The 45,717-nt window shown below is 73.0% G+C and carries 40 protein-coding genes, 1 rRNA gene and 1 pseudogene; 32 read left to right on the top strand and 10 right to left on the bottom strand.

The features are described from left to right. The 3 genes and pseudogenes from rrf to ABTZ54_RS33785 form a co-directional block, all read left to right on the top strand. A 5S ribosomal RNA gene (gene rrf / locus ABTZ54_RS33795) occupies nt 1–92 on the top strand; the annotation flags it as partial. Nucleotides 93–231: 139 nt separating this feature from the next. Continuing rightward, a pseudogene (locus ABTZ54_RS35775) lies at nt 232–1,467 on the top strand (hypothetical protein); the annotation flags it as partial. A 24-nt stretch (nt 1,468–1,491) separates the two neighbouring features. Then, on the top strand, nt 1,492–2,265 hold the full coding sequence (locus tag ABTZ54_RS33785) for a tetratricopeptide repeat protein (RefSeq protein WP_351671046.1): 774 nt from the start codon (nt 1,492–1,494) through the stop codon (nt 2,263–2,265). A gap of 64 nt (nt 2,266–2,329) precedes the next feature. Here the strand turns inward: ABTZ54_RS33785 and ABTZ54_RS33780 are convergent, their stop codons facing one another. After that, complete coding sequence (locus tag ABTZ54_RS33780; RefSeq protein ID WP_351671030.1) at nt 2,330–3,616, bottom strand: DUF1015 domain-containing protein; 1,287 nt, start codon at nt 3,614–3,616, stop codon at nt 2,330–2,332. Nucleotides 3,617–3,701: 85 nt separating this feature from the next. Between ABTZ54_RS33780 and ABTZ54_RS33775 the strand changes: the two genes are divergently transcribed. From ABTZ54_RS33775 to ABTZ54_RS33760, 4 genes are all read left to right on the top strand, one after another. Further along, entirely contained in the window at nt 3,702–4,760 is a 1,059-nt protein-coding gene (locus tag ABTZ54_RS33775; RefSeq protein ID WP_351671027.1) for an HAD-IIA family hydrolase, read from the top strand. Nucleotides 4,761–4,996: 236 nt separating this feature from the next. Continuing rightward, nucleotides 4,997–5,956, top strand: a complete 960-nt coding sequence (locus ABTZ54_RS33770; RefSeq protein WP_351671023.1) for a FecCD family ABC transporter permease — start codon at nt 4,997–4,999, stop codon at nt 5,954–5,956. Then, complete coding sequence (locus tag ABTZ54_RS33765) at nt 5,953–6,987, top strand: FecCD family ABC transporter permease (RefSeq protein WP_351671021.1); 1,035 nt, start codon at nt 5,953–5,955, stop codon at nt 6,985–6,987. Before ABTZ54_RS33770 ends, ABTZ54_RS33765 begins: the two co-directional genes overlap by 4 nt. Next, nucleotides 6,984–7,859 (top strand): ABC transporter ATP-binding protein, encoded by an 876-nt coding sequence (locus ABTZ54_RS33760; RefSeq protein ID WP_351671018.1) that lies wholly within the window; start codon nt 6,984–6,986, stop codon nt 7,857–7,859. The genes ABTZ54_RS33765 and ABTZ54_RS33760 overlap by 4 nt, the downstream gene beginning before the upstream one ends. On the opposite strand, the gene ABTZ54_RS33755 is transcribed toward ABTZ54_RS33760, so the two are convergent. Next, a complete protein-coding gene (locus ABTZ54_RS33755) occupies nt 7,848–8,195 on the bottom strand; it encodes an SCP2 sterol-binding domain-containing protein (RefSeq protein ID WP_351671015.1) in 348 nt (115 codons plus the stop codon). The two genes, ABTZ54_RS33760 and ABTZ54_RS33755, sit on opposite strands and share 12 nt — an antisense overlap. A 42-nt stretch (nt 8,196–8,237) precedes the next feature. On the opposite strand from ABTZ54_RS33755, the gene ABTZ54_RS33750 reads away from it, so the two are divergent. The 4 genes from ABTZ54_RS33750 to recN all read left to right on the top strand — a co-directional run bounded on the left by ABTZ54_RS33750 (nt 8,238) and on the right by recN (nt 12,352). Further along, a complete protein-coding gene (locus tag ABTZ54_RS33750) occupies nt 8,238–8,621 on the top strand; it encodes a hypothetical protein (RefSeq protein WP_351671012.1) in 384 nt (127 codons plus the stop codon). 7 nt (nt 8,622–8,628) lie between these two features. Beyond that, the gene (locus ABTZ54_RS33745; protein WP_351671009.1) at nt 8,629–9,444 is read left to right on the top strand and encodes a TlyA family RNA methyltransferase; all 816 of its coding nucleotides are present in this window, start codon (nt 8,629–8,631) and stop codon (nt 9,442–9,444) included. After that, nucleotides 9,441–10,364, top strand: coding sequence for an NAD kinase (locus tag ABTZ54_RS33740; protein ID WP_351671006.1), 924 nt, complete (start codon nt 9,441–9,443; stop codon nt 10,362–10,364). Before ABTZ54_RS33745 ends, ABTZ54_RS33740 begins: the two co-directional genes overlap by 4 nt. A gap of 245 nt (nt 10,365–10,609) precedes the next feature. Continuing rightward, nucleotides 10,610–12,352, top strand: coding sequence for a DNA repair protein RecN (recN, locus tag ABTZ54_RS33735; protein ID WP_351671003.1), 1,743 nt, complete (start codon nt 10,610–10,612; stop codon nt 12,350–12,352). Between the two features lie 7 nt (nt 12,353–12,359). On the opposite strand, the gene ABTZ54_RS33730 is transcribed toward recN, so the two are convergent. Then, nucleotides 12,360–13,406, bottom strand: coding sequence for an HNH endonuclease signature motif containing protein (locus ABTZ54_RS33730; RefSeq protein WP_351671000.1), 1,047 nt, complete (start codon nt 13,404–13,406; stop codon nt 12,360–12,362). Nucleotides 13,407–13,479: 73 nt separating this feature from the next. Here ABTZ54_RS33730 and ABTZ54_RS33725 point away from each other — a divergent pair, with 73 nt between their 5' ends. Together ABTZ54_RS33725 and ABTZ54_RS33720 are read left to right on the top strand one after the other, a co-directional pair. Beyond that, nucleotides 13,480–14,184, top strand: coding sequence for a hypothetical protein (locus ABTZ54_RS33725; protein ID WP_351670997.1), 705 nt, complete (start codon nt 13,480–13,482; stop codon nt 14,182–14,184). Between the two features lie 86 nt (nt 14,185–14,270). Further along, a complete protein-coding gene (locus tag ABTZ54_RS33720; RefSeq protein WP_351670994.1) occupies nt 14,271–15,353 on the top strand; it encodes a glycosyltransferase family 4 protein in 1,083 nt (360 codons plus the stop codon). 573 nt (nt 15,354–15,926) lie between these two features. Here the strand turns inward: ABTZ54_RS33720 and ABTZ54_RS33715 are convergent. Beyond that, the gene (locus ABTZ54_RS33715; RefSeq protein ID WP_351670992.1) at nt 15,927–17,576 is read right to left on the bottom strand and encodes a PucR family transcriptional regulator; all 1,650 of its coding nucleotides are present in this window, start codon (nt 17,574–17,576) and stop codon (nt 15,927–15,929) included. A 161-nt stretch (nt 17,577–17,737) separates the two neighbouring features. On the opposite strand from ABTZ54_RS33715, the gene ABTZ54_RS33710 reads away from it, so the two are divergent. Continuing rightward, nucleotides 17,738–19,255: an APC family permease gene (locus tag ABTZ54_RS33710; RefSeq protein ID WP_351670989.1), complete on the top strand. Its 1,518-nt coding sequence runs from the start codon at nt 17,738–17,740 to the stop codon at nt 19,253–19,255. 40 nt (nt 19,256–19,295) lie between these two features. Further along, nucleotides 19,296–20,939 carry a flavin monoamine oxidase family protein gene (locus tag ABTZ54_RS33705; RefSeq protein ID WP_351670986.1) on the top strand — a complete coding sequence of 548 codons (1,644 nt, stop codon included), beginning with the start codon at nt 19,296–19,298 and terminating at the stop codon, nt 20,937–20,939. A 4-nt stretch (nt 20,940–20,943) separates the two neighbouring features. Here ABTZ54_RS33705 and ABTZ54_RS33700 read toward each other — a convergent pair whose 3' ends face one another. Together ABTZ54_RS33700 and ABTZ54_RS33695 are read right to left on the bottom strand one after the other, a co-directional pair. Then, nucleotides 20,944–22,335, bottom strand: a complete 1,392-nt coding sequence (locus tag ABTZ54_RS33700; protein WP_351670983.1) for an FAD-binding oxidoreductase — start codon at nt 22,333–22,335, stop codon at nt 20,944–20,946. An 80-nt stretch (nt 22,336–22,415) separates the two neighbouring features. Further along, the gene (locus tag ABTZ54_RS33695) at nt 22,416–24,218 is read right to left on the bottom strand and encodes a glycoside hydrolase family 15 protein (protein ID WP_351671043.1); all 1,803 of its coding nucleotides are present in this window, start codon (nt 24,216–24,218) and stop codon (nt 22,416–22,418) included. Between the two features lie 497 nt (nt 24,219–24,715). On the opposite strand from ABTZ54_RS33695, the gene pyrG reads away from it, so the two are divergent. From pyrG to ABTZ54_RS33635, 12 genes are all read left to right on the top strand, one after another. Beyond that, on the top strand, nt 24,716–26,374 hold the full coding sequence (pyrG, locus tag ABTZ54_RS33690) for a CTP synthase (RefSeq protein ID WP_351671040.1): 1,659 nt from the start codon (nt 24,716–24,718) through the stop codon (nt 26,372–26,374). A gap of 98 nt (nt 26,375–26,472) precedes the next feature. Next, the gene (locus ABTZ54_RS33685) at nt 26,473–27,099 is read left to right on the top strand and encodes an NUDIX domain-containing protein (protein ID WP_351670980.1); all 627 of its coding nucleotides are present in this window, start codon (nt 26,473–26,475) and stop codon (nt 27,097–27,099) included. 185 nt (nt 27,100–27,284) lie between these two features. Beyond that, a complete protein-coding gene (locus tag ABTZ54_RS33680) occupies nt 27,285–29,300 on the top strand; it encodes an AAA family ATPase (RefSeq protein ID WP_351670977.1) in 2,016 nt (671 codons plus the stop codon). A 180-nt stretch (nt 29,301–29,480) separates the two neighbouring features. Next, nucleotides 29,481–30,596 (top strand): alanine dehydrogenase, encoded by a 1,116-nt coding sequence (gene ald / locus ABTZ54_RS33675; RefSeq protein WP_351670974.1) that lies wholly within the window; start codon nt 29,481–29,483, stop codon nt 30,594–30,596. 469 nt (nt 30,597–31,065) lie between these two features. Next, the gene (locus tag ABTZ54_RS33670; RefSeq protein WP_351671037.1) at nt 31,066–32,091 is read left to right on the top strand and encodes a ParA family protein; all 1,026 of its coding nucleotides are present in this window, start codon (nt 31,066–31,068) and stop codon (nt 32,089–32,091) included. Further along, complete coding sequence (locus ABTZ54_RS33665) at nt 32,076–32,573, top strand: hypothetical protein (RefSeq protein ID WP_351670972.1); 498 nt, start codon at nt 32,076–32,078, stop codon at nt 32,571–32,573. Before ABTZ54_RS33670 ends, ABTZ54_RS33665 begins: the two co-directional genes overlap by 16 nt. 255 nt (nt 32,574–32,828) lie before the next feature. After that, a complete protein-coding gene (locus tag ABTZ54_RS33660; protein ID WP_351670969.1) occupies nt 32,829–34,070 on the top strand; it encodes a segregation and condensation protein A in 1,242 nt (413 codons plus the stop codon). Continuing rightward, nucleotides 34,067–34,663 (top strand): SMC-Scp complex subunit ScpB, encoded by a 597-nt coding sequence (gene scpB / locus ABTZ54_RS33655; RefSeq protein ID WP_502997361.1) that lies wholly within the window; start codon nt 34,067–34,069, stop codon nt 34,661–34,663. Before ABTZ54_RS33660 ends, scpB begins: the two co-directional genes overlap by 4 nt. A gap of 18 nt (nt 34,664–34,681) precedes the next feature. Beyond that, nucleotides 34,682–35,902: a pseudouridine synthase gene (locus tag ABTZ54_RS33650; protein WP_351670967.1), complete on the top strand. Its 1,221-nt coding sequence runs from the start codon at nt 34,682–34,684 to the stop codon at nt 35,900–35,902. A gap of 160 nt (nt 35,903–36,062) precedes the next feature. Further along, nucleotides 36,063–36,995: an AAA family ATPase gene (locus tag ABTZ54_RS33645; protein WP_351670965.1), complete on the top strand. Its 933-nt coding sequence runs from the start codon at nt 36,063–36,065 to the stop codon at nt 36,993–36,995. Then, nucleotides 36,992–37,732 (top strand): NUDIX hydrolase, encoded by a 741-nt coding sequence (locus ABTZ54_RS33640; RefSeq protein WP_351670962.1) that lies wholly within the window; start codon nt 36,992–36,994, stop codon nt 37,730–37,732. The genes ABTZ54_RS33645 and ABTZ54_RS33640 overlap by 4 nt, the downstream gene beginning before the upstream one ends. Further along, complete coding sequence (locus ABTZ54_RS33635; RefSeq protein ID WP_351670959.1) at nt 37,729–38,754, top strand: ADP-ribosylglycohydrolase family protein; 1,026 nt, start codon at nt 37,729–37,731, stop codon at nt 38,752–38,754. The genes ABTZ54_RS33640 and ABTZ54_RS33635 overlap by 4 nt, the downstream gene beginning before the upstream one ends. Nucleotides 38,755–38,770: 16 nt before the next feature. Here the strand turns inward: ABTZ54_RS33635 and ABTZ54_RS33630 are convergent, their stop codons facing one another. The 4 genes from ABTZ54_RS33630 to ABTZ54_RS33615 form a co-directional block, all read right to left on the bottom strand. Further along, entirely contained in the window at nt 38,771–39,448 is a 678-nt protein-coding gene (locus tag ABTZ54_RS33630) for a nucleotidyltransferase domain-containing protein (RefSeq protein WP_351670956.1), read from the bottom strand. 10 nt (nt 39,449–39,458) lie between these two features. Beyond that, nucleotides 39,459–39,857, bottom strand: a complete 399-nt coding sequence (locus tag ABTZ54_RS33625) for a Rieske (2Fe-2S) protein (protein WP_351670953.1) — start codon at nt 39,855–39,857, stop codon at nt 39,459–39,461. Nucleotides 39,858–39,928: 71 nt separating this feature from the next. Continuing rightward, nucleotides 39,929–40,528, bottom strand: a complete 600-nt coding sequence (locus tag ABTZ54_RS33620; RefSeq protein ID WP_351670950.1) for a carbohydrate-binding module family 14 protein — start codon at nt 40,526–40,528, stop codon at nt 39,929–39,931. Nucleotides 40,529–40,681: 153 nt separating this feature from the next. Then, entirely contained in the window at nt 40,682–41,017 is a 336-nt protein-coding gene (locus ABTZ54_RS33615; RefSeq protein ID WP_351670947.1) for a DUF952 domain-containing protein, read from the bottom strand. 122 nt (nt 41,018–41,139) lie between these two features. Here ABTZ54_RS33615 and aroH point away from each other — a divergent pair, with 122 nt between their 5' ends. The 5 genes from aroH (at nt 41,140) to der (ending at nt 45,574) form a co-directional block, all read left to right on the top strand. Next, entirely contained in the window at nt 41,140–41,502 is a 363-nt protein-coding gene (gene aroH / locus ABTZ54_RS33610) for a chorismate mutase (protein WP_351670944.1), read from the top strand. Next, a complete protein-coding gene (locus ABTZ54_RS33605; RefSeq protein WP_351670941.1) occupies nt 41,499–42,587 on the top strand; it encodes a prephenate dehydrogenase in 1,089 nt (362 codons plus the stop codon). Before aroH ends, ABTZ54_RS33605 begins: the two co-directional genes overlap by 4 nt. A 134-nt stretch (nt 42,588–42,721) precedes the next feature. After that, nucleotides 42,722–43,396 (top strand): (d)CMP kinase, encoded by a 675-nt coding sequence (gene cmk / locus ABTZ54_RS33600; protein WP_351670938.1) that lies wholly within the window; start codon nt 42,722–42,724, stop codon nt 43,394–43,396. 53 nt (nt 43,397–43,449) lie between these two features. Further along, entirely contained in the window at nt 43,450–44,037 is a 588-nt protein-coding gene (locus ABTZ54_RS33595) for a lysophospholipid acyltransferase family protein (RefSeq protein WP_502997362.1), read from the top strand. A 70-nt stretch (nt 44,038–44,107) separates the two neighbouring features. Further along, on the top strand, nt 44,108–45,574 hold the full coding sequence (gene der, locus ABTZ54_RS33590) for a ribosome biogenesis GTPase Der (RefSeq protein ID WP_351670932.1): 1,467 nt from the start codon (nt 44,108–44,110) through the stop codon (nt 45,572–45,574). Nucleotides 45,575–45,717 lie beyond the last annotated feature (143 nt).

The raw sequence follows: 45,717 nt of genomic DNA, 5'->3' as shown, positions 1-45,717 counted from the left end.
CGCCCGGTTACATTCCGAACCCGGAAGCTAAGCCTTTCAGCGCCGATGGTACTGCAGGGGGGACCCTGTGGGAGAGTAGGACGCCGCCGAACAATATTTCAGGACCCCTGGTCCCAGCGTTCACGCTGGGACCAGGGGTCCTTTTGTTTTTCCTTGAATTTTTCTGAAGCGCGCGTCGGGGTGCCGGCTGCGCGAGAATGACTGCAGCACCCGAAGACAGGAGTCACGTCGATGTCCACCAACTCTCCCGACGATCGTCCGGAGCGCGAGCCGCGCCGCCGTGACGGTGGCGACCGGGGCGGCTTCCGTGGGCCGCGTCGTGACGACAGCCGTGGCGGAGACAACCGGGGCGGCGGTGGCGGTGGCTACCGTGGCCGCGACGACCGCCCCTCGTTCCGCCGCGATGACAACCGTGGCGGCGGCGACCGTCCGCCGTTCCGCCGTGACGACAACCGCGGTGGCGGTGACCGTCGGGACGACAACCGTGGCGGTGGCTACCGTGGGCGCGACGACCGTCCGTCGTACCAGCAGCGTGACGACCGTGGCGGCGACCGTCCGTCCTTCCGTCGCGATGACAACCGTGGTGGCGACAACCGTGGCGGTGGCGGTGGCTACCGTGGCCGCGACGACCGCCCCTCGTTCCGTCGCGACGACAACCGTGGTGGCGGCGACCGTCCGTCCTTCCGTCGTGACGACAACCGTCGGGATGACAACCGTGGCGGCGGTTACCGTGGCCGCGACGAGCGTCCGTCGTACCAGCAGCGTGACGACCGTGGCGGCGACCGTCCCTCGTTCCGTCGCGATGACAACCGTGGTGGCGGCGGTGGCGGTGGCTACCGTGGCCGCGATGAGCGTCCCTCGTACCAGCAGCGTGACGACCGTCGTGACGACAACCGTGGCGGCGGCTACCGCGGCCGCGACGACCGTCGTGATGACAATCGCGGTGGCGACAACCGTGGTGGCGGCTTCCGTCGCGACGACCGGCCGTCCTTCCGCCGTGACGACAACCGTGGCGGCGGCGACCGTCCGCCGTTCCGTCGGGACGGCCGTGGCGGCGACAACCGTGGTGGTGGCGGTGGCTACCGTGGCCGCGATGAGCGTCCCTCGTACCAGCAGCGTGATGACCGTCGTGACGACAACCGTGGTGGTGGCTACCGTGGGCGTGACGAGCGTCCGTCGTACCAGCAGCGTGATGACCGCCGCGACGACAACCGTGGTGGCGGCGGCTTCCGTCGGGACGACCGTCCGTCGTTCCGACGTGACGAGCGTCGTGACGAGCGGCCGTCCTCCTTCCGGCGGGACGACCGTCCGTCCTACCAGCGTGACGACCGCCGCGACGACCGGGGCGGCTTCCGTGGCCCGCGTCGTGACGACGACCGGCGCGGTGGCGGCGGTGGCGGCTACCGTGGGCGGGACGACCGCCGGGACGACCGGGGCGGGTACGGGCGTCGTGACGACCGGGACCGTCCGGACCGCGCGCCGATCAAGCGTCTGCCGATCCCCCCGGAGGTCACCGGTGAGGAGATCGACCCGGATGTGCGCCAGGAGCTGATGAGCCTGCCCAAGGGGCTGGCCGAGGACGTCTCCCGCAACCTCGTCATGGTCGCCCAGCTGATCGACGAGGAGCCGGAGAAGGCGTACGAGTACTCGCGCGTCGCCCTGCGGCTCGCCTCCCGTGTCGCCGCCGTCCGCGAGGCGGCCGGCTTCGCGGCGTACGCGACGCAGAAGTACTCCGAGGCGCTGGCCGAGTTCCGGGCCGCGCGGCGGATGACCGGCAGTGTCGAGCTGTGGCCCGTCATGGCGGACTGCGAGCGCGGTCTGGGCCGTCCCGAGCGCGCGCTCGCGATGGCCGGCGAGGCCGAGGTGCAGAAGCTGGACAAGGCCGGGCAGGTCGAGATGCGGCTCGTGGCCGCCGGTGCCCGCCGGGACATGGGCCAGCTCGACGCGGCCATCGTGACCCTCCAGAGCCCCGAGCTCGCGTCCAGCGCCAACCACCCGTGGACCGCGCGACTGCGCTACGCGTACGCGGACGCCCTGCTGGCCGCCGGCCGCGAGGCCGAGGCGCGTGAGTGGTTCGGCAAGGCGCTTGAGGCCGACAAGGACGGCTCCACGGACGCCTCCGACCGGCTCGCCGAGCTGGACGGGGTCGAGTTCGTCGACGCGTTCGAGGACGAGGACGAGGACGACGTCGAGGACGACATCGAGGCCAGGGACGACCTGGACGCGGACGAGGACGACGAGCGCGACGAGCGTGACGACGTCTGACCGCTGAGTGAATGACAGAAGGGCGCTCCCCGCACGCGGGGAGCGCCCTTCGTCATGTCCGGGCTCAGTCGATGGCCAGGCTCCGCAGGACGAGGCCCGTGGCCGGCTTGGGGCCGAAGGAGGTCGATTTGCGGGGCATCGTGACGCCCTGGCGGGCGAGGTCGCGGACGACCTCCTCCTTCACCGGGTGCATCAGGACCGCCGTACCGCCACGGCGCTCGGCCTGGGCGACGGCCGCCTCGGTGTCGTGGATGTAGGCGATGTCCTCGGGGGCGTCGGGGACGTGCCAGACGTGGTCCAGGAGGGTGGAGTGCAGGACCGTCGCGTCCAGGGTGCGCCAGGCCTCGGGGCGGTCCGCGCGGATGGTGCGGGCGAGGAGGGCCGGGTCGGGGCGGTCGAGGAGGTGGAAGGTCCCGTCGCCGGCGAGGAGGAAGGCGTTGCCCTCCGCCGTGGCCGTGGCCAGGGCCTCCTGGGCGGCGGACAGCGGGCCGTCGACGCGCGTCACCCGGAAGGCGTCACCGACGGCGGCCAGCGCGTCGGCGACCGGGAGGCGGTTGAGGAGGCGGTGGATCGCGCGGACCCGCAGGGGATAGCGGGCCGTGTCGATGAGGAGGACCAGGCCGTAGTTCCAGGGTCCGGGCGCGGTGTGCTCGTCGCGCAGGCGCAGGTAGGTGGCCCAGCGGTGGTGGCCGTCGGCGATCAGGGCCTGGTGGCGGCCCAGCTCGGCGGCGACGGCGGCGAGGTCGGCCGGGTTGGTGACCGCCCAGAGGCGGTGCTGGAAGCCGTCCTCGGTGGTGGTGGAGAGCAGCGGCTCGCGCTCGACGGTGCGGTCGATCACCGCGCCGGCACCGTCGCCGTCGCCGCGGTAGGTCAGCAGCAGCGGGTCCAGGTTGGCGGCGGTGGTGCGCATGAGGGCGGCGCGGTCCTCGACGACGTGCGGCATGACGTCCTCGTGCGGGAGGACGACGCCCTCGCCGGGCGCGGAGAGTTCCAGGGCGCCGATGAGGCCGCGCTGGAGGACGCCGTCGCCGCGCTGCTCGTACACGTAGATCGCGGGGTCGGGGTCCGGGGCGAGGATGCCCTCGGCGAGCCAGCGGTCGAGGGTGACGGCGGCCTTGCGGTGGCGGGTGCCGGCGGTGATGGCCTGGGGGAGGATCAGCCGCACGATGTTGTGCGGATCGGAGGACTCCAGGTGGTGGAGTCCGTCAGGTCGTACGACGACGTCGTACGGGGGTGAGGTCACGGCTGCCAGGCTGCCGACCCGTGCGGGCACGTACCGGAGGCCCCGGAAGGGGGCCAGGCGCAGTCCTGGGGCGCGGACGTCATCGGCCGCGTGACCTGAAGTGTTCATCTCGTCATCGTATGTGGCCGGTAGCGATGAGCGATGATCGGGGGAGTGAGGGAATTTCACCCGTTGACGTGAGGAGTACGTGGTCATGACGGGAATCGGCCAGGGCCGGAACAGCAGGATTCGGCCGAGTGGCAGTGCGGTCGCGCTGAGCGAGGCGTACGACACGGCACTGCTCGACCTGGACGGCGTCGTCTACGCGGGCGGGCACGCGATCCGGTACGCCGTCGAGGCGCTGGGCACGGCCCGGGCGGGCGGGATGTACCTCGCGTACGTCACGAACAACGCGCTGCGGACGCCGGAGGCGGTGGCGGCGCACCTCACCGAGCTCGGGGTGCCTGCGGAGGCCGGTGACGTGATCACCTCGGCGCAGGCGGTGGCCCGGCTGATCGCGGACGAGCTGCCGCCCGGCTCGCGGGTGCTGCTGATCGGCGGCGAGGGGCTGCGGGTGGCGCTGCGCGAGCGGGGTCTGGTGCCGGTGGAGTCGGCGGACGACGATCCGGCGGCGGTGGTGCAGGGCTACGGCGGTCCTGAGCTGCCGTGGGGGCGGTTCGCGGAGGCGAGCTACGCGGTGGCGCGGGGGCTGCCCTGGTACGCGTCGAACACGGACCTGACGATTCCGGGCGCGCGGGGGATCGGGCCGGGGAACGGTGCGGCGGTGGAGGTGGTGCGGATCGCGACCGGGGCGGAGCCGAAGGTCGCGGGCAAGCCGTTGCCGCCGATGCACCGGGAGACGGTGCTGCGGACCGGGGCCGAGCGGCCGCTGGTGGTCGGGGACCGGCTGGACACGGACATCGAGGGGGCGTTCAACGGGGGCGTGGACTCGCTGCTCGTGCTGACCGGTGTCACGGATGTGGCGCGGCTCCTCGCGGCGGTGCCGGAGCACCGGCCGACCTATGTGTCGGCCGACCTGCGGGGGCTGCTGGTGGCGCAGCCGGAGGTGTCGGAGGGTCCCGAGGGGGCGTTCCTGTGCGGCGGCTGGACGGCCTCGGTGAGCGGCGGCGCGCTGGTGGTGGACGGGGTGGGGGAGTCCCTCGACCCGCTGGACGGGGTGCGCGCGCTGTGCGCGGCGGCCTGGACGGACGCGGGTGCGGGGGCGTGCGGTCTCGACGCCGGGAAGGCGCTGGGGAGGCTCGGGCTGGGGTGACGGGCAGGTCGGCCGGCACCCCCCGGTGCACCGGCTGGCCCCCCCCGGGTGCACCGGCCGGCACCTCCCCGCGTACCCCGCCGGCATCGCCCGCGTACAGGGGATCGATCACCGATGGGAGGGTAGGCTAACCTAACCTCGTGTTGGTCGAGAGTCCCTCCCGTGCGAGCGCGGAGCCGGTCGGCCCTGTCCAGAAACCGTCGCGCCGCAATTCCCTGCGTGCCGTCGGACTGGCCGTGGCCGTCGGAGTCCTGCTGCTGGTCTGTGTCCTGAGCATCATGATCGGTGCCAAGCCGGTGCCGCTCGGCGATGTCTGGCACGGGCTTTTCCAGAACAGCGGCATCCGCAACGACGTCGTCATCCACGACGTCCGCGTCCCCCGCACCCTCCTCGGGCTGCTCGTCGGCCTCGCCCTCGGGCTGTCCGGCGCCGTCATGCAGGGCCTCACCCGCAACCCGCTCGCCGAGCCCGGACTGCTCGGCGTCAACGCGGGCGCCGCCGCGGCCGTCGTCTCCGCCATCGCGTTCCTCGGCATCACCGACGCCGACACCTACGTATGGTTCGCCTTCGTCGGCGCCGCGGTCGTCTCCGTCGTCGTCTACGTCCTCGGCGGCAGCCGCAGCGCCACCCCCGTGCGCCTCGCGCTCGCCGGGACCGCGGCCACCGCCGCGCTGTACGGGTACGTCAACGCGGTCCAGCTGCTCGACTCCGCCGCCCTGGACCGGCTGCGCTTCTGGACGGTCGGCTCGCTCGCCTCCGCCACCATGGACACCGTCGGGCAGGTCGCGCCCTTCATCCTGGTCGGCGCCGTGCTCGCGCTGCTCATCGCCCGGCCCCTGAACGCCATGGAGATGGGCGACGACACCGCCCGCGCCCTCGGCGCGAACCTCAACCGCACCAGGATCATCGCCATGGTGTCGGTCACCCTGATGTGCGGGGCGGCGACCGCCGCCTGCGGGCCGATCGTCTTCCTCGGCCTGATGGTCCCGTACATCGTGCGGTCGATCACCGGCCCCGACATGCGCTGGATCCTCCCGTACGCGGCCGTCCTGTCGCCCGTGATCCTGCTCGGCTCCGACATCATCGGCCGGGTCGTCGCGCGGCCCGCAGAGCTCCAGGTCGGCATCGTCACCGCGCTCGTCGGCGGACCCGTCTTCATCCGTCTCGTCCGCCGCAAGAGGATGGCCACGCTGTGAGCACCAAGACCCTGCGGACCGGCGGCGGCCTCTCCGTACGCTACGAGCCGCGCGCGCTCGTCTCCGTCCTCGGCCTGCTCGTCCTGTCCGCCGCCGCCGCGGTCGTCCTCATCGGCAGCGGCGACTTCCCCATCGCGCCCGGCGACGTCGTCGCCACCCTGCTCGGCCACGGCACGCCCGTACAGGAGTTCGCCGTGATGGACCTGCGGCTGCCGCGGGTCCTGGTCGGCGTCTTCGTCGGCGCCGCGCTCGGCATCGGCGGCGCGGTCTTCCAGTCGGTCTCCCGCAACCCGCTCGGCAGCCCCGACGTCATCGGCTTCGGCCAGGGCGCCAGCGTCGGCGCGCTCGTCGTCATCGTGCTCTTCCAGGGCAGCGCCATGGCGGCGGCCGGCGGCGCGATCGTCGGCGGACTCGTCACCGGCGTCGTGATCTACCTGCTCGCCTGGAAGCGCGGCGTGAACGGCTACCGGCTCGTGCTCATCGGCATCGGCGCCGCCGCCATGCTCACCGCCGCCATCAACTACCTCATCACCAAGGCGCAGCTCGTCGACGCCACCCGGGCCATCGTGTGGATGACCGGCTCGCTCGACGGCAGCGACTGGGCCCAGTTCTGGCCGCTGCTGGCCGTCAGCTGCGTGCTGCTGCCGGTCGTGCTCGGCCACGGGCGGGCGCTGCGCATGCTGGAGATGGGCGACGACGCCGCGTACGCCCTCGGGGTGAAGGTCGAGCGGACCCGGATCGTGCTCATGGGCTCGGCCGTGCTGCTCGTCGCCGTCGCCACCGCCGCCGCGGGGCCGATCGTCTTCGTCTCGCTCAGCGCGCCCCAGCTGGCCCGCCGGCTCACCCGCTCGCCCGGGCCCAACCTCGCCGCCTCCGCCCTCATGGGCACCGCCCTGCTGCTCGTCGCCGACTGGGCCGCCACCCACGCCTTCGGCGAGCGGCAGCTGCCGGTCGGCGTCGTCACCGGCGTCCTCGGCGGCTGCTACCTGCTCTGGCTGCTCGTCAGCGAGCGCAAGGCGGGCCGGATATGACCACCCAGATCACCAACAGGAGCAAGGGTATGAACGGGCAGCAGCAGGCGCAGCGGCTCATGGCCGATTCGGTCACGCTCGCCTACGACCAGCGGGTCATCGCCCGCGACCTCAGCGTCGAGATCCCCGACAACTCCTTCACGGTCATCGTCGGCCCCAACGCCTGCGGCAAGTCCACCCTGCTGCGCGCCCTCTCCCGGATGCTGAAGCCCAGCCAGGGGCGGGTCCTGCTCGACGGGCAGGCGATCCAGTCGATGCCCGCCAAGAAGGTCGCCAGGACCCTCGGCCTGCTGCCGCAGTCGTCCATCGCCCCCGACGGCATCACCGTCGCCGACCTCGTCGCCCGCGGCCGCTACCCCCACCAGGGGCTGCTGCGGCAGTGGTCGCCCGAGGACGAGCGGATCGTGCAGGAGTCGATGGCCTCGACCGGGGTCGCCGAGCTCGCCGAGCGGTACGTCGACGAGCTCTCCGGCGGTCAGCGGCAGCGGGTCTGGATCGCCATGGCCCTCGCCCAGCAGACCCCGCTGCTGCTCCTCGACGAGCCGACCACCTTCCTCGACATCCAGCACCAGATCGACGTCCTCGACCTGTGCGCCGAACTCCACGAGAACCAGGGCCGCACCCTCGTCGCCGTCCTGCACGACCTCAACCACGCGGCCCGTTACGCGACCCACCTCATCGCCTGCCGGGACGGCGAGGTCGTCGCCGAGGGGCCGCCGTCGGAGGTCGTCACGGCGGAGCTCGTCGAGCGGGTCTTCGGGCTGCGCTGCCAGGTCATCGAGGACCCGGAGACCGGCACGCCGCTGGTCGTGCCGGCGGGGCGCAAGGCGCGGGTCCGTCCGCAGCCCCAGGAGCTCGCGCTACAGCAGTGACCGCAGCCTGATCAGATCGCGGAAGCCCGCCTCCAGGCCGACCCGGCCCGAGGCCCAGGCCTTCGCGAAGTTCAGCTCGCCGTCCACCATGGCCACCAGGTCGTCGCCGGTCATCCGCAGGCGGATCTGCGCCTTGGCGGGCGGCGGGCCGGGGACGGTGTCCTCGACCTCGATCCGGCCGTCCACGAGACGGCCGGTGAAGGTCGTGTCGAGATCGGTCAGGTGGCAGCTCAGGCTGCGGTCGAACGCGGCGGCGCCGCGCACCTCGCCGTCCGCCCGCGCGAGGTTGTCCGAAAGTCTGCTCAGTGCGCCGCGGCACTCCGTGATCGTCGCCATCGCCGTCGACGGTACCGCAGCGCTTCGCGATAGCGTCGGGGCATGAGTGACGCGCATCCGGCCCCCGACGGCCCCGCCGGTCCCGAAGGGCCCGGGGAGGACCTCCTGGCGGGCCTCCCGACGGGCCTCCCGACGGGCCTCCCGACGGGCCTCCCGGAGGACCCGGCGGCTGACGTGGCGGCTGGCATGGCGGCGGACGTGGCGGCGGACCCCTACGAGGCCGTCGGGCCCGCCCCGCTCGGGGTCGTGCGGACCCCCACCGGGCGGCCCGCCGTCGACGTGCTCCTCGACCGGCTCGGCGACGCCGACCACCTCACGGCCGACGGACACCTCGACGTGTACGAGGATGTACACCGTGGGCTGCGCGCCGAGCTGACCTCGCTCGACGAGCGCCCCGCCCCCCGTCCGTACGACAACAGGAGCTGAACCGAACGTGGCAGGACCGGTCCGCCGCCGTCTCGACGCCGAGCTGGTACGACGCAAGCTGGCGCGGTCGCGCGAGCACGCCAGCCAGCTGATCACCGCGGGCCGGGTGACCGTCGGCAAGACCGTCGCCACCAAGCCCGCCACCCAGGTGGAGACCGCCGCGGCCATCGTCGTCGCCCAGGACGACGCCGACCCCGACTACGTCTCGCGCGGCGGCCACAAGCTGGCCGGCGCCTTCGCCGCCTTCGTGCCGCAGGGCCTGAAGGTCGAGGGCCGGCGCGCGCTCGACGCGGGCGCCTCGACCGGCGGCTTCACCGACGTGCTGCTGCGCGCCGGCGCCGCCCATGTCGTCGCCGTCGACGTCGGCTACGGGCAGCTCGCCTGGTCGCTGCAGAGCGACGAGCGCGTCACCGTCAAGGACCGCACCAACGTGCGCGAGCTGACCCTCGACGCCCTCGACGGCGTCCCCGTCGACCTCGTCGTCGGCGACCTGTCCTTCATCCCGCTCGGCCTCGTGCTGCCCGCCCTCGCCGCCTGCACCGCGCCCGGCGCCGACCTCGTCATGATGGTCAAGCCGCAGTTCGAGGTGGGCAAGGAACGGCTCGGCACCGGCGGGGTCGTCCGCAGCGCCGAACTGCGCGCCGACGCCGTGAAGAACGTGGCCCGGCGGGCGGCCGAGCTCGGGCTCGGTGTCCTCGGCGTGACGGCGAGCCCGCTGCCCGGGCCCTCCGGCAACGTCGAGTACTTTCTGTGGCTGCGGGCCGGGGCGCCCGCGCTCGATCCGGCGGACGTCGACCGCGCCGTGGCGGAAGGACCTCGTTGAGCACTGGTTCGCGTACCTCTACCGACTCCACCCGTACCGTCTTCCTGCTCGCGCACACCGGCCGGCCGGCCGCGGTGCGCAGCGCCGAACTCGTCGTCCTCGGGCTGCTCCGCAGCGGCATCGGGGTGCGCGTCCTGGAGGCGGAGGCGGCGGACCTGCCGCTGCCGCCGTCCGTCGAGAAGGTGCCGGAGGCCTGCTCCGACGCGCTCGACGGCTGTGAGCTGCTCGTCGTCCTCGGCGGCGACGGCACGCTGCTGCGCGGCTCGGAGTTCTCCCGCGCCTCCGGGGTGCCGATGCTCGGCGTCAACCTCGGCCGGGTCGGCTTCCTCGCCGAGGCCGAGCGGGACGACCTCGACAAGGTCGTCGACCGGGTCGTGACCAAGGCGTACGAGGTCGAGGAGCGGATGACCCTCGACGTCACCGTCTACCAGAACGGCGACGTCCTGCACCGGGACTGGGCGCTCAACGAGGCGGCCGTGCAGAAGGTGTCCCCGGAGCGGATGCTGGAGGTCGTGCTCGCCATCGACGGGCGGCCGGTGACCGGCTTCGGCTGCGACGGCGTCATCTGCGCGACGCCGACCGGCTCGACGGCGTACGCCTTCTCGGCCGGCGGCCCGGTGATCTGGCCCGAGGTCGAGGCGCTGCTGATGGTGCCGATCGGGGCGCACGCCCTGTTCGCCAAGCCGCTGGTCACCACGCCCGACTCGGTGCTCGCCGTCGAGGTCGAGCCGCACACCCCGCACGGCGTCCTGTGGTGCGACGGGCGGCGGACGGTGGAGCTCCCGGCGGGCGCCCGCGTCGAGGTCCGCCGCGGCGCCGTCCCGGTCCGCCTCGCCCGCCTGCACCACGCCTCCTTCACGGACCGGCTGGTGGCGAAGTTCGCCCTGCCGGTGTCGGGGTGGCGCGGGGCGCCGCACTAGGAGCGGGACGCCGCACGCCCTGCCGGGCCCGTTCGGCCCGGCACCGGGTGTGGCCATCCCCACACGGGTGGGGAGCACCGCGTCCGTATCTCGTCCGACACGGACAAGACGGGACCACCCCCGCGTGCGCGGGGAGCCGTACGGGTCAACGAGCCGACACCGGGAACGGCACGCGGCCACCTCGTGGACCAGCGGAAATCGCCGCCGGAGCGGGGCTGCGTGGCACCGGGCGGGGAAAACCTCGTATGGTCTGGGGCGTGCTGGAGGAGATGCGGATACGGTCGCTCGGAGTCATCGACGACGCGGTGGTCGAGCTGTCGCCCGGGTTCACCGCGGTGACCGGTGAGACCGGTGCGGGCAAGACGATGGTCGTGACCAGCCTCGGGCTGCTGCTCGGCGGGCGCGCCGACCCGGCCCTGGTACGGATCGGGGCGGGCGCCGCCGTCGTCGAGGGGCGCATCGCGCTGCCCCCGGGCGCCGCGGTCGCCGCGCGTGCCCAGGAGGCGGGCGCCGAGCTCGACGAGGGTGCGCTGCTGGTCAGCCGTACCGTCTCGGCCGAGGGACGCTCACGGGCGCACCTGGGCGGGCGTTCCGTGCCCGTGGGGCTGCTCGCCGAGCTCGCCGACGAGCTGGTGGCCGTGCACGGCCAGACCGACCAGCAGGGCCTGCTCAAGCCGGCCCGGCAGCGCGGCGCCCTGGACCGGTACGCGGGCGACGCCGTCGCCGTGCCGCTCGGCGCGTACGCCGAGGCGTACAAGCGGCTGCGGGCCGTCACCGCCGAGCTGGAGGAGATCACCACCCGGGCCCGGGAGCGGGCCCAGGAGGCCGATCTGCTGCGCTTCGGGCTCGGTGAGATCGAGGCCGTGGAGCCGCTGCCGGGCGAGGACGTCGAGCTGGCCGCCGAGGCGGAGCGGCTCGGGCACGCCGAGTCCCTGGCCTCCGCCGCCGCCCTGGCGCACGCCGCGCTCGCGGGCCAGCCGGAGGACCCCGAGGCCGTCGACGCCACGATGCTCGTCGCGGGCGCGGGCCGGGCCCTGGAGGCCGTACGGGCGCACGACCCGGCGCTCGCCGCGCTCGCCGACCGGATGGGCGAGATCTCCATCCTGCTCTCCGACGTCGCGGGCGAACTCGCCGGATACGCCGACGACCTGGACGCCGACCCGCTGCGGCTCGCCGCCGTCGAGGAGCGGCGCGCCGCGCTCACACAGCTCACCCGGAAGTACGGGGCGGACATCGCGGCCGTGCTCGCCTGGGCCGAGGAGAGCGCCGCCCGGCTCACCGAGCTGGACGGCGACGACGACCGGGTCGGCGAGCTGACCGGGGAGCGGGACCGGCTGCGCGACGAGCTCTCGGTGCTCGCGCAGCGGCTCACCGACGCCCGTACGGAGGCCGCGGCCCGCTTCGCCGACGCCGTCACCGCCGAGCTCGCCTCGCTGGCGATGCCGCACGCGCGGGTGTCCTTCGCGATCGGGCAGACCGAGGACCCCGACGGCGTCGAGGTCGGCGGGCGCCGGGTCGCGTACACGCCGTCCGGCGCCGACGAGGTCGAGCTGCTGCTGGCCCCGCACCCGGGCGCCCCGCCGCGGCCGATCGCCAAGGGCGCGTCCGGCGGTGAGCTGTCCCGGGTGATGCTCGCGGTGGAGGTCGTCTTCGCGGGTACGGACCCGGTGCCGACGTATCTCTTCGACGAGGTCGACGCGGGCGTCGGCGGCAAGGCGGCCGTCGAGATCGGGCGCCGGCTCGCCAAGCTGGCGAGGACCGCGCAGGTCGTGGTCGTCACCCACCTGCCCCAGGTGGCGGCCTTCGCGGACCGCCAGCTGCTCGTGGAGAAGACCAACGACGGCACCGTCACCCGCTCCGGCGTCACCGTCCTGGAGGGCGAGGACCGGGTGCGGGAACTGTCCCGGATGCTCGCGGGCCAGGAGGACTCCGAGACGGCCCGGGCGCACGCCGAGGAGCTTCTTGCCACGGCGCGGGCGGACGGCTGACGCCGGCTCACGGGACAGGGGCCTCCTGGTCCGGCCCCTGTCCGTGGTCCGGGGGCGACAGGTGCGTCACCGTGCCCTGGCCGGGGCCGGTCTCCCCGGCCACGCGGCGGCGCGCCACGTCGTAGGCCCAGGCGTAGGTCGAGACCTTCTTCTCGATGGAGAAGTGCCTGCCCGTCGCGGAGTCGAGCACCGTGTGGAACTCCTCCATGAGCTCCTCCCAGACCGCCGACGTGAAGTGCGCGTCCGTCCAGCCGTACAGCGCCTTCAGCTCACGCTTGACGGCCGAGAAGAAGGACTGCGGCTCCCTGCGCGGCGTGCCGACCCGGACCCCTTCCTTTCTCAGCTGCTCCTGGAGCTCCGCCGGGGCGTTCAGCCACTTGTCGGGGCTGTCCCGCAGCTCGGCGTAGTCGACCCAGGCCCAGAAGCTCTCGGCGTCGGCGACGTCGGGGGCCTCGGCGTGGTGGGCGGAGCAGAGCAGGGCGAAGTTCCGTACGTCGTTGGAGCCGCCCAGCTTGTCGGCGACCACGTGGCAGCGCTCGACCGGCTGCTTCCAGCAGATCAGGCAGGCCGGCTCGGTGAGCCCGAGGTACTCGGTGATGGCCTTGAGCGTCGGCTTGGACCTCCGCTCCTCCGCTTGCTTCTCGCGCGGTTTCAGGGACAGCTTTGCCGCGTCGTAGCCGTAGTCGCTGCCGTCGTCCGGATAGGTGATCACGAGGAAGTCCGGCAGGTCGTCGCACTGGTGGTCGTTCCGGACCCGGAGGAGCGGCGTACTGAGTTCGGTCAGGAACCGCAGGAGATGCCCTATGCCGAAGTCGTGCATCAGTTCGATGGCGTCGCGGTCGTAGCCCCCGGCCGAGTTTCGGTGGCCCTGGATGTCGAGATACAGCCTGCGCGGCGCCCCCGGAGACTCTTCCTGGGCCCACCGCACCATCTCGAAGAGGCGATGGGCGCAGCGCTCGAAGTTCTCGTACACCTTCATGTCGTGGTAGATGGCCACCCCCTTGGGAGCCTTCCTCGGACCCCTGTGGGCCTGCTGCCGCGGCTTCTTCGCCATGTCCCCTCCCTGCGGTCGCGTCGTGCGGTGACAGCCTGTCAGCCGCCACTGACACGGCATTAGGCTGAGCCGCATGATCAGGACAGGTGGCAGGGTCGCTTCGTTCGCCGTGGCCGCCGGGGTGTCCCGGGGGGTGTACGAGGGGCTGCGGCGGCTTCGGGATCCCCGGTGGGAGCGGGGCAATCATGCCGGGCGGAGTGTCCCGTTGTACGCCGGGCCCGCTGCCGCGCTGGGTGCCGCCGCGGGGGTCGGTGGGGGGCCCGCCGCTTTCGCCGTGCTCGTGGCTGGGGCGTGTGGGGCGTACGGCGACGTGCGGGGGGACGGGCGGCGTGGGTTCCGGGCGCATCTGGGGGCGTTGCGGAAGGGGGAGGTGACCGCCGGGGCCGTCAGGCTGTTCGGGATCGGTGCCGCGTCGCTGGTGGCCGGGGTGCTGCTCAAGGAGCGGCCGCTTGACAAGGTGCTCGCCGCGACGGTCATCGCCGGGACCGCCCATCTCGTCGACCTGGCGGACGTACGGCCGGGGCGGGCCGGGCTTGTCGTGCTCGGGCTCGGCGCGCCGGGGCTGTTGCGGGGGGCGCGGGCCGCCGCGCCCATGGGTGCAGTGGCCGCCGTTCTCGGTGACGACCTCGCGGAGGAGACCATGCTCGGTGGCACCGGCGCGTACGCCCTGGGCGCGGCCGTCGGTGCGGCGATCGTCGCGGGGAACGGGCGGCTCGGGCTTGCCGCCCATGCGGCCGGGCTCGTCGTGGTGGCGGTGAGATATCACCCGTGTGGGTGATCCCCGTCGGTAAGTTGAGGCGCCAGACACGGGCACGACGTCACTTCGGTGCCGGAACGTGCGTACGGACTGGCATCCTTGGGCGCGTGACACAGCTCCGTACGGTCCAAGTGCTCGGCGGCGGCAGCGCGGGAAGCAGCGCGCACGTCAGATCACTTGCCGCGGGGCTCGTGGCCAGGGGCGTGCGGGTGACCGTGTGCGCCCCGCCCGAACTCGACCACGCCTACGACTTCGTGGGCGCCGGCGCGCACTTCGTGGCGACCCCGCGCCATGGCGGGCCGGCGGCGGTCGCCGCGCTCCGCAACCTCTCCATCGGCGCGGACGTCGTGCACGCGCACGGTCTCGACGCCTCCGTGCGGGCGGCGCTCGCGTTGTCGGGCGGTGGGCCGCGGATGCCGCTGGTGACGACCTGGCACACGCGGAGCCAGGTGGCGGGTGCGCGGGCCGGGCTCGTCCGCCTGCTTGAGCGAAGGACCGTGCGGGCCGCGGCCGTTGTGCTCGCCACCTCCTCGGAGCTGGTCGACCGGGCGCGGCGGCGGGGTGCCCGGGACGCGCGGCTCGCGCCCGTGACCGTACCGGCCTCGCGGGCGCCCGTCTGTCTGCACGACGGCAAGGCGCGGGCCGAACTCGGGGCCGTGGACCGGCCGTTGATCATGGCGGTGGGGGCGCTTCAGCCGGGGCGGGGGTACGGGATGCTGCTCGACGCGGCGCGGGTGTGGCGGGAGCTGGATCCGCAGCCGCTTCTGGTGATCGCGGGGGAGGGGCCGGAGCGGGGGGCGCTCCAGCGGCGGATCGAGGCGGAGCAGCTGGCGGTGCGGCTCATCGGGCGGCGGGAGGATGTGGCGGAGCTGCTCGCCGCCGCGGACGTCGCCGTCCTGCCGTCCCGCTGGGAGGCCCGTTCCCTGCTGGCGCAGGAGGCTCTGCGGCTGGGTGTGCCGCTGGTGGCTACTGCGGTGGGTGGGGTGCCGGAGCTTGTGGGGGATGCGGCGGAGTTGGTGCGGTATGGGGATGCGGAGGGGTTGGCTTCTGTCGTTGGGGCGTTGCTCGACGATGTCGAGCGGAGGATGGATCTGGCGGCGGCGGGGAGGGTGCAGGCGGGGGGCTGGCCTACGGAGGATGAGACGATTGCGCACGTTTTGAGCGTGTACGACGAGCTGTCGGGGCGGTGACGCGAGGCGGCTGCCGTTGGCTGCCTCGGTAGGCCTGCGCTCCGCCCGGGCGGCGCCGCCTGGCGGTGTGCCTGCTGCGCCCGCTGCCCCGCTTGCCGCGCCTGCTGCCCGCTCTGTGGTGCGCCTGCCGCGCCTGCTGCCCGCTCTGTGGTGCCCCGACCGTGCCCGCCGCCGCCCGCCCTGCGTGTGCCCGGCGTGCCTGCCGCCCGCCCCGGGGGGCCCGCGTCCCGCCTCGTCCACCCCGCGTGTGGGCACGCGTCCCGCCTTGCCCACCCCGCCCCGCCCCGCCCGTGTGGGCAATCGTCCCGCTGGGGCGGGACGGGTGGGCACACGGGACGGCGCCCTCTAGCGGCGCTTCCGCTCCCAGTGCCTTGGCCCGCACCCACCAGTGCGGCGCACAGGGGGCGGGGGTACAGGCGCGGAAGCCTAGGCCCGGCAGGGGGCGCCGTTCCGTTGTGCCCACCCGTTCCGCCCTGCGGAACGATTGCCCACAACGGCGGGGCGGGGCCCGCAACGGGGGGCGCGGCCAGTCGTAACGGTGGCTCGCGGCCTCGGGGTGTGGGGTGGTCGGGGTTACGTCGTGTGGCGGCGGGCTCGTAGGGCCAAAGAGAGGGCCAGGACTGTTTGGGGGTCGTCCAGGTCTGTGCCGAGGAGTTCGGAGATTCGGGCCAGGCGGTTGTAGAGGGTCTGGCGGTTGAGGTGGAGTTCGCGGGCGGTTTCCGCCTTGCGGCCCGCGTGGGCCAGGTAGGTCTCCAGGGTGGGGAGGAGCGGGGGGCGGGAGGTGCGGTCGTGGTCGCGGAGGGGGCCGATCGCGCGGTCCACGAAGGCCGCCAGGTCGGGGTGGTCACGGAGGCGCCACAGGAGGAGGTCCGTGTCCAGGCGGCGGGCGTCGTACCAGGGGAGTTCCGAGAGGCCTTGCGCGGCGGTAGCCGTCTCCGCGGCGTGGCGCAGGCCCGCTGACGCCGCCGCCCAGCCGCCCGCGACGCCGACCACGACGACCGGCGGGTGGACGCCCGACCTCCCCCAGGCTCCGCCCGGGGGCGCCCCCACCAGACCGGCCCGCTCCACCCCCGCCCGCAACGCCGCCGCGACCCGGTCCGCGACGGCGGTGCGCTCCGACTCCGAGCGCAGGCCGAGGAGGAGCGGCACCCGGCCCTCCACCGGGCGGACGCCCAGGAGGACGGGGACGCCGACGGAGGAGAGCTCCTCCAGGACGGCCCGGGCGAGCAGCGCCCAGTTGCCGGAGGCGGAGAGTTCGGAGGCCAGTCGCATGACGACGGGGAGCAGGGGGCCCTCGCCGGGTCTGAAGCCCAGGACGCGGGCCTGCGCCGGGGCGTCGTCCGCCGAGATGCGGCCTTCCGCCAGGTCGGTCAGGAAGTCGCCTCGGCCGCGCGCCGCCAGCTCCTCCTCCTGACGGGCCTGCATCAGGACGACCGCGAGCAGCCCGGCCGCCCGCTCGGCGGCCATCCGGTGCACGGGGGAGAGCGGGGAGGAGACGGCCAGGAGGACCAGGCGGGCCCGGACGCTGCCCGAGCCGGGGCCGCCGCCGGGCACGTCGACCAGGACGGAGCCGACCGGCGGGCCGGACTCCCGGGCGGCCCGCTGGCCGCGCAGCCCGTCCCAGACCTGGAGCGGGTCGGCGGGCCCGGACTCGGTGCCCGCCGCGTACAGGAGCTGTCCGTCGGCGGTCTCCAGGAAGACCGGGTTGAGGGCGAAGTCGGCGAGGATGCGCAGCACCTGCGGCACTCCGCCGCCGCCGAGCAGCGCCTCGGTGCACTGGCGGTGGATCTCCTCGGCCTGCCGCTGGAGCGCGTAGTGCCCGTTGACGATCTCGGTGTGGATCTCCTCCGTCACGGCGACGAAGGGGACCTCGCGGTGCAGCTGGACGAGGGGCAGGCCGGTGGTCCGGGCCGTCTCCACTATCGTCGCCGGGAGCCGGGCGAAGCGCGGGCCCAGCTCGACCACGAGCGCGGCGATGCCCCGCTCGGCGAGCCGCCGCACGAAGGCCCGCTGTTCGGCCGGGCGGGTGCCCAGGCCCAGGCCCGTGGTGAGCAGGAGCTCACCGCCCTTGAGCAGCGAGGCGATGTTCGGCACCTCGCCGGCGTGCACCCAGCGCACGGTGCGGTGCAGCCGGTCGGCGCCCGCGACGACCTCCGGGAGCCCGCTCCGCAGACCCGGAAGTTCGAGTGCCCGCTGCACGGTGATCCCGCCCTGATTGTCCATGGGGCCGGACGCTACCCGCGTCCGGGTTCCGGGAACATCACCGGGGTGTTACCGGACCCGACACTGCGTCCACCAGGGCGACAACTCGTCGCCCCATGGCGGGAATTGTGCGACCGCATGTCGATTGTGGCCTAGGTCACTCCGGAGGATGCTCTCGCGCCATGGCAGAAAACCCCACCCCAGAGGTCCACCGGCTCAAGGCCAACTCGGTCGGCCTCGTCGGAGTCGTCTTCATGGCGGTCGCCACGGCGGCCCCGATCACGGCGATGACCGGCAACCTCCCGATCGCCGTCGGCTTCGGCAACGGCGTCGGCGCCCCGGCCGGCTATCTCTTCGCGACCGTCGTCCTGACCGTCTTCTCGGTCGGCTATGTCGCCATGGCGAAGCGGATCACCGCGGCCGGCGCCTTCTACGGCTTCATCTCGCACGGCCTCGGCCGGATCGCCGGCATGGCCTCCGGCATGCTCGCCGTCCTCGCGTACATCGTCTTCGAGGCCTCGATCGTCGGCGTCTTCGCCTATTTCGCCAAGACGACCGTGGCCGACCAGCTCGGCGTGGACCTGCCGTGGGTCGGGTACGCGGCGGTGATGCTCGCGATCACCGCCGTCCTGTCGTACTTCGACATCAACCTCACCGCCAAGGCGCTCGGCGTGATGCTGGTGGCCGAGATCGCGGTGCTGTTCGCGGTCGCCACGGCCGTGCTGATCGCGGGCGGCGGCCCGGACGGCATCCCGTTCGAGCCGGTCAACCCGAAGAACGCCTTCACCGGCGCCTCCGCCGGGCTCGGCCTCTTCTTCGCCTTCTGGTCCTGGGTGGGCTTCGAGTCGACCGCGATGTACGGGGAGGAGTCCCGCGACCCCAAGCGGGTGATCCCGAAGGCGACGCTGATCTCCGTCGTCGGCGTCGGCCTCTTCTACATCTACGTCTCCTGGATGACGATCGCCGGCAACGGCCTGGCCGGTTCGGTCAAGCTGTCCGCCTCCGCCAGCCCCCTCGACCTGTTCTTCGCGCCCACCCAGTCCTTCATCGGTGCCTGGGCCGTCGACGCCTTCCAGTGGCTGCTGCTCACCGGCTCCTTCGCCTGCGGCATGGCCTTCCACCAGTGCGCCTCCCGCTATCTCTACGCCATCGGCCGCGAGGGCTTCCTCCACCCGGCGCTGGGCCGCACCCACGCCCGGCACGGCTCGCCGTACATCGCCTCCTTCGTGCAGAGCGTGATCGCCGTGGTCCTCGTCGCGGCCTTCTGGCTCACCGGCCAGGACCCGTACATCCATCTGTACACGCTGCTCGCGATCCTCGGCACGATGGCGATCCTCATCGTGCAGACCCTGTGCTCCTTCGCCGTCATCGGCTACTTCCGCAAGAACCACCCCGAGGACCGGCACTGGTTCAAGACGCTGACGGCGCCCCTCCTCGGCGGCATCGGCATGATCGCCGTCGTCGTCCTGCTCGTGATGAACATGCAGACCGCGGCCGGGCTCGCCGCCGACTCCCTCTTCTTCAAGGCCATCCCCTGGATCGTCGGCCTCGTCTTCTTCGGCGGCCTCGGCCTCGGTTTCTACCTCAAGGCCCGGCGCCCGGAGCGCTACGAGATCATCGGCCGGATCGTCCTGGAGGACGCCGCCGAGCGCGCCGACGACAGCACGGAAGCCGTCCCCACCGCCGTACCGCAGAGCTGATCCCTCCCTTCCTCCCGAAGACGATCACCAGGAGCGCTCCATGGCACGCACCAACCCGATGCACCTCCTGAAGAAACTCGCCGCCGAACACGCCGAGGCCCGGCGGCTCGGACTCCCCGTCGACGAACTGCGCGGCCTGAGAGCCGACGGACCCGGCAGACGCACCCTGCTGAAGTACGCGGCGGCCGCCGGAGTCGCCGTCTCCGCCGGTACGGCCCTGCCCGCCGCGGCGGCCACGGCCACCACGCCCAACCCGCCGGTCAAGGACGGCGCACGCGTGGCGGTCGTCGGCGCCGGCATCGCCGGACTCACCGCGGCCCTCACCCTCCAGGACGCGGGCCTGAGCCCCGTCCTCTACGAGGCCAACCCCGACCGCGTCGGCGGCCGGATGTGGACCCAGCGCGCGCACTGGGCGTACGGGCAGACCTCCGAGATCGGCGGCGAGCTCGTCGACACCAGCCACAAGAAGATCCTGGAGCTCTGCCGCCGCTTCGGCCTGGCCACCGAGGACTTCCTCGGCGGCGGACCCAACGGGGCCGAGGAGATCCTCTGGTTCAACGGCGCCTACTACCCCCGCGACCAGGCCGACATCGACTTCAACGCCGTCTACCAGCAGCTCCGCCGCGACCTGTCCGACTCCGGCGAGGTGCGCTGGAACCAGACCACGCCCACCGGCACGGCACTGGACGACATGTCGCTGTACGAGTGGATCGAGAGCCGCGTCCCCGGCGGCCACACCTCACCGCTGGGCCGCTTCCTCGACGTCGCCTACAACGTCGAGTACGGCGCCGACACCACCGACCAGTCCGCGCTCGCCCTGGTCCTGCTCATGGGCTACCAGACCAATCCCGGCAACTTCAACGTGTGGGGCCTGTCCAACGAGCGCTACCACATCGTCGGCGGCAACGACCGGCTCCCCAACGCCGTCGCCGGGGCCCTGAACCCCGGCACCCTGCGGATGGGCTGGTCGCTCGACGCCGTACGCGCCAACGCCGACGGCACCCAGACGCTCACCTTCACCGAGGCGGGCGCCACCCGGACCGTCACCGCCGACCACACCATCCTGTGCGTCCCGCTGCCGATCCTCCAGCGGCTCGACGTCAGCAGGGCCGGCTTCGACCCGCTGATGACCAATCTGCTGCGGGACGCCCGGATGGGCTACTGCACCAAGCTCAACATGCAGTTCGGCACCCGCCCCTGGCGCGGCACCGGCCCTTGGCCCGGGGTCTCGGCCGGCGACTGCTTCACCGACAACGAGGTCCAGCAGACCTGGGACACCACCAAGATCCAGGGCGGCACCGGCGGCATCCTCCTCCAGTACGGCGGCGGCAGCCTGGCCCACTCGCTCACCCCGGCCACGCCCTTCGCCACCGAGACCGACCCGTACGTACGCGGCCTCGTCACCCGCTACCTGCGGGACATCGACGCCTTCTTCCCCGGCACCTCCAAGGCGTACACGGGCCGCGCCCAGCTCTCCGCCTGGCACCGCAACCCGTACTCCCTCGGCGCGTACTCCTACTGGCCGGTCGGCTACCTCCACCGGTACGCGGGCTACGAGGGCGTCGCCCAGGGCCGGATCCACATCGGCGGCGAGCACTGCTCGTACGACTTCCAGGGCTTCATGGAGGGCGGCGCCACCGAGGGCGAGCGGGCCGCGAACGAGGTGATCGCCGCGCTGCGATGAGCGGTCAGGCGGCCGGCGCGATGTTGTGGTTGAAGCGGAAGACGTTGTCGGGGTCGTAGGCGGCCTTGACCCGGGCCAGGCGCCGGTAGTTGTCGGCGCCGAAGCCCTCGACCACCCGCTCCCGGCCCTCGTCGCCGGTGAAGTTGAGGTAGACGGCTCCCGTCGACCACGGCCGCGCGTCGGCCCGCACGTCCCGCACCCACTGGACGGCCCGGTCGTCGTCGGCCGGGTCCTCCCACACCGCGAAGGGATGCACCGCCCACTTCGCGCCGCGCCACGGGATCGGGTGGTCCGCCGGTCCCGCGGCCACCCGCCCGCCCAGCGGGAACAGCACATGCTGCATCCCGGACGGCACGATCATGTCGTCCGCCCGGGCGCAGAAGGCGTCGACGGCCTCGTCGGGGAAGCCGGTCAGATACTCGGCCGACCAGTAGTTCCGCATCCCCGGCGGGTCGTCGAGCATGCACTGGAAGTCGGCGTACGGCATGTCCATGAGCAGCTCCACCGAAGGCTTCAGCGCGTACAGCGGCGCCGCGAGCTCCCGCGCCTCCGCCACCGGCCCGGCGTACGTCACCAGGGCCCCGGCCAGCAGCGTGCCCTGGAGCTCCTCCGGGATGAACGGCTCGGGGGGCGCGTTGAGATAGATACCGCCGCCGCCCGCCTCGTCCGGCGCGTCGGCCAGCACGTCCCGGTACGCCCGGATCACCTCGGGCCCCGCCTCGCTCGGGAAGAGCAGCATCACGAAGCCGAACTCCGGCAGCGGGTGCACCCGCAGCGTCATCGAGGTCACCACGCCGAAGTTCCCGCCGCCGCCGTGCAGCGCCCAGAACAGCTCCGGGTTCTCCTCGGCGTCCGTGTGGACGTGCTTGCCCTCGGCCGTGATCAGCTCCGCCGCCAGCAGGTTGTCGCAGGCAAGACCGAACTTCCGCTCCAGCCAGCCCGACCCGCCGCCCAGCGTGAACCCGCCGACGCCGGTCGTGGACGCCCGCCCGCCGGTCACGGCCACGTGGAACGGTTGGCAGGCGCGGTCCAGATGGCTCATCGTGGCGCCGCCCGCCACCCGGGCCGTCATGTGCTCCGGGTCGGCCACCACCGCGTGCATCCGCCGCAGGTCCACCACGAGCCCGCCGTCGTTGAGGGCCGAACCGGCGACGCTGTGGCCGCCGCCGCGCACCGCGATCGGCAGTCCCGTCGCACGGCCGAACAGCACCGCGTTGGCGACGTCCTCCGGGGTCTCGCACTGGGCGATCACGGCGGGACTCCGGTCGATCATCGCGTTGAAGACGACCCTGGCCTCGTCGTAGCCGGGATCGCCCGGGGTGAACACCTCGCCCGCGAGATCCTCGCGCAGGCCCGCGAGGGCGCTGTCCGGAACGGTGGTGGTGTGGGGAGCCATGAGAGGTGCCCCCCTTTCGTACGGGGGGACAGGACACCTCAATCGTAGGGCGGCGGCCCGTCCCCCGCGTGTCGGCGAGCTCAGCCCCCGTACGCGCCCGAGGCCGTGAGGCGCAGCGCCGTGTCGATCAGCGGGACGTGGCTGAAGGCCTGCGGGAAGTTGCCCACCTGCCGCTGGAGCCGGGGGTCCCACTCCTCGGCGAGGAGTCCCAGGTCGTTGCGGAGCGAGAGCAGCTTCTCGAAGAGCCTGCGGGCCTCGTCGACCCGGCCGATCATCGCCAGGTCGTCGGCGAGCCAGAACGAACAGGCGAGGAACGCGCCCTCGTCGCCCTCCAGGCCGTCCACGCCCGCCTCGTCGCCGGCGGTCGGGTAGCGCAGCACGAAGCCGTCCTCGGTGGACAGCTCCCGCTGGATCGCCTCGATCGTGCCGATCACCCGCTTGTCGTCCGGCGGCAGGAAGCCCATCTGCGGGATCAGCAGCAGCGAGGCGTCCAGCTCCTTGGAGCCGTAGGACTGCGTGAACGTGTTGCGTTCCTTGTCGTAGCCCTTCTCGCAGACGTCCCGGTGGATGTCGTCGCGCAGCACGCGCCAGCGCTCAAGCGGGCCGTCGGCGTCACCGGACTCGATCAGCTTGATCGTGCGGTCCACCGCCACCCAGGCCATCACCTTGGAGTGCACGAAGTGCCGGCGCGGGCCGCGCACCTCCCAGATGCCCTCGTCGGGCTGGTCCCAGTGGGTCTCCAGGTAGTGGATCAGCTTCAGCTGGAGCAGCGAGGCGTAGTCGTTGCGGGACAGGCCGGTCATGTGCGCCAGGTGCAGGGCCTCGGTGACCTCGCCGTACACGTCGAGCTGGAGCTGGTTGGCCGCCCCGTTGCCGACCCGGACCGGGCCGGAGTTCTCGTACCCCGGCAGCCAGTCCAGCTCCGCCTCGCCGAGCTCCCGCTCGCCGGCGATGCCGTACATGATCTGGAGGTTTTCGGGGTCGCCGGCGACGGCCCGCAGCAGCCAGTCCCGCCAGGCGCGGGCCTCCTCGCGGTAGCCGGTGCGCAGCATCGAGGAGAGGGTGATCGCCGCGTCCCGCAGCCAGGTGTAGCGATAGTCCCAGTTCCGTACGCCGCCGATCTCCTCCGGCAGGGAGGTGGTCGGCGCGGCCACGATCCCGCCGGTCGGCGCGTAGGTGAGCGCCTTCAGGGTGATCAGGGAGCGGACCACGGCCTCCCGGTAGGGACCGTGGTACGTGCAGTGCTCGACCCACTCGCGCCAGAACTCGGCGGTCGCGGTGAGCGAGCCCTCCGGGTCCGGCAGCGGCGGCGGCTGCTTGTGGGAGGGCTGCCAGGAGAGGGTGAAGGTGATCCGGTCGCCGGGGGTGACGGTGAACTCGGAGTAGGTGGTGAGGTCCTTGCCGTGGGTCTCGGCGTCGGTGTCCAGCCACACGGAGTCGGGTCCGGCCACGGCCACCGTGCGGTCGCCGACCTTGTGCACCCAGGGCACCACCCGGCCGTAGCTGAAGCGCATCCGCAGCGAGGAGCGCATCGGCACCCGGCCGCTGACCCCCTCGACGATCCGGATCAGCTGCGGGGCCCCGTCGCGCGGGGGCATGAAATCGGTCACCCGGACCGTGCCGCGCGGGGTGTCCCACTCGGACTCCAGGACGAGCGAGTCCCCGACGTAGCGCCGGCGGTCCGCGTGCGGCGCCGGGGAGCCCTCGGGTACTGCGGGGCCGACCCGCCAGAACCCGTGCTCCTCGGTGCCGAGCAGTGCCGCGAAGACGGCGTGCGAGTCGAAGCGGGGCAGGCAGAGCCAGTCGACACTGCCGTCCCGGCAGACCAGGGCGGCGGTCTGCATGTCTCCGATGAGTGCGTAATCCTCGATGCGCCCGGCCACGTGCTCCACTCCAGATCGAACGGCCACGTCGCCGGTATGGCGACGTCCTACAGGTCAGCGGTCAGGGGATCGTTGACGAGCTCTTGGTCCGGGGGAGGGCGGGGGTGGTGCCGTGCCGGTCCGGCTCGGCAGCGCGTCCGAGCAGGATACGACGCACCCTAGTGACCGACGGCGCCGATCTTGCAACGCCGCTGCTCCGTTCGGGTGAACAGGTCTTGACCCCGTCCATGGACGCGGCCAAGGCCCCGGCCGTGCCCACGCCGCAGCTCCCGGGCCGAGCCGCCCGGCCGACGGCGTGTCGCGGTGCGTGTGCACCCGACTGCCCCGTGTGGCCGGAAGCGGTCTCCCGATGTCGCTGATACCCTGGTACCCCGTGGACCGGTGGGAAACGGCGACAGCCGAGGACCCCGCAACCGCAGCGACGGCACCCCCCGATTCTTCCGGAGGGGACGCCGGTACGCACCTCCAAACGCGACCACGGGAGCCCCCTCTTGGCGATGCCGCCCAACACCACGACGACCAAGCACATCTTCGTCACCGGGGGTGTCGCCTCCTCGCTCGGCAAGGGCCTGACGGCCTCCAGCCTGGGTGCGCTCCTCAAGGCCCGCGGCCTGCGGGTCACGATGCAGAAGCTGGACCCGTACCTCAACGTCGACCCGGGCACGATGAACCCGTTCCAGCACGGCGAGGTGTTCGTCACCAACGACGGCGCCGAGACCGACCTGGACATCGGCCACTACGAGCGCTTCCTCGACGTCGACCTCGACGGCTCGGCCAACGTCACCACCGGCCAGGTCTACTCGCAGGTCATCGCCAAGGAGCGGCGCGGCGAGTACCTCGGCGACACCGTGCAGGTCATCCCGCACATCACCAACGAGATCAAGTCCCGCATCCGCCGCATGGCGACGGACGACGTGGACGTCGTGATCACCGAGGTCGGCGGCACGGTCGGCGACATCGAGTCGCTGCCCTTCCTGGAGACCGTCCGCCAGGTCCGCCACGAGGTCGGCCGCGACAACGTCTTCGTCGTGCACATCTCGCTGCTGCCCTACATCGGCCCCTCCGGCGAGCTGAAGACCAAGCCGACCCAGCACTCGGTCGCCGCCCTGCGCAACATCGGCATCCAGCCCGACGCGATCGTGCTGCGCGCCGACCGCGAGGTCCCGACCGCCATCAAGCGCAAGATCTCGCTGATGTGCGACGTCGACGAGGCCGCCGTGGTCGCCGCGATCGACGCCAAGTCGATCTACGACATCCCGAAGGTGCTGCACTCCGAGGGCCTGGACGCCTACGTCGTCCGCAAGCTGGACCTGCCCTTCCGCGACGTGGACTGGACCGTCTGGGAGGACCTCCTGGACCGCGTCCACAACCCCGACCACGAGGTCACCGTCGCGCTCGTCGGCAAGTACATCGACCTGCCCGACGCCTACCTCTCGGTCACCGAGGCCATGCGGGCCGGCGGCTTCGCCAACAAGGCCCGGGTCAAGGTCAAGTGGGTCACCTCCGACGACTGCAAGACCCAGGCCGGCGCCGAGAAGCAGCTCGGCGACTGCGACGCGATCCTCATCCCCGGCGGCTTCGGCGACCGCGGTGTGAGCGGCAAGGTCGGCGCGATCCAGTACGCCCGCGAGAACAAGGTGCCGCTGCTCGGCATCTGCCTCGGCCTCCAGTGCATCGTCATCGAGGCGGCGCGCAACCTGGCCGACATCCCCGAGGCCAACTCCACCGAGTTCGACCCGGCCACCGCCCACCCCGTCGTCTCGACGATGGAGGAGCAGCTGGCGTACGTCGAGGGCGCGGGCGACCTGGGCGGCACGATGCGCCTGGGCCTCTACCCGGCCAAGCTGGCCGAGGGCTCCGTCGTCCGCGAGACCTACGACGACCAGCCGTACGTGGACGAGCGTCACCGTCACCGCTACGAGGTGAACAACGCGTACCGCGCGGAGCTGGAGAAGAAGGCCGGTCTGGTCTTCTCCGGCACCTCCCCGGACAACAAGCTGGTGGAGTTCGTCGAGTACCCGAAGGACGTCCACCCCTACCTGGTCGCCACCCAGGCGCACCCGGAGCTCAAGTCCCGCCCGACCCGCCCGCACCCGCTCTTCGCGGGCCTGGTGAAGGCGGCCGTCGAGCGCAAGACGGGCCAGCAGGCCAAGTAGCCGCCGGGCGTTAACGTTGCCGGGGTACGGGTCCCTTTCCGGGACGCGTACCCCGGTTTTCGTATGCGGTCGGATGGGTTCACGTGGGAGGACAGCTGATGCAGGTGCGGGACACCCCGGAGGAGTGGCGGGTCGTCGCCACGACCACCCCCTTCAAGGGGAACAAGACGAGTGTCCGCACGGACGACGTGGTCATGCCGGACGGCTCGGTCGCCCGTCGCGACTACCAGGTGCACCCCGGGTCCGTCGCGGTCGTCGCCCTGGACGAGCAGGGCCGCGTCCTCGTGCTCAAGCAGTACCGGCACCCGGTGCGGCAGAAGCTGTGGGAGGTCCCGGCCGGGCTGCTCGACGTGGTCGGCGAGAACCCGCTGCACGCCGCGCAGCGCGAGCTGTACGAGGAGGCGTACGTCAAGGCCGAGGACTGGCGGGTCCTCGTCGACGTGTACCCCAGCCCCGGCGGCTCCGACGAGGCCGTGCGGATCTTCCTCGCGCGGGGCCTGTCCGAGGCGGAGGGCGAGCGGTACGAGGTCTCCGACGAGGAGGCCGACATGGAGCTGGCCCGGGTGCCGCTCGCGGAGCTCGTCCGCGGCGTCCTCGCCGGTGAGCTGCACAACACCTGCCTGGTGGTGGGGCTGCTCTCGCTGACGGCCGCGCTCGCGGGCGACGGCCCCGAGGCGCTGCGGCCGGCCGACGCCCCCTGGCCGGCCCGCCCGTTCGAGGCGTAGCCGCCGGGAGCCGGGCGCGGGGCGGACCGGCCCGGGGAGCCGGTCGGACAATCCAGTGATCCGATCGGGGGATTTGTCCGCCGCGCTCCGCCGGGTCCGTGCCGTGCCCTGAACTACGCTCGGAAGCGCCCGTGCGGAGCCCCCCGCGGGATCGGCTCGTGCGCAGGTGGACGGGAGCGTGGCCCGTGACGGATCAGGCGGTCGGGGGTGCCCCCGGACGAAGCCTGGGGGAGGTCGGCGCCGTGCGGTTCTACGGCCGCCAGCGGGAGTTGAAGTCCCTGCGCGCCGACATCGAACGCACCGGTCTCGACACCCTCACCGGCCGCAAGGCGCCCCGCGCACGGGTCCTGCTGATCGCCGGCAAGCCCGGCTCCGGGCGCACCGCACTCGCCGAGGAACTGGTCGCGGGCCTAACCGCCGACTACCCGGACGGGGTCTTCCGGGTCCGGCTCACCGAGCCGGGCGGCGACCCCGTCCCCACCGGCCGGGCCGCCCAGGAACTGCTCGCCGCGCTCGGCGTGACCGAGCCCCCCGGCGCCGCCGAGGACGAGCTCGCCTCCCTGGTCCGCGCGGCCTTCGCCGACCGCCGGGCGCTGCTGCTCCTCGACGACGCCGTCGACGCCGAACAGGTCGACCCGCTGCTCCCCGACAACCCCGATAGCCTGGTCGTCGGCGTCGCCCGCGGCCCGCTCACCGGCATCCCCGACGTCCGGCCCTGCACCCTCGGCGGCCTCGACGCCAAGTCGGCCATCGAACTGCTCACCGGCTTCACCGGCTCGGTCCGCGTCACCGTCGACCCGCAGGCGGCCGAGACCCTGGCCGAGGAGTGCGGCGGACTGCCCGGCGCGCTGGTCCTGGCCGGCGGCTGGCTCGCCGCCCGGCCCAAGTCCTCCGTCGCCGACCTCGCCAAGCGGCTGCGCGCCCTCACCGGCGACCCGGTCACCCGCGCCTTCACCCTCGTCCACGAGTCGCTGCCGCAGCCGGCCGCCCGGATACTGCGACACCTCTGCCTCGCCCCGCTGGGCCGGGCCGACGCCCACACCGCCTCCGCCCTGGCCGGCTGCTCGGTCTCCGCGGCGGCCACCACCCTCGCCGACTTCGCCGCGCTCGGACTCGTACGGGAGATCCCGGGCGGGGACGGGCAGTACGAGCTGCCCGCGCACCTCGTCCCGCTGCTCCGCGCGAAGCTGGAGGAGTGCGACCGGCCCGCCGAGGTGCAGCTCGCCCGGGCCCGGATGCTGGAGCGGACCGTCCGGCTCCTCCAGTCCGGCCGGGCGGTCACCGAACCGGAGGGGTCGCCGGCCCGCCGCAAGCTGGCGGGGCTGCCCCGCGCCCTGCGCTTCCCGAACGCCGCCACCGCCGCCGCCTGGCTGGACAGCCGCCGGCCGGTGCTGCTCGCCTCGGCCCGGCTCGCGGTCGCCGACGGGGAGCTCGACACCCTGGCCCGCCGGCTGATGGCCGCCCTGGTCCGGGCGCTGGCCGCGCACCGGGGCACCGAGGCGGCGGCCCCCGACCTCTACGGGCTGCACCGGCTCGTGCTGGACGTCGCCGAGCGGCGCGGGCTGCATCGGGAGCGGGCCGCGGCGCTGCTCAACCTGGCCGACCTGGATGCGCGGACCGGACGCACTCAGGACGCATTGCTGCGATATCGGTCGGCATTGGAGGCCGGCAGGGAAGCAAATGACCCGTACGCGGTGGGTCGCGCAATGGAATCCGTAGGTGGCGCCTATCAGGAGCTGGGGGACTGGCACCGGGCGGGCGACTGGTATGGCAGGGCCCTGGCCCAGCGTCTCGCCCGTGACGAGCGCGTCGACCAGGCCCGGCTCTACGGCCGGCTCGGCGCGGTGTCCACCTACGCGGGCCGCTACGGCGAGGCCCTGCGCAACTGGCGCGCCGCCGCCTCCGGCTACCGCAGGCTCGACGATCTCCCGGGCTACGCACGGGCGTTGAGCGAGGCCGCCCGGGTCCAGGAGTACGCGGGCCGCCCCGAGGAGTGCCTGCGCAGCTGCGAGGAGGCGGTGGAGTGGGCCCGGCGGGCCAAGGACGTACGGCTCCAGGCGGCGCTCCAGCTCCGGCTCGCCGACACCCTGGACCGGCTCGGCGATCCGGCGGCTGCGCGACTGCACAGGTCGGCGGCGGAGAGGCTCCTTGGAAGTGAAGGTTTCACCTACGAAATCCGTAGTGCTTCTGTCGAAGATTAGTACTTTGAAAGGCTAGACAGCGGGAACTCCTTCATTAGACTGGGTGGGCCGCGCTCGGTCGCGGTCTGTGCCGGTGCGCCGCAGTGCATCCGGGTATGTATGGGTTCGCCGGGTTTCGTCCGGTGCGGCCATACCGCAGTCACCCCCGTATTCACCCTGATTCAAGGACCGTGATCGACGATGAAGGTCGGCATCCCCCGCGAGGTCAAGAACAACGAGTTCCGCGTGGCCATCACCCCTGCTGGTGTCCACGAGCTCGTCCGCAACGGCCACCAGGTCTTCGTCGAGCAGAACGCCGGTGTCGGCTCCTCGATCACGGACGAGGAGTACGTCGGCGCCGGCGCCGAGATCCTCGCCACCGCCGACGAGGTCTGGGCCACCGCCGACCTGCTGCTCAAGGTCAAGGAGCCGATCGCGGAGGAGTACCACCGTCTCCGCAAGGACCAGACCCTCTTCACCTACCTGCACCTCGCCGCCTCCCGTGAGTGCACCGACGCGCTCCTGGAGTCCGGCACCACCGCCATCGCCTACGAGACGGTCGAGACCGCGAACCGCGCGCTCCCGCTGCTCGCCCCGATGTCCGAGGTCGCGGGCCGCCTGGCCCCGCAGGTCGGCGCCTACCACCTGATGCGCTCGGTCGGCGGCCGTGGCGTCCTGCCCGGCGGCGTCCCCGGCACCCACCCCGGCGAGTGCGTCGTCATCGGCGGCGGCGTCTCCGGCTGGAACGCCGTGCAGATCGCCGTCGGCATGGGCTTCCACGTGACCCTGCTCGACCGCGACATCAACAAGCTGCGCGAGGCCGACAAGATCTTCGGCACGAAGGTCAAGACGATCGTCTCCAACGCCTTCGAGCTGGAGAAGGCCGTCGTCGAGGCCGACCTCGTCATCGGTGCCGTCCTCATCCCGGGCGCCAAGGCCCCGAAGCTGGTCACCAACGAGCTCGTCGCCAAGATGAAGCCCGGAAGTGTCCTTGTCGACATCGCCATCGACCAGGGCGGCTGCTTCGAGGACTCGCACCCGACCACCCACGCCGAGCCGACCTTCCAGGTCCACAACTCGGTCTTCTACTGCGTCGCCAACATGCCGGGCGCGGTTCCGAACACCTCCACCTACGCCCTCACCAACGCCACGATGCCCTACATCGTGTCGCTGGCGAACAACGGCTGGGTCGAGGCGCTGCGCCGTGACGCCGCGCTGGCCAAGGGCCTCAACACCCACGACGGCAAGGTCGTCTACAAGGAGGTCGCCGAGGCGCACGGTCTCGACCACGTCGAGCTGAGCACCCTCATCGGCTGACCCTTCGGTCGCTTCAGACAAGAGGAGAAACGGTCGGTCAACGCCTTCCGTCAACCTCACGCACCGGGCCGGACCTTGGCGAGCAAGGTCCGGCCCGATGTGTGTCCGGCCACGTCCCGATGGCTGGTCAACTCGCCTCGAACGTAACTCTTTAACCGTTTCGCGCACCCCTGAAACGTACGGTTCCATGCCTGCGCACCCTTGACAGAGGGGTGTTCGGTTGCCGACACATCGGGCCGGGTCCGGCGGATTGTGTTGCTGCGGAGCGGTGACACGCCATAGAGTCGCCAACCGTCGGCATGGTGCCACGCTGACCTATCGATAAATGTTCCTGGTCACATCCAAGGAGGTAAGACGACTTGTGAATGAGTCGACATTTACTCCCGGGGGTGCGGAGCCAGGAGCCCCGATCGGCTCCGTCGCGGTGCGGACCTTCGCGACGCACCAGCCCATGACGCCAGCCCATACGATGACGATGACGGACGGCCTACACGTGACTGCCACGGCCGGCAACGAGATGGGCCGAGAGTCCACCCACTTCGCCGCCTTTGACGAGGTGCCCGAGGGGCACTTCTACGACCCCGACGCCGAGTACGAGCCCGACCCGGAGTACGCGGCCACCCTCGCACCCGACGCTGCCCGTCAGCGCCGCGAGCGGATCGGCCCCACCGGACGGCCCCTGCCGTACTTCCCGATCCCGGGCCCGCTGACCGATCACGGTCCCGCGAAGATCATCGCGATGTGCAACCAGAAGGGCGGCGTCGGCAAGACCACGTCGACCATCAACCTGGGCGCCGCGCTCGCGGAGTACGGACGACGGGTGCTGCTCGTCGACTTCGACCCGCAGGGAGCCCTGTCGGTCGGCCTCGGCGTGAACCCGATGGAGCTCGACCTCACCGTCTACAACCTGCTCATGGAGCGGGGCATGTCGGCGGACGAGGTGCTGCTCAAGACCGCGGTCCCCAACATGGACCTGCTGCCGAGCAATATCGACTTGTCGGCCGCCGAGGTGCAGCTGGTCTCCGAGGTCGCGCGCGAGTCCACGCTCCAGCGCGCCCTCAAGCCGCTGATGAACGACTACGACTACATCGTGATCGACTGTCAGCCCTCGCTCGGCCTGCTGACCGTGAACGCCCTGACGGCCGCTCACAAGGTCATCGTGCCGCTGGAATGCGAGTTCTTCGCGCTGCGCGGTGTGGCGCTGCTGACCGAGACGATCGAGAAGGTCCAGGAGCGGCTCAACCCCGACCTGGAGCTCGACGGCATCCTCGCCACGATGTACGACTCGCGGACGGTGCACTCGCGCGAGGTGCTGGCGCGGGTGGTCGAGGCCTTCGACGACCACGTCTACCACACGGTCATCGGCCGTACGGTCCGCTTCCCGGAGACCACGGTCGCCGGTGAGCCCATCACCACGTACGCCTCGAACTCCGTGGGCGCCGCCGCCTACCGTCAGCTGGCCAGGGAGGTGCTCGCCCGGTGTCACGCCGAGTGAGTCTGCCCGGCGCCGACGAACTGTTCCGTACGACCGGGGGGATGGCGCTCCAGTCCTCCTCGCCGCGCCGGGCCGTCCCGGCACCGGCGGGCGAGAGCGACACGGCGGCCGCGGAGGGCGGGGCCGAGCACGCCCCCGCCGACTCCGAGCCGGCCGAGCCGCGCTCCCGCGCGGCGGAGCCGGAGGCCCCGGCCCCCGCGCCGTCGAAGGGCCCGGCCGCCACCACCCAGGCGGCCCGCCGCCGGGCGCGCGCCGCCAACCGGCGTCCCAGTGGGCGTGAGCGCCACGACGAGAAGATCACGGTCTACGTCTCCGCCGAGGAGCTGATGGACCTGGAGCACGCGCGCCTGGTGCTGCGCGGCGAGCACGGCCTGGCGGTCGACCGCGGCCGGATCGTCCGCGAGGCGGTCGCCGTGGTCCTGGCGGACCTGGAGTCCCGCGGCGACGCGAGCATCCTCGTCCGCCGCCTCCGCGGCCGCTGACGCTACCCTGCGAGCTCCCGCCCCCCCCGCTCCACCAGGACCCCGATGCCCCACCCCCCAGACGAAACGTCCCGCCCACCCCGCCGCCGCCTCCTGGGCCCCGGGCCGGGAGCGGTAGCACCGGACCCTTCGGGGGTGGGGGTGCCGGGTGAGGGTGGGGGCTGGGGGAGGCCGGGGAGCCTCGGGAGCCCTGGGAGCCAGGAGAGCCCCGGGAGCCCCGGGAGCCCTGGGAGCCCCGGGGGCCAGGAGAGCCCGTTGGGGCCGTACGAGGCCGAGGAGGCCCCTGAGGCGGCGTACGGGCCGTCCGAGGCACCCGGCGCCGCGGAGGCGCCGGCGGAGCCGGAGGGCGCGGCGGAGGCGCTTGCGGGGCGCGAGGGCGCTGAGGAGGCGCTTGCGGGGCGCGAGGGCGCTGAGGAGGTGTCTTCGGAGTCCGACGGGCTCGTGGTGGCCTCTCCGGAGCGTGACGGGCTCGCGGTGGTGTCTTCGGAGCCCGACGGGCTCGTGGTGGCCCCTCCAGAGCGCGACGGGCTCGCGGAGGTGTCTCCGGAGTCCGACGGGCTCGCGGTGGCCTCTCCCGAGCGCGACGGCGCGCTGAAGCCGGTCGCGGAGTTCCCGAAGGCGCAGGGCGCCCCGGCCGCGCCCTCCGAGCCCCCCGCCCCCGGCGACGGCCGCTTCACCGTGCGGCTCGCCAACTTCGAGGGGCCGTTCGATCTGCTGTTGCAGCTCATCTCCAAGCACCGGCTCGACGTCACCGAGGTCGCGCTCTCGCGGGTCACCGACGAGTTCATGGCACACATCCGGGCCATGGGGCCCGACTGGGACCTCGATCAGACGACCGAGTTCCTGGTGGTCGCCGCCACGCTGCTCGATCTCAAGGCCGCCCGGCTGCTGCCGGTCGCCGAGGTGGAGGACGAGGGGGACCTGGCGCTCCTGGAGGCGCGGGACCTGCTGTTCGCGCGGCTGCTGCAGTACCGCGCGTACAAGCGGATCGCCGAGATCTTCGCCGACCGCTGGGAGAGCGAGGGGCGCCGGTACCCCCGTACGGTCGGTCTGGAGCCGCACCACGCCGAGCTGCTGCCCGAGGTCGTCATCTCCATCGGCGCCGAGGGCTTCGCCGCGCTCGCGGTCAAGGCCATGCAGCCGAAGGCCAGGCCGCAGGTGTACGTCGACCACATCCACGCGCCGCTCGTCAGCGTCCGCGAGCAGGCGGGGATCGTCGTCGCCCTGCTGCGCGAGCGCGGGGTGCTGAGCTTCCGGGAGCTCGCCGAGGGCGCCGAGGACACGCTCACCGTCGTCGCGCGCTTCCTCGCGCTGCTCGAGCTCTACCGGGAGAAGGCCGTCGCCCTCGACCAGGAGACCGCCCTCGGCGACCTCACCGTCTCCTGGACGGGCGGGGCGAGCGACCTGTCGGGAGCGGTCACCGACGAATTCGATCAGGCAGATCAGGCAGACCGCGCCGAACAGGCAGACCGCGCCGACCAGGAGGCCGCCCCGTGAGTGAGCTCGCTCTCAAGCCCGCGCTCGAAGCCGTCCTCATGGTCGTCGACGAGCCCGCGACCGAGGACCACCTCGCCAAGGTCCTCGACCGGACCCCCCGGGAGGTCGCCGAAGCCCTGCGCGAGCTCGCGGACGAGTACACGGCCCAGGGCCGCGGCTTCGAGCTCCGCGTGGTCGCCGGGGGCTGGCGCTTCTACACCCGTGCCGCCTACGCGCCCGCCGTCGAGGCCTTCGTCCTGGACGGTCAGCAGGCCCGGCTCACCCAGGCGGCCCTGGAGACCCTGGCGGTCGTCGCGTACCGCCAGCCGGTCAGCCGGTCGCGGGTCTCCGCGGTCCGAGGGGTGAACTGCGACGGTGTGATGCGCACCCTGCTCCAGCGCGGTCTGGTGGAGGAGGCGGGCGCGGAACCCGAAACAGGTGCGATCCTGTACAGGACGACGAACTACTTCCTGGAGCGGATGGGCCTGCGCGGCCTGGACGAGCTCCCGGAGCTCGCGCCCTTCCTGCCCGAGGCGGAAGCGGTGGAACCGGACTCCCTGGAAGGCGTTCCGTCGTTCGATCCGGACGAAGACCCGGACGCAGACAGAGACTGACGAGACTACGGAAGATTGATGCGAAGCAGCAGCGGCAGGAACAGCAGCGGAAACAACGGCGGGAGCCGTGGTGGCAACAGCGGCGGCCGCGGCGGCAGCAGCGGTGGCGGCTACCGGGGCGGCAGCTCCGGCGGTGGCGGCGGTGGCTACCGGGGCGGCAGCGGCTCCGGCGGTGGCGGCGGTTACCAGGGTGGCGGTGGCTACCAGGGTGGCGGCGCCGGGCGCGACGACAAGCGTCCGAGCAACCCGCGCCGGCCTCGCCCCGAGGAGCGCTCCTACGACGTGGGCGGCCCGTCCGAGCCCCCCCGCAAGGGGCGCGGCTCCGCGGCCCGCGGCGGCGCCAAGGGCGGCCCGAAGGCCCCCCAGGGCGGCACCCCGCCGCGTCGCGGCCCGCACGGGCAGCGGCAGGCGCCGGCCCGCTCGCGCGAGCTCGACGCCAAGATCGAGCAGCGCAACCGGGAGCGGTACGAGGGCCGTCCGGAGGTCCGGACCCCGAAGACCTTCCCCGGCGCCGAGCAGGAGGGCGAGCGTCTGCAGAAGGTCCTCGCCCGGGCCGGCATGGGCTCGCGCCGCGCGTGCGAGGAGCTCATCGAGCAGGCCCGCGTCGAGGTGAACGGCGAGATCGTCCTGGAGCAGGGCAAGCGCGTCGACCCGGAGAAGGACGAGATCAAGGTGGACGGCCTGACCGTCGCCACCCAGTCGTTCCTGTTCTTCGCGCTGAACAAGCCGGCCGGTGTCGTCTCCACCATGGAGGACCCCGACGGCCGCCAGTGCCTCGGCGACTACGTCACCAACCGTGAGACGCGGCTCTTCCACGTCGGCCGGCTGGACACCGAGACCGAGGGCATCATCCTGCTCACCAACCACGGCGAGCTGGCCCACCGTCTCACCCACCCCAAGTACGGCGTGAAGAAGACCTACCTGGCGGCCATCACCGGCCCGCTGCCCCGCGAGGTCGGCAAGCGGCTGAAGGACGGCATCCAGCTGGAGGACGGCTACGCCCGCGCCGACCACTTCCGGGTCGTCGAGCAGACCGGCAAGAACTACCTGGTCGAGGTCGTGCTGCACGAGGGCCGCAAGCACATCGTGCGCCGCATGCTCGCCGAGGCCGGTTTCCCGGTGGAGAAGCTGGTCCGCACCGCCTTCGGCCCGATCGCCCTGGGCGACCAGAAGTCGGGCTGGCTGCGCCGTCTGAGCAACACCGAGGTCGGCATGCTGATGAAGGAGGTCGGTCTCTAGGACCGCCCGCCCGCAGATCCACGCGAGGCCCGTGACCGCCGCCCGGCGGTCACGGGCCTCCGTGCGTTTTTCGTCCTTGTATACGAACGGCTCCCGCTTTATAGTCAGGGTGACTTTTAAACGCCGGCTTCTTGACTGTACGGGGTGGGGAGGCGACCGCATGAAGCGATACGGGCACGGCCTGGTCCTCGACGCGTTCTGTCCGCCGCACGCCGCCCACCACCGGCTCGTCCGCGCCGCCCACGCGCGCTGCGAACGGCTCACCGTCCTCGTCCGGGGCTGCCCCGACGACCCGCTGCCGCTCGCCGAACGGGTCGCCTGGATGCGGGAGATCCACCCCGAGGCCCTCGTCACCGGCACCACCGGCGACGACCCCCTCGGCGCCGTCCGCGAGCCGGTGGACGCCGTCTTCACCCCCGGGCCCCCGGCCGGCGACGTCCTCGCCGACCCCGCCGCCCACTGGGACCTCCTGGAGGCGCCCGTACGGGCCGCGCTCACCCGGCGCGTGGTCGTCCTCGGCGCCGGGCACACCGGCACCACCACCCTGGCCCGCGCCCTCGCCGCCCACTACCGGGGCCGCGGCGGAGTCTGGGCGCGCACCCGGTACGTCCCCGAGTACGCGCCCGAGTACCGCGCGGCCCGCGACGGCGCGCCCCTGCGCTCCCCGGACTTCCCCCTCATCGCCCTGGGGCAGTCCGAGCGCGAGGAGGAGCGCGCGCGGGACGGCTCGCCGGTCCTCGTCTGCGACACCGACGCCTTCACCGTCACCATCCGCCACGAGCGGTACGTGGGGACCCGCAGCGCCGACACCGGCGAGATCGCCGCCCGCGCCCGCCACCACCTGTGGCTGCTCACCGACCACCGGGGGATAGCGGTTCCGGGCGACGGCCCCGAGGACGCCGACCGGCTGCGGCCCTGGGCCACCGCGCGGCTGCTCACCCAGCTCACCCGCACCGGGCGCCGCACCGCCGTCCTCACCGGACCGCACGAGGAACGGCTCGCCGCCGCCGTGGCCGCCGTGGACGCCCTGCTCGCCGAGCCCGCCGGACGCCCGCGGCTCCGCCACCACCCGTACCGCCCGGAGCACCGATGACCACCACCCACCCGGGCCTGGAGGGCTACGACCCCCGCGCCTTCGAGCCCTTCGCGCTCACCGCCGACCTCGCCGTCCTCACCGTCCGCGAGAGCCGGCTGCACGTCCTGCTCGTCGAGCGCGGCCAGGAGCCCTACGCCGGGAGCTGGGCGCTGCCCGGCGGCTTCGTGCTGCCCCACGAGTCCGCCGAGCGGGCCGCCCGCCGCGAGCTCGCCGAGGAGACCGGCCTGTCCGGCGCCACCGCCGCCCGGCTCCACCTGGAACAGCTCCGCACCTACAGCGACCCGGACCGCGACCCCCGGATGCGGGTGGTCTCCGTCGCGTTCGCCGCGCTCGTCCCCGACCTGCCCGAGCCGCGCGGCGGCGGGGACGCGGCGCAGGCCCGCTGGCTCCCGTACGAGACGGCCCGCGGCCTCGCCTTCGACCACGACCGGATCCTCGCCGACGCCCGCGAACGCGTCGGCGCCAAGCTGGAGTACACCTGCCTCGCCACCGCCTTCTGCCCGCCCGAGTTCACCCTCGGCGAGCTGCGGCAGGTGTACGAGACGGTCTGGGGCGTCCCGCTCGACCGCCCCAACTTCCGGCGCAAGGTCCTCGCCACCCCCGGCTTCGTCCGGCCCGTCGAGGCACCGCCGCGCCGCACCGGCGGACGGGGGAAACCGGCCGCTCTCTACCGGGCGGGCGAGGCCACCGCGCTGCACCCGCCGCTGCTGCGACCGGAAGGACGAACGGCATGACACGAGGCACCGTCAAGCGGCCCGCGACCGGGACGATGCTCGGCCTGGCGCTCGGTGACGCGCTGGGCTTTCCCACCGAGTTCAACGACGTGCCGGCGATCCTGGCGAAGACCGGGCCGTGGCGGACGATGGCCCAGCCCGTACGGGGCGGCAAGTCGTACATCACGGACGACACCCAGATGACCCTCGCGCTCGCCCGGGGCCTGCGCACCGCGCTGGACCGGGGCCCGCTCGCCCCGCTGCGGCTCGCCCGTCCCGTACGGGACGAGTTCGTCGACTGGTACCACTCGCCGGAGAACAACCGGGCCCCCGGCAACACGTGCATGAAGGCCTGCATGCTCCTCGACTCCGACCGGCTCTGGCAGGACGCCAGCCAGATCCACTCCAAGGGCTGCGGCGCCAACATGCGGGTCGCCCCGATCGGACTCCTCGCCCTGTCCGACGAGGTGCGGGCGGGCGCCGCCCAGCTCCAGTCCGCCCTCACCCACGGGCACCCCACCGCCCTCGCCGCCTCCGACCTCACCGCCCGGGCCGTGCACCTGCTCGCCCAGGGCGTGGACCCCGCGGGACTCGTCGGCCGGCTGCGCTCGTACGCGTACGAGAACCGCTCCCGGTACGACGAGCGCTGGCTCGGCGACCTGTGGACCCGCTCCCAGGACCCCTCCGCGCGCCACTTCATCGAGCGCGGCTGGGACGAGTGCCTGGCCGTCCTCGAACGCCTCGACGCCGTGCAGCGCACCGCCGACCCGGAGCTCGACCCCTGTACGTACACCGGTGACGGCTGGGTCGCCGAGGAGGCGCTGGCCACCGGCCTGCTCTGCTTCCTGCTCTTCCCCGAGGAGCCGCTCACCGCGCTGCGGCGGGCCGCCTGCACCCGGGGCGACTCCGACTCGATCGCCTGCCTCACGGGCGCCTTCGCGGGCGCCCACCTCGGCGCGGACGCCTGGCCCCGGGAGTGGGTCGAGCGGATCGAGCACCGGGACGAGCTGCTGGCCTTCGGGGCGCTGTGGGACGCCGTCTAGCGAGCCGGCGAGCTCCTCAGAGCGCCGACCTCCGGGCCCCGACCAGGAAGTCCTCGATCCGGGCCCGGTCCGGGGCGGCCGGGAGCGGGCTGCTGTCCAGGGCCCGGTCGGCCTCGTCCCGGAGCCGGGCCATCCGGCTCTCGACCTCCTGCCAGGGCACCTCGCCCCGCTTCACCGCGAGCAGGCGCTCGCGCTCCTCGCCCACGTCGACCCGCAGCTCCCCGGCGCGCAGCAGGTCGCGGCAGCTGGTCAGCAGGCGCAGCAGATGCATGGCGTGCTTCCAGCGCGGGGCGCCGTACTGCCGCACGTCCGCCTCCAGCTTGCGGAACTGGCCCTCGGCGTAGCGGACGAAGGTGGTGTGCGCCTGCCGGGACAGGAACGCGCCGCGCAGCGCGAGCAGTTCGCGGCCGGTGGCGTCGGCGTGCTCGACGACGGGGGAGTGGAGGCACTCCAGGACGTTGGGGTTGTTGCGCAGCGCGAGCTCGCAGAAGCGCTCGAGCTCCCAGCTGAACTGCTCCTCCGCCGGGCCGTCCACATGGGCCGGCGGCTTGTCGAAGCGCCAGAAGAGCGGGGTCGGGGCCAGATAGACGCCCCGGCGGTCGATGTCGCTGTCCTCGGTCGCCAGACCGAACGCGCGCGACCCCATGACACAGGAGTAGATCGTGTGGTCGCGGACCAGCTCTTCGGGCGTCATGCGCGCCAGGCTAGGCCAGGGTGATGGTGCCCGCCGACACATTAATGGGCTCCTCGGGGAGCCTGCGGGGCGCCGGTCCCGCCGCCACCGAGCCGTCGGTGACGCGGAACTTCGAGCCGTGGCAGGGGCAGTCGATCGTGCCGTCGGCGACCTTGTCCACCGTGCAGCCCTGGTGGGTGCAGATCGCCGAGAAGGCCTTGAACTCGCCCGCGACGGGCTGGGTCACCACGACCTTCTCGTGCGGGAAGACGGTGCCGCCGCCGACCGGGATGTCGGAGGTCCTGGCGAGCGCCGTGGGGGAGGGAGTTCCGCTCGTGCCCGAGCCGCCCGACCCTCCTCCTCCGCACCCGGAGACCAGGGCGGCACCGGCGAGGAGGGCCGTACGGCGGGGGAGGGCGTCAGCGGTCATGCCGCTCAGCTTGGCGCGGGCGCCCGCGCCGACGCCCACGACACGCCCCGGGGCGACCGGGACCCGCCGGGTCAGAGCAGCGACACGGTGCCGGACCCGGAGGAGGCCTTGTACGAGGCGCCGCCGTTGTCGGGCACGCCCGCGTAGGTGGCCTTGTAGCCGGTGAGCAGCTCGGTGACGGTGTTGAGCAGCCCGCTCGCGTTGCAGGTCGCCCGCCCGGAGTCGTCGGTGCGGGCGGTGCAGAGCTGCTGGCCGCCCTGGGTGGTGAAGGTGACGAGGGCGTTGATCACGGGCCGGTCGGTGGTGCCGGCGGTGACCTGGGCGTTGAGGCCCTGGATGCCGATCGGCAGCGGCAGCGCTCTGAGCTTGGCGTTGCCGGCGGTCACCTTCGTGGGCGTCGCGCCGACGACCCACGGCCAGTCGCAGACCTGGCTGTCGACGTTGAAGGCGAGGCGGTTACCCGCCTGGTCCAGCTTGGGGCAGTCCATCGCCACGCCGCGTCCGGACATGCAGCGGAAGAACCCGTTGATGTTGCTTCCGTTGCCGTAGTTGTCGTCGTCGACGCACGCGGGGGCGTCCTCCGCAGGGGCCGCGGAGGCCGCCGGCGCGGCGAGCGCGGCGCCGAAGAGCGCGGCGCCGGAGACGAGGGCGAGGGTGATCCGTCGGTTCATCAGGAGACTCCTGTTCCAGGGCGGGATCCGGTCCGGTCGCCCGGCCGGCCGCGGGAGACGGCACGGCACGGGCGACCGGGATCCATGGAAGCGACCCGACCGGGACGGTCTCCAGGCCCGCGAGGGGTGACCCCTGTTGAAGGTGTTGAAGCCCTAGGCCCAGGGCGTCAGCTCCCTCGCGCGCCCGTCGGCGTCCCGCCGCACCTCCAGGACGCCGGTCACCGCCGCCCGCTCGATCGGCCCGTACACATGCGGGAAGAGCAGGTCCTCCGAGCCCTCCCAGCGGACCTCGCCGGAGAGCCGGGACGGGTCGATCACCAGGACCAGGAGCGGGCCGGGCGCGCTCCGGTAGTGGGCGTCGGCGATGGCCAGGGCGGCGGTCTCGTCCGGGGAGCAGTGGACGAAGCCCTCGGCGGCGAGGGAGGGCGGGGCGTAGGGGAGGCCGGGATCGGCGGACCATTCGTCCAGGGGTACGACGTGCAGCAGCATGCCGACAGTTCTACCCCGTCGGCGGAGCGGCAGCTCCGTCTCGGAGGGCGGGCGCCGCCGCGCCGTGTCCGAGGGGCTGACTAGGCTGGTCGGAGCACTGACGCGCGGGTAAGGAGTACGAGGTGGCGGTACGAGCGGTCCGAGGCGCCGTCCAGCTGGAGCGGGACGAGGCCGGACACATGCACGAGCGGGTCGAGGAGCTCCTCGCCGCCGTGCTCGAACGCAACGGGCTGACCGCCGACGACCTCATCAGCGTCTGGTTCACGGCCACGCCCGACCTGCACAGCGACTTCCCGGCCGCGGCGGCCCGCCGCGTCGGCATCGTGGACGTCCCCCTGATCTGCGCCCAGGAGCTCGACATCGAGGGTGCGATGCCGAGGGTCGTACGGCTCCTCGCGCACATCGAGTCGGATCTGCCCAAGTCCCGGATCGCGCACGTGTACCTCGGTGCCGCGGCCGCCCTGCGCAAGGACATCGCCCAGTGAGAACCGCGCTCGTCATCGGAACCGGCCTGATCGGCACCTCGGCGGCGCTCGCCCTCGCCGGGCGCGGCATCGGCGTCCATCTGCGCGACCACGACCCCGCCCGCGCCCGCACCGCCGCCGCGCTCGGCGCGGGCACGGACGAGGCGCCCGAGGGCCCCGTGGACCTCGTCGTCGTCGCCGTTCCGCCCGCGCACGTCGCCGGCACCCTCGCCGAGGCCATGCGCGCCGGGCTCGGGCGCGGCTACATCGACGTGGCCAGCGTCAAGGGCGGCCCCAAGCGGGAGCTGGAGGAGCTGGGCCTCGACCTCACCGCGTACATCGGGACGCACCCGATGTCCGGCAAGGAGCGCTCCGGGCCGCTCGCCGCCACCGCCGACCTCTTCGAGGGCCGCCCCTGGGTCCTCACCCCCGGCCGGGACACCGACACCGAGGTCCTCAACCTCGCCCTGGAGCTCGTCGCGCTCTGCCGGGCCGTCCCCGTCGTCATGGACGCCGACGCCCACGACCGCGCGGTCGCGCTCGTCTCGCACACCCCGCAGCTGGTCTCCTCGATGGTCGCGGCTCGGCTTGAGGAGGCCGACGAGACCGCCGTACGCCTCTGCGGCCAGGGCATCCGCGACGTCACCCGGATCGCCGCCTCCGACCCGCGCATGTGGGTCGAGATCCTCTCCGCCAACCCGGGCCCCGTCGCCGACGTCCTCGCGGGCGTGGCCGCCGACCTGGACGAGACGGTACGGGCGCTGCGCGCCCTGGAGTCCGGCGACGACGCCAAGCGCCGCTCCGGCGCCTCCGGCGTCGAGGACGTGCTGCGCCGAGGCAACGCCGGCCGCGCCCGCGTCCCCGGCAAGCACGGCGCCGCCCCCACCGCGTACGAGACGGTCGCCGTCCTCATCAGCGACCAGCCGGGCGAGCTGGCCCGTATCTTCGCCGACGCCGGGCGCGCGGGCGTCAACGTCGAGGACGTGCGCATCGAGCACGCGACCGGCCAGCAGGCCGGCCTGGTCCAGCTGATGGTCGAGCCCTCGTCGGCCTCCGCCCTGGCGGAGGCCCTGCGGGAGCGGGGCTGGGCGCTGCGGACCGGCTGAGCCGGGCTCCCGGGGGCCCCGGCGCCGGTTCCGGGGGCCGCTGGGCCGAACGGGGGCGGGGGACTCGGTAACCTTGGGGGGGTCCCCGCGTCTCCGCCGGGGGCTCCCGCTCACCCAGGAAGGCGTTCCCCACCGTGGAAACCGTGATCGTCGCCATCGACGGCCCCTCCGGCACGGGCAAGTCGAGCACCTCGAAGGCGGTGGCCGCCAAGCTGGGGCTGAGCTACCTCGACACCGGCGCCCAGTACCGCGCGATCACCTGGTGGATGATCAGCAACGGCGTCGACGTCCAGGACGCCGACGCGGTCGCCAACGCCGCCGCCAAGCCCGTCATCGTCTCCGGCACCGACCCGGCCAGGCCCACCATCACCGTCGACGGCGTCGACGCGGCCGGGCCCATCCGTACCGAGGAGGTCACCTCCAAGGTCAGCGCGGTCAGCGCCGTCCCCGAGGTGCGGGCCCTGATCACGGAGCTCCAGCGGTCCATCGCCCGGGGTGCCGAGCAGGGCATCGTCGTCGAGGGCCGGGACATCGGCACCACCGTCCTGCCCGACGCCGACCTCAAGATCTTCCTCACCGCCTCCCCCGAGGCCCGCGCCGCCCGGCGCTCCGGTGAGGTCAAGGGCGCCGACGTGCACGCCACCAAGGAAGCCCTGGTCAAGCGGGACGCGGCCGACTCCAGCCGCAAGACCTCCCCGCTCGCCAAGGCCGCCGACGCCGTCGAGGTCGACACCACCGAGCTCACCCTCGACCAGGTCATCGAGTGCGTCGTCACCCTGGTGGACGAGAAGAGGGCGGCCGCGAAGTGACCCAGCCCTCCGAGCGGGGCGCCGCCGTCGGCCGGGGCATCGGCATCGGGCTGATGTACGGCCTCTGGAAACCGCGCGTCCTCGGCGCCTGGCGGGTACCGGCCTCCGGTCCCGTCATCCTCGCCGTCAACCACGCGCACAACCTCGACGGCCCCATGCTCATGGGCACCGCCCCGCGGCCCGTGCACTTCCTCATCAAGAAGGAAGCGTTCGTCGGGCCGCTGGGCAGCTTCCTCGAAGGCATCGGCCAGCTGAAGGTCGACCGGGACAGCACCGACCGCGCCGCCATCGGCAACGCGCTCGCCGTCCTGGAGCAGGGCGGCGTCCTCGGGATCTTCCCCGAGGGCACCCGGGGCGAGGGAGACTTCGCCTCGCTGCGCTCCGGACTCGCCTACTTCGCCGTCCGCGGCGGCGCCCCGATCGTCCCGGTCGCCGTCCTCGGCAGCACCGACCGGCCCGGACGGCTGGTCAAGGCGCTGCCCCGGCTGCGCAGCCGGGTGGACGTCGTCTTCGGCGACGCCTTCGAGGCGGGCGACGGCAGCGGCCGGCGCACCCGCAAGGCGCTGGACGAGGCGACCTACCGCATCCAGGAACGCCTCACCGACCACCTGAAAAACGCCAGGCGCCTCACCGGGCGCTGAGCGACACTCTCAGTAGTGGGCCCCGCGGCCCGGGGACCCACCGACCACGAATGATCAAGGAACGGACTTCATGAACGACCAGCACGACCACGGGGCACTTGGCGACGCCGAGTACGCGGAGTTCATGGAGCTCGCCGCCGAAGAGGGCTTCGACATCGAGGACGTCGAGGGCGCGATCGAGGAGGCCGGGCACGGCCCGCTCCCCGTCCTCGCCGTCGTCGGCCGTCCCAATGTCGGCAAGTCGACCCTGGTGAACCGGATCATCGGCCGCCGCGAGGCCGTCGTCGAGGACAAGCCGGGCGTCACCCGCGACCGCGTCACCTACGAGGCCGAGTGGGCCGGCCGCCGCTTCAAGGTCGTCGACACCGGCGGCTGGGAGCAGGACGTCCTCGGCATCGACGCCTCCGTCGCCGCCCAGGCCGAGTACGCCATCGAGGCCTCCGACGCGTGCCTCTTCGTCGTCGACGCCACCGTGGGCGCCACCGACACCGACGAGGCCGTCGTCAAGCTGCTGCGCCGCTCCGGCAAGCCGGTCGTCCTTGCCGCCAACAAGGTCGACGGCCAGTCCGGCGAGGCCGACGCCACCGCCCTGTGGTCGCTCGGCCTCGGCGAGCCCTACCCGGTCTCCTCGCTGCACGGCCGCGGCACCGGCGACCTCCTCGACGCCGTCCTGGAGGCCCTGCCCGAGGCCCCCGAGCAGCGCTTCGGCAACGCCATCGGCGGCCCGCGCCGGATCGCCCTGATCGGGCGGCCCAACGTGGGTAAGTCCTCCCTGCTCAACAAGGTCGCCAACGAGGACCGCGTGGTCGTCAACGAGCTCGCGGGCACCACCCGTGACCCGGTCGACGAGCTGATCGTGCTCGGCGGCAAGACCTGGAAGTTCGTCGACACGGCCGGCATCCGCAAGAAGGTGCACCTCCAGGAGGGCGCGGACTACTACGCCTCTCTGCGCACGGCCGCCGCCGTCGAGAAGGCCGAGGTGGCCGTCATCCTCATCGACACCACCGACAACATCTCCGTCCAGGACCAGCGCATCATCACGATGGCGGTCGAGTCGGGCCGCGCGATCGTCATCGCCTACAACAAGTGGGACGAGCTCGACGAGGAGCGCCGCTACTACCTGGAGCGTGAGATCGAGACCGAGATGCAGCAGGTCTCCTGGGCGCCCCGGGTCAACGTCTCCGCCAAGACCGGCCGTCACATGGACAAGCTGGTCCCGGCCATCGAGACCGCCATCGCCGGCTGGGAGACCCGTGTCCCCACCGGCCGGCTGAACGCCTTCCTGGGCGAGATCGTCGCGGCCCACCCGCACCCGATCCGCGGCGGCAAGCAGCCCCGCATCCTCTTCGGCACGCAGGCCGGCACCAAGCCGCCGCGCTTCGTGCTCTTCGCCTCCGGCTTCCTGGAGGCCGGCTACCGCCGCTTCGTCGAGCGCCGGCTGCGCGAGGAGTTCGGCTTCGAGGGCACCCCGATCCACATCTCGGTGCGGGTGCGCGAGAAGCGCGGCAAGAACGCCAAGAACTCGAAGAAGCAGTAGCACCGGGCGGGGACACCCGCGCACCGGGACGAACGGCGGAGGGCCGGGGGGGGGGGGGGCGCCCCCGCCCCCCCCCCCCCCGGGGTGGGGCGCAGGGGGGGGGCGGCCCCGCGGCGCCGCGGGCGCCCCCGGCGGAGAGGACA

The organism is Streptomyces sp. NPDC094032, from assembly GCF_040303965.1.
In the GTDB taxonomy this organism is placed as follows: Bacteria; Actinomycetota; Actinomycetes; order Streptomycetales; family Streptomycetaceae; genus Streptomyces.
This window is presented reverse-complemented; position numbering and strand designations above follow the sequence as displayed.

Bases quoted from the DNA above. Each gene is read 5' to 3' on its own strand.
- ABTZ54_RS33750 (WP_351671012.1), top strand. From the start codon at position 8,238: ATGAGTGACGCGCATCCGGCCCCCGACGGCCCCGCCGGTCCCGAAGGG.
- ABTZ54_RS33775 (WP_351671027.1), top strand. From the start codon at position 3,702: ATGACGGGAATCGGCCAGGGCCGGAACAGCAGGATTCGGCCGAGTGGC.
- ABTZ54_RS33645 (WP_351670965.1), top strand. From the start codon at position 36,063: ATGAAGCGATACGGGCACGGCCTGGTCCTCGACGCGTTCTGTCCGCCG.
- ABTZ54_RS33705 (WP_351670986.1), top strand. From the start codon at position 19,296: ATGGCACGCACCAACCCGATGCACCTCCTGAAGAAACTCGCCGCCGAA.
- ABTZ54_RS33620 (WP_351670950.1), bottom strand. From the start codon at position 40,528: ATGAACCGACGGATCACCCTCGCCCTCGTCTCCGGCGCCGCGCTCTTC.
- der (WP_351670932.1), top strand. From the start codon at position 44,108: ATGAACGACCAGCACGACCACGGGGCACTTGGCGACGCCGAGTACGCG.
- ABTZ54_RS33715 (WP_351670992.1), bottom strand. From the start codon at position 17,576: ATGGACAATCAGGGCGGGATCACCGTGCAGCGGGCACTCGAACTTCCG.
- ald (WP_351670974.1), top strand. From the start codon at position 29,481: ATGAAGGTCGGCATCCCCCGCGAGGTCAAGAACAACGAGTTCCGCGTG.
- ABTZ54_RS33700 (WP_351670983.1), bottom strand. From the start codon at position 22,335: ATGGCTCCCCACACCACCACCGTTCCGGACAGCGCCCTCGCGGGCCTG.
- ABTZ54_RS33640 (WP_351670962.1), top strand. From the start codon at position 36,992: ATGACCACCACCCACCCGGGCCTGGAGGGCTACGACCCCCGCGCCTTC.
- pyrG (WP_351671040.1), top strand. From the start codon at position 24,716: ATGCCGCCCAACACCACGACGACCAAGCACATCTTCGTCACCGGGGGT.
- ABTZ54_RS33650 (WP_351670967.1), top strand. From the start codon at position 34,682: ATGCGAAGCAGCAGCGGCAGGAACAGCAGCGGAAACAACGGCGGGAGC.
- ABTZ54_RS33760 (WP_351671018.1), top strand. From the start codon at position 6,984: ATGACCACCCAGATCACCAACAGGAGCAAGGGTATGAACGGGCAGCAG.
- ABTZ54_RS33755 (WP_351671015.1), bottom strand. From the start codon at position 8,195: ATGGCGACGATCACGGAGTGCCGCGGCGCACTGAGCAGACTTTCGGAC.
- recN (WP_351671003.1), top strand. From the start codon at position 10,610: ATGGTCTGGGGCGTGCTGGAGGAGATGCGGATACGGTCGCTCGGAGTC.
- ABTZ54_RS33635 (WP_351670959.1), top strand. From the start codon at position 37,729: ATGACACGAGGCACCGTCAAGCGGCCCGCGACCGGGACGATGCTCGGC.
- ABTZ54_RS33595 (WP_502997362.1), top strand. From the start codon at position 43,450: ATGTACGGCCTCTGGAAACCGCGCGTCCTCGGCGCCTGGCGGGTACCG.
- ABTZ54_RS33725 (WP_351670997.1), top strand. From the start codon at position 13,480: ATGATCAGGACAGGTGGCAGGGTCGCTTCGTTCGCCGTGGCCGCCGGG.
- ABTZ54_RS33685 (WP_351670980.1), top strand. From the start codon at position 26,473: ATGCAGGTGCGGGACACCCCGGAGGAGTGGCGGGTCGTCGCCACGACC.
- ABTZ54_RS33780 (WP_351671030.1), bottom strand. From the start codon at position 3,616: ATGAACACTTCAGGTCACGCGGCCGATGACGTCCGCGCCCCAGGACTG.
- ABTZ54_RS33630 (WP_351670956.1), bottom strand. From the start codon at position 39,448: ATGACGCCCGAAGAGCTGGTCCGCGACCACACGATCTACTCCTGTGTC.
- ABTZ54_RS33710 (WP_351670989.1), top strand. From the start codon at position 17,738: ATGGCAGAAAACCCCACCCCAGAGGTCCACCGGCTCAAGGCCAACTCG.
- ABTZ54_RS33625 (WP_351670953.1), bottom strand. From the start codon at position 39,857: ATGACCGCTGACGCCCTCCCCCGCCGTACGGCCCTCCTCGCCGGTGCC.
- ABTZ54_RS33615 (WP_351670947.1), bottom strand. From the start codon at position 41,017: ATGCTGCTGCACGTCGTACCCCTGGACGAATGGTCCGCCGATCCCGGC.
- ABTZ54_RS33670 (WP_351671037.1), top strand. From the start codon at position 31,066: ATGACGATGACGGACGGCCTACACGTGACTGCCACGGCCGGCAACGAG.
- ABTZ54_RS33730 (WP_351671000.1), bottom strand. From the start codon at position 13,406: ATGGCGAAGAAGCCGCGGCAGCAGGCCCACAGGGGTCCGAGGAAGGCT.